At 55.1% G+C, this 50,554-nt stretch carries 41 protein-coding genes and 19 pseudogenes; 24 read left to right on the top strand and 36 right to left on the bottom strand.

The window, feature by feature from the left end; all coding sequences use genetic code 11:
- Positions 1-104: 104 nt before the first annotated feature.
- Positions 105-437 carry a hypothetical protein gene (locus ACTBDU_RS05775; RefSeq protein ID WP_438805834.1) on the bottom strand — a complete coding sequence of 111 codons (333 nt, stop codon included), beginning with the start codon at positions 435-437 and terminating at the stop codon, positions 105-107.
- A gap of 372 nt (positions 438-809) precedes the next feature.
- Here ACTBDU_RS05775 and cysG point away from each other — a divergent pair.
- The 14 genes and pseudogenes from cysG (at position 810) to rpoS (ending at position 12,181) form a co-directional block, all read left to right on the top strand.
- Positions 810-2,212 (top strand): annotated as a pseudogene (gene cysG / locus ACTBDU_RS05770) (siroheme synthase CysG).
- Between the two features lie 11 nt (positions 2,213-2,223).
- Positions 2,224-3,136 (top strand): annotated as a pseudogene (cysD, locus tag ACTBDU_RS05765) (sulfate adenylyltransferase subunit CysD).
- A gap of 12 nt (positions 3,137-3,148) precedes the next feature.
- Positions 3,149-4,593: pseudogene (cysN, locus tag ACTBDU_RS05760) on the top strand (sulfate adenylyltransferase subunit CysN).
- Positions 4,593-5,216 (top strand): annotated as a pseudogene (gene cysC, locus ACTBDU_RS05755) (adenylyl-sulfate kinase). Before cysN ends, cysC begins: the two co-directional pseudogenes overlap by 1 nt.
- 59 nt (positions 5,217-5,275) lie before the next feature.
- A pseudogene (locus ACTBDU_RS05750) lies at positions 5,276-5,624 on the top strand (DUF3561 family protein).
- Positions 5,625-5,782: 158 nt separating this feature from the next.
- A complete protein-coding gene (ftsB, locus tag ACTBDU_RS05745) occupies positions 5,783-6,100 on the top strand; it encodes a cell division protein FtsB (RefSeq protein ID WP_438805833.1) in 318 nt (105 codons plus the stop codon).
- On the top strand, positions 6,100-6,819 hold the full coding sequence (gene ispD / locus ACTBDU_RS05740; protein WP_438805832.1) for a 2-C-methyl-D-erythritol 4-phosphate cytidylyltransferase: 720 nt from the start codon (positions 6,100-6,102) through the stop codon (positions 6,817-6,819). The genes ftsB and ispD overlap by 1 nt, the downstream gene beginning before the upstream one ends.
- Complete coding sequence (ispF, locus tag ACTBDU_RS05735; RefSeq protein WP_438805831.1) at positions 6,820-7,296, top strand: 2-C-methyl-D-erythritol 2,4-cyclodiphosphate synthase; 477 nt, start codon at positions 6,820-6,822, stop codon at positions 7,294-7,296.
- Positions 7,293-8,227, top strand: a pseudogene (gene truD / locus ACTBDU_RS05730) (tRNA pseudouridine(13) synthase TruD). The gene ispF and the pseudogene truD overlap by 4 nt, the downstream one beginning before the upstream one ends.
- A 36-nt stretch (positions 8,228-8,263) precedes the next feature.
- The gene (locus ACTBDU_RS05725; protein ID WP_438805830.1) at positions 8,264-8,509 is read left to right on the top strand and encodes a hypothetical protein; all 246 of its coding nucleotides are present in this window, start codon (positions 8,264-8,266) and stop codon (positions 8,507-8,509) included.
- Positions 8,484-9,257: a 5'/3'-nucleotidase SurE gene (surE, locus tag ACTBDU_RS05720; RefSeq protein ID WP_438805829.1), complete on the top strand. Its 774-nt coding sequence runs from the start codon at positions 8,484-8,486 to the stop codon at positions 9,255-9,257. The genes ACTBDU_RS05725 and surE overlap by 26 nt, the downstream gene beginning before the upstream one ends.
- Positions 9,251-9,877 carry a protein-L-isoaspartate(D-aspartate) O-methyltransferase gene (locus ACTBDU_RS05715; RefSeq protein ID WP_438805828.1) on the top strand — a complete coding sequence of 209 codons (627 nt, stop codon included), beginning with the start codon at positions 9,251-9,253 and terminating at the stop codon, positions 9,875-9,877. Before surE ends, ACTBDU_RS05715 begins: the two co-directional genes overlap by 7 nt.
- Positions 9,878-10,084: 207 nt before the next feature.
- Complete coding sequence (gene nlpD, locus ACTBDU_RS05710) at positions 10,085-11,167, top strand: murein hydrolase activator NlpD (RefSeq protein WP_438805827.1); 1,083 nt, start codon at positions 10,085-10,087, stop codon at positions 11,165-11,167.
- A gap of 51 nt (positions 11,168-11,218) precedes the next feature.
- Positions 11,219-12,181 (top strand): annotated as a pseudogene (rpoS, locus tag ACTBDU_RS05705) (RNA polymerase sigma factor RpoS).
- Positions 12,182-12,226: 45 nt separating this feature from the next.
- Here rpoS and mutS read toward each other — a convergent pair.
- From mutS to ACTBDU_RS05675, 6 genes and pseudogenes are all read right to left on the bottom strand, one after another.
- Positions 12,227-14,791: a DNA mismatch repair protein MutS gene (mutS, locus tag ACTBDU_RS05700; protein WP_438805837.1), complete on the bottom strand. Its 2,565-nt coding sequence runs from the start codon at positions 14,789-14,791 to the stop codon at positions 12,227-12,229.
- A gap of 453 nt (positions 14,792-15,244) precedes the next feature.
- On the bottom strand, positions 15,245-15,763 hold the full coding sequence (locus tag ACTBDU_RS05695) for a hypothetical protein (RefSeq protein ID WP_438805826.1): 519 nt from the start codon (positions 15,761-15,763) through the stop codon (positions 15,245-15,247).
- A gap of 683 nt (positions 15,764-16,446) precedes the next feature.
- Positions 16,447-16,933, bottom strand: a pseudogene (locus ACTBDU_RS05690) (TlpA family protein disulfide reductase).
- Entirely contained in the window at positions 16,920-17,141 is a 222-nt protein-coding gene (locus ACTBDU_RS05685) for a hypothetical protein (RefSeq protein WP_438805825.1), read from the bottom strand. The pseudogene ACTBDU_RS05690 and the gene ACTBDU_RS05685 overlap by 14 nt, the downstream one beginning before the upstream one ends.
- Positions 17,110-17,583 (bottom strand): ATP-binding cassette domain-containing protein, encoded by a 474-nt coding sequence (locus ACTBDU_RS05680; protein ID WP_438805824.1) that lies wholly within the window; start codon positions 17,581-17,583, stop codon positions 17,110-17,112. The genes ACTBDU_RS05685 and ACTBDU_RS05680 overlap by 32 nt, the downstream gene beginning before the upstream one ends.
- Before the next feature lie 76 nt (positions 17,584-17,659).
- Positions 17,660-18,541 (bottom strand): annotated as a pseudogene (locus ACTBDU_RS05675) (PhnD/SsuA/transferrin family substrate-binding protein).
- Between the two features lie 136 nt (positions 18,542-18,677).
- On the opposite strand from ACTBDU_RS05675, the gene ACTBDU_RS05670 reads away from it, so the two are divergent.
- Entirely contained in the window at positions 18,678-18,992 is a 315-nt protein-coding gene (locus ACTBDU_RS05670) for a GntR family transcriptional regulator (RefSeq protein WP_438805823.1), read from the top strand.
- A 529-nt stretch (positions 18,993-19,521) separates the two neighbouring features.
- Here the strand turns inward: ACTBDU_RS05670 and ACTBDU_RS05665 are convergent.
- The 22 genes and pseudogenes from ACTBDU_RS05665 to rpmH all read right to left on the bottom strand — a co-directional run bounded on the left by ACTBDU_RS05665 (position 19,522) and on the right by rpmH (position 33,768).
- Positions 19,522-19,845: a hypothetical protein gene (locus ACTBDU_RS05665; RefSeq protein ID WP_438805822.1), complete on the bottom strand. Its 324-nt coding sequence runs from the start codon at positions 19,843-19,845 to the stop codon at positions 19,522-19,524.
- 6 nt (positions 19,846-19,851) lie between these two features.
- Positions 19,852-20,085, bottom strand: a complete 234-nt coding sequence (locus tag ACTBDU_RS05660) for a hypothetical protein (RefSeq protein WP_438805821.1) — start codon at positions 20,083-20,085, stop codon at positions 19,852-19,854.
- Positions 20,078-20,707, bottom strand: a pseudogene (gene hxlA / locus ACTBDU_RS05655) (3-hexulose-6-phosphate synthase). The gene ACTBDU_RS05660 and the pseudogene hxlA overlap by 8 nt, the downstream one beginning before the upstream one ends.
- A gap of 30 nt (positions 20,708-20,737) precedes the next feature.
- Positions 20,738-21,668: pseudogene (locus tag ACTBDU_RS05650) on the bottom strand (dihydroxyacetone kinase subunit DhaK).
- Positions 21,669-21,690: 22 nt separating this feature from the next.
- Positions 21,691-22,130 (bottom strand): annotated as a pseudogene (locus ACTBDU_RS05645) (dihydroxyacetone kinase subunit L).
- Positions 22,063-22,350, bottom strand: coding sequence for a hypothetical protein (locus ACTBDU_RS05640; protein WP_438805820.1), 288 nt, complete (start codon positions 22,348-22,350; stop codon positions 22,063-22,065). Before ACTBDU_RS05640 ends, ACTBDU_RS05645 begins: the two are co-directional and overlap by 68 nt.
- Positions 22,351-22,374: 24 nt before the next feature.
- Positions 22,375-23,514: pseudogene (locus ACTBDU_RS05635) on the bottom strand (hypothetical protein).
- Positions 23,515-23,525: 11 nt separating this feature from the next.
- The gene (locus tag ACTBDU_RS05630) at positions 23,526-24,341 is read right to left on the bottom strand and encodes a PTS system mannose/fructose/sorbose family transporter subunit IID (RefSeq protein WP_438805819.1); all 816 of its coding nucleotides are present in this window, start codon (positions 24,339-24,341) and stop codon (positions 23,526-23,528) included.
- Between the two features lie 11 nt (positions 24,342-24,352).
- Positions 24,353-25,090, bottom strand: a complete 738-nt coding sequence (locus tag ACTBDU_RS05625) for a PTS mannose/fructose/sorbose/N-acetylgalactosamine transporter subunit IIC (RefSeq protein ID WP_438805818.1) — start codon at positions 25,088-25,090, stop codon at positions 24,353-24,355.
- A 2-nt stretch (positions 25,091-25,092) separates the two neighbouring features.
- Complete coding sequence (locus ACTBDU_RS05620; protein WP_438805836.1) at positions 25,093-25,572, bottom strand: PTS sugar transporter subunit IIB; 480 nt, start codon at positions 25,570-25,572, stop codon at positions 25,093-25,095.
- A gap of 10 nt (positions 25,573-25,582) precedes the next feature.
- On the bottom strand, positions 25,583-25,846 hold the full coding sequence (locus tag ACTBDU_RS05615; protein ID WP_438805817.1) for a PTS sugar transporter subunit IIA: 264 nt from the start codon (positions 25,844-25,846) through the stop codon (positions 25,583-25,585).
- A gap of 185 nt (positions 25,847-26,031) precedes the next feature.
- Positions 26,032-26,841: a sorbitol-6-phosphate dehydrogenase subunit gene (locus ACTBDU_RS05610; protein WP_438805816.1), complete on the bottom strand. Its 810-nt coding sequence runs from the start codon at positions 26,839-26,841 to the stop codon at positions 26,032-26,034.
- A 103-nt stretch (positions 26,842-26,944) separates the two neighbouring features.
- Entirely contained in the window at positions 26,945-27,397 is a 453-nt protein-coding gene (locus tag ACTBDU_RS05605) for a PRD domain-containing protein (RefSeq protein WP_438805815.1), read from the bottom strand.
- Between the two features lie 87 nt (positions 27,398-27,484).
- The gene (locus ACTBDU_RS05600; RefSeq protein WP_438805814.1) at positions 27,485-27,748 is read right to left on the bottom strand and encodes a hypothetical protein; all 264 of its coding nucleotides are present in this window, start codon (positions 27,746-27,748) and stop codon (positions 27,485-27,487) included.
- Positions 27,749-27,760: 12 nt separating this feature from the next.
- Positions 27,761-28,300 carry a hypothetical protein gene (locus ACTBDU_RS05595; RefSeq protein ID WP_438805813.1) on the bottom strand — a complete coding sequence of 180 codons (540 nt, stop codon included), beginning with the start codon at positions 28,298-28,300 and terminating at the stop codon, positions 27,761-27,763.
- Positions 28,301-28,321: 21 nt separating this feature from the next.
- Complete coding sequence (locus tag ACTBDU_RS05590; RefSeq protein ID WP_438805812.1) at positions 28,322-28,708, bottom strand: hypothetical protein; 387 nt, start codon at positions 28,706-28,708, stop codon at positions 28,322-28,324.
- Between the two features lie 14 nt (positions 28,709-28,722).
- Positions 28,723-29,580: a sigma 54-interacting transcriptional regulator gene (locus ACTBDU_RS05585; RefSeq protein ID WP_438805811.1), complete on the bottom strand. Its 858-nt coding sequence runs from the start codon at positions 29,578-29,580 to the stop codon at positions 28,723-28,725.
- A gap of 330 nt (positions 29,581-29,910) precedes the next feature.
- Positions 29,911-31,278 (bottom strand): tRNA uridine-5-carboxymethylaminomethyl(34) synthesis GTPase MnmE, encoded by a 1,368-nt coding sequence (gene mnmE, locus ACTBDU_RS05580; protein WP_438805810.1) that lies wholly within the window; start codon positions 31,276-31,278, stop codon positions 29,911-29,913.
- A gap of 102 nt (positions 31,279-31,380) precedes the next feature.
- The gene (gene yidC / locus ACTBDU_RS05575; RefSeq protein ID WP_438805809.1) at positions 31,381-33,024 is read right to left on the bottom strand and encodes a membrane protein insertase YidC; all 1,644 of its coding nucleotides are present in this window, start codon (positions 33,022-33,024) and stop codon (positions 31,381-31,383) included.
- A gap of 2 nt (positions 33,025-33,026) precedes the next feature.
- On the bottom strand, positions 33,027-33,284 hold the full coding sequence (gene yidD / locus ACTBDU_RS05570) for a membrane protein insertion efficiency factor YidD (protein WP_438805808.1): 258 nt from the start codon (positions 33,282-33,284) through the stop codon (positions 33,027-33,029).
- Positions 33,248-33,607: a ribonuclease P protein component gene (gene rnpA / locus ACTBDU_RS05565; protein WP_438805807.1), complete on the bottom strand. Its 360-nt coding sequence runs from the start codon at positions 33,605-33,607 to the stop codon at positions 33,248-33,250. The genes yidD and rnpA overlap by 37 nt, the downstream gene beginning before the upstream one ends.
- Positions 33,608-33,624: 17 nt before the next feature.
- A complete protein-coding gene (gene rpmH / locus ACTBDU_RS05560; protein ID WP_438805806.1) occupies positions 33,625-33,768 on the bottom strand; it encodes a 50S ribosomal protein L34 in 144 nt (47 codons plus the stop codon).
- Positions 33,769-34,416: 648 nt separating this feature from the next.
- Between rpmH and dnaA the strand changes: the two genes are divergently transcribed.
- From dnaA to yidA, 5 genes and pseudogenes are all read left to right on the top strand, one after another.
- Positions 34,417-35,811: a chromosomal replication initiator protein DnaA gene (gene dnaA / locus ACTBDU_RS05555; RefSeq protein WP_438805805.1), complete on the top strand. Its 1,395-nt coding sequence runs from the start codon at positions 34,417-34,419 to the stop codon at positions 35,809-35,811.
- 2 nt (positions 35,812-35,813) lie between these two features.
- Positions 35,814-36,914 carry a DNA polymerase III subunit beta gene (gene dnaN, locus ACTBDU_RS05550; RefSeq protein WP_438805804.1) on the top strand — a complete coding sequence of 367 codons (1,101 nt, stop codon included), beginning with the start codon at positions 35,814-35,816 and terminating at the stop codon, positions 36,912-36,914.
- 26 nt (positions 36,915-36,940) lie between these two features.
- A pseudogene (recF, locus tag ACTBDU_RS05545) lies at positions 36,941-38,041 on the top strand (DNA replication/repair protein RecF).
- An 18-nt stretch (positions 38,042-38,059) separates the two neighbouring features.
- The gene (gene gyrB / locus ACTBDU_RS05540; RefSeq protein WP_438805803.1) at positions 38,060-40,474 is read left to right on the top strand and encodes a DNA topoisomerase (ATP-hydrolyzing) subunit B; all 2,415 of its coding nucleotides are present in this window, start codon (positions 38,060-38,062) and stop codon (positions 40,472-40,474) included.
- Between the two features lie 333 nt (positions 40,475-40,807).
- Positions 40,808-41,652 (top strand): annotated as a pseudogene (gene yidA / locus ACTBDU_RS05535) (sugar-phosphatase).
- A gap of 55 nt (positions 41,653-41,707) precedes the next feature.
- On the opposite strand, the gene ACTBDU_RS05530 reads toward yidA, so the two are convergent.
- Positions 41,708-41,986 (bottom strand): hypothetical protein, encoded by a 279-nt coding sequence (locus tag ACTBDU_RS05530; protein WP_438805802.1) that lies wholly within the window; start codon positions 41,984-41,986, stop codon positions 41,708-41,710.
- Positions 41,987-42,866: 880 nt separating this feature from the next.
- Between ACTBDU_RS05530 and dgoD the strand changes: the two are divergent.
- Positions 42,867-44,025: pseudogene (dgoD, locus tag ACTBDU_RS05525) on the top strand (galactonate dehydratase).
- A 121-nt stretch (positions 44,026-44,146) separates the two neighbouring features.
- Positions 44,147-45,454, top strand: a pseudogene (locus ACTBDU_RS05520) (MFS transporter).
- Here ACTBDU_RS05520 and ACTBDU_RS05515 read toward each other — a convergent pair.
- The 4 genes and pseudogenes from ACTBDU_RS05515 to ACTBDU_RS05500 form a co-directional block, all read right to left on the bottom strand.
- On the bottom strand, positions 45,451-45,963 hold the full coding sequence (locus tag ACTBDU_RS05515) for an ankyrin repeat domain-containing protein (protein ID WP_438805835.1): 513 nt from the start codon (positions 45,961-45,963) through the stop codon (positions 45,451-45,453). The pseudogene ACTBDU_RS05520 and the gene ACTBDU_RS05515 sit on opposite strands and share 4 nt — an antisense overlap.
- A 191-nt stretch (positions 45,964-46,154) precedes the next feature.
- Positions 46,155-46,718: pseudogene (locus ACTBDU_RS05510) on the bottom strand (ankyrin repeat domain-containing protein); the annotation flags it as partial.
- A 25-nt stretch (positions 46,719-46,743) separates the two neighbouring features.
- Positions 46,744-47,070 (bottom strand): ankyrin repeat domain-containing protein, encoded by a 327-nt coding sequence (locus ACTBDU_RS05505; protein ID WP_438805801.1) that lies wholly within the window; start codon positions 47,068-47,070, stop codon positions 46,744-46,746.
- A gap of 489 nt (positions 47,071-47,559) precedes the next feature.
- Positions 47,560-47,880, bottom strand: a complete 321-nt coding sequence (locus tag ACTBDU_RS05500; RefSeq protein ID WP_438805800.1) for a YceK/YidQ family lipoprotein — start codon at positions 47,878-47,880, stop codon at positions 47,560-47,562.
- Between the two features lie 308 nt (positions 47,881-48,188).
- Here ACTBDU_RS05500 and ibpA point away from each other — a divergent pair, with 308 nt between their 5' ends.
- Together ibpA and ibpB are read left to right on the top strand one after the other, a co-directional pair.
- Positions 48,189-48,602 (top strand): small heat shock chaperone IbpA, encoded by a 414-nt coding sequence (gene ibpA / locus ACTBDU_RS05495; protein ID WP_438805799.1) that lies wholly within the window; start codon positions 48,189-48,191, stop codon positions 48,600-48,602.
- 105 nt (positions 48,603-48,707) lie between these two features.
- A complete protein-coding gene (gene ibpB / locus ACTBDU_RS05490) occupies positions 48,708-49,163 on the top strand; it encodes a small heat shock chaperone IbpB (RefSeq protein WP_438805798.1) in 456 nt (151 codons plus the stop codon).
- A gap of 189 nt (positions 49,164-49,352) precedes the next feature.
- Here the strand turns inward: ibpB and avtA are convergent.
- Positions 49,353-49,700, bottom strand: a pseudogene (gene avtA, locus ACTBDU_RS05485) (valine--pyruvate transaminase); the annotation flags it as partial.
- A 7-nt stretch (positions 49,701-49,707) separates the two neighbouring features.
- A partial coding sequence (locus ACTBDU_RS05480) for an IS3 family transposase (RefSeq protein WP_438805797.1) occupies positions 49,708-50,554 on the bottom strand: 847 nt, incomplete at its 5' end.

Below are 50,554 nucleotides of genomic sequence, written 5' to 3'. Positions count from 1 at the left end.
TTAAATTTGCTCAAACCACAGTCATTCGAGTCCAGAATTTGTAAAATCTCTGTAAGCCGCGCCATTAAAGGGCTTCCGGCTAACCCATCGTTTAACTTAAGAGTCTAGAAATGATTGCCACCCCACATACCGAGACCGGCGGCATTGTCGTCCACCCCCTGCAGCGTCAACCCCCCGAGGTTGTGGTTCAGATCGCGATCGTCGCGCGGCAGGTAGATGTCGAGGTGGGCGATTACTAAAATCTCCCCTTGCCCGGCCAGGCCGGCTTTGGCGGCGATAGTAGAACTGGCGGTAATGCGCCGCCAGTCCACTCGTTCGCCCGGCGCGCCATAGCGATAGCGGGTATTGAAAGCGTGCAGATCGCTCTGATAGCCCAGCGCGCGAAATTGTTGCTGCAGGTGCTCGGCGGCCTGCAGCTCCGTAGGACTGCCCGCCATGCGCCCGGGAAAATAGGTGGCGATAGCGCGGGTTTGCTCTTGGGCAAAGAGTTCGGGAGATGAGAGGAGAGGCGGCCTGAGCGGCCGGCGTCAGGCCAACGCTGACGAACAGCCATAACGCAATACGCAGGCAAGCGGGGTAACGCATAACGGAAAGTCCTTGTTTACCGGAACGGCCTTAATATTCGGCCGCGCAACTGTCGGCTACTATAGTATGGGGCAGCGACGGCGGCAAAACAATCCCGCTTCGCTGGAAAGTCAATAATATCGTTATTCTATAAAGGTAAATCAAATTCCAATTAAGAATTTCATATACCAGAAATGGTCGACGTATAGTCAATTATATTGCTGAACACGAACAGAAAGGTTGCTGTGGAATATTTACCGCTATTTGCCGATCTCAGGCGTCGTCCAGTACTGGTGGTTGGCGGTGGCGAGGTGGCCGCGCGCAAAATTCAGCTGTTAATGCGCGCCGGCGCGCAAATCAGAGTGGCGGCGCGGGGCGTTATGCCCGGCGCTTGAGGAAATCCGCCAGGCCGACGGTCTGTCCTGGCTAGGCGAATCGTTTGAACCGGCCATGCTGGACGACGTTTTCCTGGTGATCGCCGCCACCGATAATGCGGCGCTGAATGCCCGGGTCTCCCAGTGCGCCGAACAGCGGCATCTGCTGGCCAATGTGGTGGACGACCAGCCGTACTGCTCATTTATCTTTCCTTCGATTATCGATCGCGCGCCCATCATGGTAGCCATTTTTTCCGGCGGTACGGCGCCGGTGCTGGCGCGTATTCTGCGCGAGAAACTGGAATCGATGCTGCCACCTTTCTCGGTCCCATGGCGGCCCTGGCGGGCGCCTGGCGTGGCCGGGTAAAGCAGCAGATCCGCAGCATGGCCGCCCCTCGCCGGTTTTGGGAAAAACCCCTCAATGGGCGCTTCGCCAGTCTGGTGGCGCAGGGGCGGCTGGAGCAGGCAGGCCCTGAACGCCGGCCCAGAACACGGGGGCGAGGTAACGCTGGTCAACGCCGGCCTCGGCGACAGCGGGCTATTGACGCTGCGCGGGCTGCAGCTTATGCAGCAGGCGGATGTGGTGCTGTATGACTATCTGGCAAGCCAGGAAATCCTGGAACTGCTCCGTCGCGATGCCGACGGAGTCTGCGTGGGCAAGCGCGCCGGCGAACAATCGATGCCGCAGCCGGAGAACAAGCGCCTGCTGGTAATGCTGGCGCAGCAAAGCAAAAAGATGGTGCGGCTTAAAGGCGGCGATCCCTTTATTTTCGGCCGCGGCGGCGAAGAACTGCAAACCGTAGCGGCGGCGGGCATCCCGTTTCAGGTGGTGCCCGGTATTACCGCCGCCGGGGGCACCACCTATGCCGGCATTCCGCTGACCCACCGCGAACATGCGCAGAGCATTACCTTTATCACCGGGCATCTGCGTGACGGCGCCGATGCTCTGGATTGGCAGGCGCTGGCGCGCGGGCGTCAGACGCTGGCTATCTACATGGGGGGCGTCAAGGCGGCGGAAATCGGAAATCAGCAGCCAGCTGATTCGCCATGGCCGGGCGGCGCAAACGCCGGTGACGGTGATAAGCCGCGGTATTCGCAGCGACCAGAGCGTTCAGGCGGGGAACCTAGCGGCGCTGGATCAACTGGCGCAGGGGCCGCCGACCCCCGCATTATTGGTAATAGGCGAAGTGGTCGCCCTTCATCATGAAATCAATTGGTTTGGTCAGCAAAACCTGGCGGCGCAAAAGCGCGCGTCGGTGGTCAATCTAGCGTAAGGATGTCATTTATGGATCAACAACGTTTTACCCATCTACGGCAGCTGGAGGCTGAGAGTATCCATATCATCCGTGAGGTGACTGCCGAATTCAGCAATCCGGTGATGATGTACTCCATCGGCAAAGATTCATCCGTGATGCTGCATCTGGCGCGCAAGGCCTTTCATCCCGGCAAACTGCCGTTTCCGCTGCTGCATGTGGATACCGGCTGGAAATTCAGCGAAATGTATGCGTTCCGCGATCACACCGCCAAGGCCTACGGTTTCGAGCTGCTGGTGCATAAAAACCCGGAAGGGGTGGCGATGGGCATCAATCCCTTTGTCCACGGCAGCGCCAAGCACACCGATATCATGAAGACCGAGGGCCTGAAACAGGCGCTGAATCAATACGGCTTTGATGCCTCCTTTGGTCGGCGCCCCCGACGCGATGAGGAGAAATTCCGCGCCAAGGAGCGGATTTACTCTTTTCGCGACCGCTTTCACCGCTGGGATCCGAAAAACCAGCGCCCGGAGCTGTGGCACAACTACAACGGTCAGATCAACAAAAAGGAAAGCATTCGCGTTTTCCCGCTCTCCAACTGGACCGAGCTCGATGTCTGGCAATATATTTTTTTGGAAAACATACGAAATCGTACCGCTGTATCTGGCCAAGAAGCGCCCCGTGCTGGAACGCGATGGGATGCTGATGATGGTGGACGACGACCGTATCGACCTGCAGGCGGGTGAAGTTATCGAACAACATATGGTGCGCTTTCGCACGCTCGGTTGTTGGCTGCTGACCGGCGCGGTGGCCTCCGACGCGCAGACCTTGCCCGAGATCATCGAGGAGATGCTGGTATCCACCACCAACGAGTGTCAGGGCCGTGTTATCGATCGCGATCAGTCCGGGTCGATGGAAATAAAAAAGCGTCAGGGTTATTTTTAAGGAGCCATCGACATGAACAATGCCATAGCCCAACAGATCGCCGAGCAGGGGGGGGGTAGAAGCGTACCTGCACGCCCAGCAGCATAAAAGCCTGCTGCGTTTTTTGACCTGCGGCAGCGTCGATGACGGCAAAAGCACGCTGATTGGCCGCCTGCTGCACGACACCCGGCAAATCTACGAGGATCAACTGTCGCCGCTGCATACCGATAGCAAGCGCCTGGGTACTCAGGGCGACAAACTCGATTTGGCGCTGCTTGGTGGATGGCTTGCAGGCCGAGCGCGAGCAGGGCATCACGATTGATGTCACCTATCGCTATTTCTCCACCAAAAAGCGTAAATTTATTATTGCCGATACGCCGGGGCATGAACAGTACACCCGCAATATGGCGACCAGTGCCTCGACCTGCGATGTGGCCATACTGCTTATCGACGCGCGCAAAGACGTGCTGGATCAGACCCGGCGCCACAGCTTTATCAATACGCTGTTGGGCATCCGTCATCTGGTGGTGGCGGTGAACAAAATGGATCTGGTGGCGTTTGACGAGCAAGTCTTTCAGGGCATTCGCCAGAATTATCTGCGTTTCGCCGAGCAATTGCCGGTTAATCTGGACATTACCTTCGTCCCGCTGTCGGCGCTGGAGGGCGATAATGTGGCCGCGTCGGGGAGGGCCATGCCCTGGTATAACGGCCCGCCGCTGCTGGACGTATTGGAGTCGGTAGAGGTTATCAATCTTAACGAGCAGCAGCCGACGCGCTTTCCGGTGCAATACGTTAACCGCCCCAATCTGGATTTTCGCGCTTACGCCGGCACCGTGGCTGCGGGCGTACTGCGCGTCGGTCAGGCGGTGAAAGTGCTGCCGTCGGGCGTCACTTCCACCCTCAGCCGCATCGTGACTTTTGATGGCGATTTGACAGGGTCCTGGACCGGCGAAGCGGTGACCCTAATTTTAGTGGATGAGGTGGACATCAGCCGCGGCGATTTGCTGCTGGACGCCGGCGAGACGTTGACGGCGGTGCAAAATGCCCAGGTCGATGTGGTGTGGATGACCGAACAACCGCTGGTGGCGGGCCAGAGTTTTGATATCAAGATCGCCAGCAAGAAAACCCGCGCGTGGGTGGATAACATTCAGTATCAGGCAGTATCAGGTTGATATCAACACCCTGACTCAGCGTGTGGCCGACAGTCTGCCGCTTAACGGTATCGGTCTGGTAGAGCTGGCGTTCGACGAGCCGATGATTCTGGATAAGTATGCCGATAATCCGACCACCGGCGGCATGATTTTCATCGACAGGTTGAGTAATGTCACCGTCGGCGCCGGCATGGTGCGCCAGCCGCTACAGAACGTTTATCGCGAGCCGGGTGCCTACGGCGAATTTGAGCTGGCGCTCAACGCGCTGGTGCGCCGTCATTTTCCGCACTGGGGCGGGGCGCACGCGACCTGCTGGGAGGCAAATAATGACCGCCGACGCAGGGCGTCCTGTTGACGACAATGTGGTTTGGCATACGCATACGGTGACCCGTCGGGATCGCGAGGGGCTGCATAAGCACCAGGGGGCGGTATTGTGGTTTACCGGCCTGTCCGGCTCGGGCAAATCGACCCTCGCCGGCGCGCTGGAGCAGGCGCTGCATCAGCGGGGCGCGTCAGCACCTATTTACTGGACGGCGACAATGTCCGCCACGGTTTGTGCCGCGATCTGGGCTCTAGCGATGAGGATCGGCACGAGAATATTCGCCGCGTAGGCGAGGTGGCGCAGCTGATGGTTGACGCCGGTCTCGTCGTGTTAACCGCCTTCATTTCGCCCCACCGCGCCGAGCGGCAGCTGGTGCGCGATATGCTGCCCGCCGGCCGCTTTTATCGAAGTGTTTGTCGATACGCCGCTGGCCGTCTGTGAGGCGCGAGATCCCAAAGGGCTCTATCAAAAAGCCCCCGCCGGCGAGCTGCGTAATTTTACCGGTATTGACGCGGTTTACGAGGCGCCACAGCGGCCGGATCTGCATCTGGATGGCGAACAATTGGTAACAAATTTGACCGGTCGTTTATTAGATCTGCTGGATGAGCGCGTTATTATCAACTCCTGAATGCGCTGCCGGCGAGCGACTGAACGTCGCCGGCGATTACCAGCCGGAGACAGGGCTTAATGCCGAACGTTACCAAGATAAAACGCGCTATTCCTTTCAAATTCAGCCTCGCCCCTGACCGTACGCTTTGGCGGGATGGGCCGCGTTATGCCCTGTGGGGCGGTATCGCCGGGTTTGTCTTTTACTGGCTGGCTTTCGCCGTGCCGATTCTGCAATTGGGCACCAACGCCCTGTTTTTCCTGCTCTACACCTTGGCCGTTCTTTCTGGCGTTGTTGCCGGTGTGCGTGCTGATGGGCGTCATCTACAGCGTGCTGCTTGGCGGCAGAGTTTGCCTGTCGCTGCTGGCCACCGGCCTGTCGCTCTTCAGCCTGTTCTGGCTGGTGTTCATTTTTCTCTCTGGCTGGTAACGCCCAGTTCGCCTCCTCATGCGGTAACAAAGCGTAAAAAATTGGTAAAAAAGCCCTTGAGCCGCCGACTTTTTGGCGCAAACGCCGCGGTATTTGCCGGCTGGTGTAGAGTCTGCCCGCAAGTTATGCGATGATTATGCCGTCATTCAGGGGGCGGTATGGGAAAACTGACGCTGCTGTTATTAGTATTGCTTGGCTGGTTACAATATTCGCTATGGCTGGGTAAAAACGGTGTGCATGATTTGGTGCGCGTCGAGGGCGACGTTGCGGCGCAACAAAGCAACAATGCGCAGCTCAAAGCGCGCAACGATCAGCTGTTTGCGGAAATAGATGATTTGAACGGCGGCCAGGAAGCCATCAAGGAACGCTCACGCAACGAGCTTGGCATGATAAAGCCGGGCGAGACCTTCTATCGTCTGGTGCCGGAGCAGGCAAAACAGCAGCCGGCAGCGCCCGCGACACAAGACAATCCATAATGATCGCATTAGCAGGGCAGCCCCCTGACGTTATCGCCGTACTACCGGCGGCCGGTACCGGCAGTCGCATGCAGACCGCCCTGCCTAAACAATATCTCACCATCGGCAACAAAACGTTGCTCGAACACGGTATTGACGCGCTGCTGCGTCATCCTGGCGTCCGCGAGGCTGTGGTGGCGACAAGCGCGGAAGACCTCTGGTTCCACCAGTTGCCGGTCGCGGACGACCCACGGGTGCGTGTTGTCACCGGCGGGGCGGTGCGCGCCGACTCGGTTATGGCCGCCCTGCGCCGCACCCGCGCGGCATCCTGGGTGCTGGTGCACGATGCCGCGCGCCCTTGCCTGCATCAAGACGATCTTCGCCGCCTGCTGGAGATAACCGCGCATACCGAGGTGGGCGGGCTCCTGGCGACGCCGGTGCGCGACACCATGAAACGCGCCCACACTGGCTCGGACATTATTGCTGCCACCGTCGAGCGCGAGAATTTATGGCATGCATTGACGCCGCAGCTGTTTGCGCGCGATCTACTGATAACCTGCCTTGAGAGGGCGCTGGTGGAAGGTGCGACCGTCACCGATGAGGCCTCGGCTTTGGAGTATTGCGGTTATGCGCCGCTGTTGGTACTGGGGCGCGCGGACAACATCAAAGTGACCCGCCCGGAAGATTTGGCGCTGGCCCGCTTCTTTTTTTCTCAATTGGCTACTACGGAAAGCGTGTAAATGCGTATCGGACACGGTTTCGACGTGCACAAGTTTAGCGGTGAAGGCCCGCTTATCATTGGCGGCGTGCGTATCCCTTACCCGCAGGGCCTGCTGGCGCATTCCGATGGCGACGTTGCGCTGCACGCCGCCACCGACGCCCTGCTGGGCGCCGCCGCGCTGGGCGATATCGGCAAATTGTTTCCGGATACCGATCCGGCCTTCAAAGGGGCCAACAGCCGCGCGTTATTGCGCGAAGCCTGGCGACGGATTACGTCTAAAGGCTACCGTCTGGGCAATTTGGATATTACCCTTATTGCCCAGGCACCGAAGATGGCGCCGCATATTCCGCGGATGCGCGTGAATATCGCGGAAGATCTCGGCTGCCACATGGATGATGTCAACGTCAAGGCGACCACCACCGAACAGTTAGGCTTTACCGGTCGCGGCGAGGGCATTGCCTGCGAGGCGTTAGCGTTGCTGGTCAGGACCTCATGACCGACGACCTGGATTATCATCAGCTGCACTGGTTGCAGGGCAAACCAACCGCGACCGGTTTGATGAAAGCCGAGGCGGCAGATTTTCAAGTGCGTGAAGCGCTCGGGTTCGAGCCGGACGGCGAAGGTAAACATGTGCTGGTAAGGCTGCGTAAAACCGGCTGCGATACGCCCTATGTTGCCGAGGCGCTGGCGGCCTTCGCCGGTATTTCCGCCCGCTCGGTGAGCTACGCCGGGCTGAAAGATTGCCACGCCGTTACCGAACAGTGGTTTTGCCTGCGCCTGCACGGTAAAAGCGATCCCAACTTCGCGGCATTCCAGCTTGCAGGCTGTGAGACTCTCGCCACCGCCCGGCATCGGCGCAAACTGCGCATTGGTACCCTTAAGGGCAACGCCTTCACCCTGACGCTGCGTGAGATAAGCGTCTAGGCGGAGGTCGACGCGCGGTTGAACCGCCTTGCCCGGGAAGGCGTACCTAATTATTTCGGTCATCAGCGATTTGGTCATCAGGGTAATAATCTGACGCAGGCGCAGCGCGGGGCCGAGGATAATCGGCGCATTAAAGATTGCAGCAAGCGCAGCTTTCCGCCGCCCGCAGCGCTTTGTTTAATAGCGTGGTCAGCCAGCGCCTGGCGCAATTTGGGCCAACGCGCATGCTGAAGGCGACGCCCTGCAATTAACCGGCCGTGGCAGCTAGTTTGTCGCCACGACGGCGGTGCTGACCGACCGGCTGGCGGCGGGGGAGCTTTCTCTAACGGCGCCATTGCCAGGGGAGGGGGCGTTGGGTTCCCTTGCTGCTGCGGCCGGAGGCGTTAAGCTGGCATTGGCAAGACCACGCGACGCTGACGCTTTCCTTCAGCCTGCCTGTAGGCAGTTATGCTACGGCGGTAGTGCGTGAATTGCTGAATGCCCCCGCCGATATCGACCACTGACCCGCCAGCGTCCACACGAAACCTTTCAGCTGCGGCGTGACTGCCGCGGTCAGCCCGCCGCCGCTCGACGGCGAAAATTGCCTCATCCGCTCAATTGCCGGCTTCACGACGGTAACGTTTCATGCCATTATTGCTTTATATTTCCGCCCTGATCGCGCGCCGGTTTGCCTGACCGGCGGCGGGGCGGACTGGTTTTTTGCCTTTCACCGCAGGGCGGTGTGGTGCGGGAGAATCTCTAATAAACCCAAAAAAGACTATGCGCATACTTTTAAGCAACGATGATGGCATTCATGCGCCCGGCATTCAGCAGCTGGCGGAAGCGTTACGCACGCGTGCTTCCGTACAGATCGTGGCGCCAGTCCGCGACCGCAGCGGCGCGTCCAATTCGCTGACACTGGACGCGCCGCTGCGCACGCAAACCCAGCCCAACGGTGATATTGCCATCCTCTCCGGTACCCCCACCGACTGCGTCTATCTCGGCGTCAATGCCCTGATGCGCCCCGGACCGGATATTATGGTATCCGGCATCAACGCCGGTCCGAATTTGGGCGACGACGGTATCTACTCCGGCACCGTCGCCGCCGCGATGGAAAAACGCCATCTGGGCTATCCGGCGCTGGCGGTGTCGCTGAACGGCACCCACCATTTCGCCACCGCCACCGCCACCGCCACCGCCACCGCCACCGCCACCGCCACCGCCGTCACTTGCGGCCTGTTGCGCACGGGCAAAATCCTTAACGTTAATGTCCCCGACCTGCCGCTGTCCCCCCTCAAGGGGTACAAAGTCACCCGCTGCGGCAGCCGGCACCCCGCCAGCGAGGTTATCCGGCAAACCGATCCGCGCGGCCGGGAAATGCTGTGGATCGGGCCGCCGGCCGGCTCCTTCGATGAGGGACCTGACACCGATTTTGACGCCGTCAACCGCGGTTATGTCTCCCTGACGCCGCTGCAGGTGGATCTGACCGCCAGCGCCGCACTGCCCGTACTGAGCGACTGGCTCGGTAATACGGAGGGGCTTGGCCCATGGTAGACGGACGCACGCAGACGTTGCTGGCACGGCTGCGCCAGCAGGGCATCCGCGATGAACGCCTGCTGCAGGCAATAAAGGCGGTGCCGCGCGAACAATTTATCGACGAGGCTTTCGAGCACAAGGCCTATGATAATACCGCGTTGCCCATCGGACTCGGGCAGACCATTTCCCAACCGTACATCGTGGCGCGAATGACCGAACTGCTGGCATTGCGGCCGGAATCGCGGGTGTTGGAGATCGGCACCGGCTCCGGCTATCAGACCGCCATTCTGGCGCATCTGGTGAAGCACGTCTGCTCGGTAGAGCGGATCAAAAAGCTGCAATGGCAGGCCAAGCGCCGGCTAAAACTTCTCGATCTGCATAATATTTCCACCCGCCACGGCGACGGTTGGCAGGGCTGGCCGTCCCGCGGGCCGTTTGACGCCATTATCGTCACGGCGGCGCCGCCGGAAATCCCCCAGGCGTTGATGGCGCAGCTTGATAAGGGCGGCGTGATGGTGTTGCCAGTCGGTGAGGAACAGCAGCATTTGACGCGGGTACGGCGTAAGGGCGGCGAGTTTGTCGTCGATACCGTTGAAGCGGTCCGATTCGTTCCGCTGGTAAAAGGCGAACTGGCCTAATCTCCCGGCGCTTAAATTTCTATACAAGTGTTTAATGGCGCAGGCGACCGGTTGTTGCTAGCATTAACGGCAGTATAATTATTAACTCAGAAATAGCTGAAAATGCTCCTGTTAGTGGGACAATAAGCCAAAAAAGGATGTATAACACATAATGTCTGGCCTATTTGGAATGATGACTGGCGTTGCTGCCATAAGGGAGAATTGAGCATGGGAAGCCCGAAGAGCGCGTGGCGCCGCGTTGCGGTTTGTGCCATGGCCAGTATCTGGCTGGCGGGGTGCGCCAACAATGAATCCAGCGCACCGATAAGCAGCGTGGGCGGCGGCAATGCCACCACCGTTGAGCACGCCCCCCAGCCCGGTCAGCCGCGCGCTGTGGTGAGCGGTGGCGAGCAGGGCCAGCTGAATGTCTCTCCGCAAGGAAATATTGTTTACAACAGGAGTTATGACAATATTCAAAAAGGTTCCTATTCCGGCGCGACATATCAGGTGAAACGCGGCGATACGCTATTCTATATCGCCTGGATTACGGGAAATGACTACCGGGGTCTGGCGCAAAAAAACAACATTTCGGAACCTTACAGCCTGAACGTAGGTCAGACTTTGCAGGTAGGTAGCAGAACGGTACCTATTACCGGCAATGCGCCAGCGGGAACCGTTCTGGCGTCCAACGCCAACCAGAGCAATACCGGCGTTGTGGTCACCCCGGTTCCTACCTCGAATACACAATTGACAGAATCAGGAGTTGTTTCTAATAAAAACAATGGTTATCCTGAAAGTTCAAGTAAACAGAGTGTAGGGAGAATGTTGCCGTCGTCGAATGACAAAATGTTACCTGCCACCGGCACCGTTGTTACTACAACTGCGCCGGTCGCAGCACCCAGCACGGCACCAGCCGCCACGGCGTCTGGCAGCACGGCAGTCACCGGTTGGCGTTGGCCGACGGATGGGAAGATTATTGACAACTTTTCCGCCGCGGAAGGCGGTAACAAAGGGGTTGATATCTCCGGTTCCCGAGGACAGCCAATTTTGGCGACCGCCAGCGGCAGAGTGGTTTATGCCGGGAATGCCTTGCGGGGTTACGGTAATCTTATCATCATCAAACACAATGATGATTACTTGAGCGCCTACGCCCACAACGATACGATGCTGGTTCGAGAACAACAAGAAGTCAGGGCGGGGCAGAAAATCGCTACCATGGGTAGCACCGGAACCAGCACAACCAGATTGCATTTTGAAATTCGTTATAAGGGGAAATCCGTAAACCCGCTGCGTTATCTTCCGCAGCGATAAATTGGCGGAATGTCTCGACGTTCTGTCCTGGAATTACGGGTAGGAGGCACTATGAGCCAAAATACGCTGAAAGTTAACGAATTACACGAAGAGGCCGAATTCGACGAAAATGGGGCTGAAATATTTGACGAGAAGGCGCTAGTCGATGAGCCTGCTGATAATGATTTAGCTGAAGAAGAGGTCTACTTTGCACGGCGCGCTCTTCGGGGTGACATTGCCTCACGACGCCGGATGATTGAGAGCAACTTGCGGCTGGTGGTGGAAATTGCCCGCCGTTACAGTAACCGTGGACTCGCGTTACTGGATTTAATCGAGGAAGGTAACCTCGGTCTAATTCGCGCGGTAGAAAAATTTGACCCGGAAAGAGGGTTCCGTTTCTCTACTTATGCCACCTGGTGGATTCGCCAGACGATTGAACGGGCCATCATGAACCAAACCCGTACTATTCGCCTGCCGATCCATGTCGTTAAAGAACTGAACGTCTATCTTCCTTCGCACCGCGCGTGAACTGTCGCATAAACTGGACCATGAGCCGAGTGTGGAAGAAATCGCCGAGCAGCTGGACAAGCCCGCAGAAGACGTCAGCCGTATGCTGCGCTTGAACGAGCGTATCACGTCGGTGGATACGCCGCTGGGCGGTGATTCCGAGAAGGCATTCTGTCCGGTGAAAAAGGCAGCGGTCCGGAAGACACCACCCAGGACGATGGCATGAAGCAGAGCATCGTCAAATGGCTGTTCGAGCTGAACGCCAAACAGCGTGAAGCGCTGGCCAGACGTTTCGGGTTGCTGGCTTATGAAGCAGCGACGTTTGAAGATGTGGGCCGTGAAATCGGCCTGACCCGCGAACGCGGGGGTCAGATTCAGGTGGAAGGTTTGCGTCGTCTGCGGGAGATCCTGCAGGGCCTGAGCATTGAGGCGCTGTTCCGTGAATCACCTTACTCTTGGCGCCGGTCAAGAGTCATGTCAGGCCCGTCGGCGTTAATCGCGCCGGCGACGCCACCCAAAACGCGGTGAGGGCAACCTCACCGTTTTTTTTTGTGCCTGCCGCTTTACCGGGACTTATAGCATTTTCTTCAGCCGGTACAGCCACTCCAGCGCCTGGCGCGGCGACAGGCTGTCAGGATCCAGGTTTCCCAGCGCCTCGACCGCCGGCACCACGGGCTGCTCCTCCGGTTGTAGCAGCGACAGCTGGGAGCCGTCCACGCTGCCTGCCGCCGCGCTGGTAGACAGCGTTTCCATCTCTCTGAGCTTCTGGCGCGCGCGTTTAATAACCTCACGCGGCACCCCTGCCAGCGCCGCCACCGACAGGCCGTAACTCTTGCTGGCGGCGCCCTCCTGTATGCTGTGCATAAAAGCGATGGTGTCGCCGTGCTCCACCGTGTCCAGGTGCACGTTAACCACGCCCTCCATTTTTTCCGGCAGGGTAGTCAGCTCAAAGTAATGCGTAGCGAACAAGGTCATGGCCTTGATGTGGCCTGCCAGGCTCTCCGCGCATGCCCAGGCCAGCGATAGCCCATCATAGGTCGACGTGCCGCGGCCGATTTCATCCATTAGCACCAGGCTCTGGCGCGTGGCATTGTGCAAGATATTGGCGGTTTCGGTCATCTCCACCATGAACGTGGAGCGGCCGGAGGCCAGATCATCGGCGGCGCCGACGCGGGTAAAAATGCGATCTATCGGACCGATAGTGGCTTCATCAGCCGGTACGAAACTGCCGATATACGCCAGCAGCACAATTAAGGCGGTTTGGCGCATATAAGTGCTTTTACCGCCCATGTTTGGACCGGTGATGATTAACATGCGCCGCGCGACGGACAATGTTAGCGGATTGGCGATAAAAGGTTCGCTTAACACGTGTTCTACGATGGGATGGCGGCCGCCGCTAATGTGGATCCCCGGACGGGCGTCGATCGTCGGGCACACATAGCGCAGCGCTTCCGCGCGCTCGGCCAGATTGCTTAATACATCCAGCTCCGCCAGCGCGGCGGCGCTCTGCTGTAGCGCCGCCAAATGGGGCAATAGCAGGTCGAAAAGCTCATCGTACAGCGCTTTTTCCAGCGCCAGCGCCTTGCTTTTCGAGGTCAGCACTTTATCTTCGTATTCTTTCAGTTCGGGAATAATGTAGCGTTCAGCGTTTTTCAGCGTTTGACGCCGCACATAGTGGATTGGCGCCAGATGGCTTTGGCCGCGGCTAAGCTGAATAAAATAGCCGTGTACGGCGTTAAACCCCACTTTGAGCGTCTCCAGCCCGGTTTTCTCCCGTTCGCGCCGTTCCAGACGATCGAGATAATCGGTCGCCCCCGCCGCCAGATCGCGCCACTCATCCAGCTCGGCATGGTAACCTGGGGCGATGACGCCGCCGTCGCGCACCAGCACCGGCGGCGCCTCGATAATGGCCCGCGCTAGCAAATCGCGCAGCGTCTCGAATTCTCCGACCCTATCCAGCAACTGCGGCAAATACGGCTCCGATTGGCGGCAGAGCAGCGCCTGAATGGCCGGCAACTGCGTAAAGGCATGACGCATGCGCGCCAGATCGCGCGGGCGCGCTGAACGCAGCGCCAGCCGCGCCAGCACCCGCTCCAAGTCGCCTACTTGACGTAGCAGCGGTTGCAATTCCGCCACGTGGTCCTGTAGCGCTCGGATACTCTGCTGACGGTGGGTGAGGGTGGTGATGTCCCGGGTGGGCATGTGCAGCCAACGTTTCAGCATGCGGCTGCCCATGGGCGTCACCGTGCGATCTAAAACGCCCGCCAGCGTATTTTCGCCGCAGCCGCTGAGATTTTGCGTCAACTCCAGATTCCGCCGCGTCGCGGCATCCATCACGATACTGTCTTGTTGCTGCTCCAGCGTGACGGCGCGAATGTGCGGCAGCGATGTGCGCTGAGTGTCTTTGGCGTATTGCAGCAGACAGCCGGCAGCGCGCAGGGCCAGCTGCGCCCGCGCAATGCCAAAACCGGTTAAATCGCGGGTGCCGAATTGCAAGGTGAGCTGCTGACGGGCGGTGTCGAGCTCGAACTCCCACAGCGGCCGGCGCCGCAGGCCGCGACGGTGCTCGATAAGCGTCATATCCTGCAGCGTTTCCGGGTAAAGCAGCTCGGCCGGATTAGTACGCTGTAATTCTGCGGCCATCGCTTCGCGGTCTGCGGGCTCGGAAACCAGGAAGCGCCCTGAAGTGATATCCAGCGTGGCGTAACCAAAACCCTGCGGCGACTGCCAGAGGGCGGCCAACAGGTTATCCTGGCGTTCATTGAGTAACGTTTCATCGCTTAGAGTGCCCGGGGTAACGATGCGGACCACGCGGCGCTCCACCGGCCCTTTCGTCGTGGCGGGATCGCCAATCTGTTCACAGATGGCGACCGACTTCCCCAGCGCCACCAGCTTGGCCAGATAATTCTCCACCGCGTGATAGGGCACCCCGGCCATGGGGATCGGCTCGCCGGCGGAAGCGCCCCGTTTGGTGAGGGAGATGTCCATCAGCTGCGACGCACGTTTGGCGTCATCGTAGAAAAGCTCGTAAAAATCTCCCATCCGGTAGAACAACAGGATATCCGGATGCTGCGCCTTCAGCTTCAGGTACTGCTGCATCATGGGGGTGTGTGAATCCAGATTTTTGGTGTCAATCATCGACATGTTTAAAATAATCCATTGAATTTTAAATTTAATGTGATTTTGTTGTTGTCATTGAGTATCACGATGTCTGTTAACACAGCCCTGCTCCCTTCTGCTCGACGCCTTCACGTAGGGTGGGGGAGGACCGTCCCTTTTGCTACCGCTATACTAGCCCAGCGACTGTTCCGCTGTCACAGGGTAAAATGCGCGCCTTCAGGCAAATTTCGTACGTTGGCTGAGAGGTAAGGGCAGCAGTGAGGGCAAAATAATCAGGAAGCGCGGCCGCCAAGGGAAGGTGAGGAAAACAAAGCCCCCTGAACACCGCAGGCGGGGAACGGAGAGTAAAACGCCCCGATACAGACGTGCTTTTTCCGGCCAGAAGAGAAGTCCCGGACGCGGTCTTGTGCAGGGGAACGCCGGCGGGCTGATGATGGCGCAACGCATGCATTCGCCCGACAGGCGGAGCGCTTAAGGGCGCATCAGCGGTTCAATACCGACCCATTTTTTTGTCAGTTGATAGCAAAGCTTAAGGGGCGGTAGGGCGATTTTCTGCCCCGCTACCGCCAATTCTCCTAAGTAAATCGTCCATTTTTCATTTGCACCTTTATTCCATGTTTTGAATACCACATAGACCGAACAATAATCGTCATTGTTGGAAATTTGCGGAACCAGGCGGTGCACTTCATCGCTGTTAATATCATAGGGTGAGGGTCGCGCATACTTCATCGTGTTACCGGGGAAGTCATAGGGGAATGCGTCCGTGCCGAGGAAGATTTCAGGTCTGGCATACTGACGCGAACCGTCGCCCATGTCGATATAGGTCTGACGGCTATCATAGAGAATGGGAACAGCAGGCTCACCCTTTTGTCGGGCACGAGAAGGGCGCAGGCGACCTTTATTATAGGCAATCACTTGCACGTAAAACTCAGGACGTACTTCCGGACCCTGTACTTTTGGCAGGGTAAAGCTCCCCCGCTTCTCGGTCATGACTAAGCCCGGAATACTATAATCATAAAGATAGGTTTCAAGAATGAGCGTTTTTTTTCGTTGGGCGTCGTTACGTCAAATTGATATTCGCTTTGGCACAGATCATTATTGCCGGGGCGCTCATGCGGCCAAGGCGCGCAGCCGCTTAACATTACCATCATGAGCGTAGCGATCTTTCTCCATTTACTGTATTGCGAAAACCACATAGAAGACTTCCTGGTTCGTTTTTTTCCCTGTGATTTAAGTGTAATAATTCGAAATCATGTTTTTAAGTCAAGGGGCTATTCGACGTTATTGTTTCTATCGGGATGCGTCATCACGCATCGGGTAAAGTACGCTTTTATGCGGGCAAATGCGCGCATGCGCAAAAAAAATTCTGCGAAGTGATAGGAAATAAGTATGGCAAATCAAGGTAACATAATGCCTAAAAGGCGCTGCAAATGAAAACGGTGAGGGGCTGCCGGGCGCGCGGGTGCATCATGGGAAATCGTGCAGGATCGTTGCGTGGGGACAGGTAAAATCACCCTGGAGGACTGCCTGGCATGAACTGCTGGCGTTAGCGGTAGGGTGATGGAGTAAGCCTATCCCTTGCGGCATAAGCAGGGCGCCGCTGCGGCGTGCTCCAGCCCGTTCCACGCCGCTACAGAGTGGCGTTACGTTGCTCGCGAGAAAACCGTCGTGGTTTACTGGCGGCCCAGGCGTGTAAAGGTTTGCTGTAACTTTGGCAGCTTGTGCGCCCCTTGATGCATGTCGAGCACGCAACCCTGGCTGTCTATTAGCACTGAGGTGGGCGTGCCGATCACCTGATAGCGCTCTTGGGTAATATTGAGGCTATCGCGCAGCACCCGGTAGGTGATGGCGTGTTTGGCCAGAAGCTCCTCAAGCGGCAACGACTCGGGATCGGTATTCACCGCCACCACCGTCACTTTATCGCCTCATTGTTTGCTCAGGGCTTCCAGCGTGTCCATCTCGGCAAGGCAGCCCGCCACAGCCGGCCGACCAAAAGTTGAGATAGACGCCTTTGCCCCGCCAGCGTTCGAGGCTGGCCTCTTTACCCTGCAAATCAAACACCGCCTGCGCCGGCACGATTTTACCTTGCACCAGTTTTTCCTTTTTGCAGCCGCCAAGCAGCACCAACACCAGCACCACCATTACATTACGCCATTGCATGTTGGTTTTTCTCCTCGCCGAGATATTTTCCGTATTGCAACCGTAGGATGCGGTCGGCAACGTGCCCCAACGCCGGGTTATGCGTGACGAGTACGATGCTCTGCCCTTGCCGGTGCAGGTCTTGCAGCACATCCAGCACGCGCTGCACGTTTTCTTCATCCAGGTTGCCGGTCGGCTCATCGGCGAAAATTATCCGCGGCTTTTGCATCAGCGCGGGCAATGGCGACGCGTTGGGATTGGCCGCCGGACAGTTCGTTCACGCGGTGTCCACTAAGCGGTGCGAGCTTCACCTGCTCCAGGCAGTGCATGGCATAATCCCGATGTTCGCGGGTGGCGATACTGTGGAACCACATGCGCGGCGTGCGCGACCAGGTCATTCCGCCGTGCAGTACATTGGTCAGTACCGACGAGCGATTGACCAGATTGTGTTTTTGAAACATAAACCCCACCCGCGCCCGTGCTCTGGCCAGGTCGCGATAGGCCAGACCGATAATGTTTTTACCGGCCAAATGCACGTCGCCGGTGTCGGGCTCTATCAGGCGCACACAGTAGCGCAATAGTGTGTTTTTCCCGGCACCGTTGCCGTCAATAATGGCAACGCGTTGTCCATAAGGGATGTCAAAAAAGACGTCCGACCAAACGGGGGGCATTCCCGTTCCGAATCTTTTACTCAGTCCCTGCACGCGCAATGCCACGGGACTTACTGACCGATCGACGGCTGACATGTCATTCACTTATAAAATCGACATATTCGGGGTAACCCGCGGTGCGATGCATGGCTTGCACGACGTTGTAATCTTTATCCGCCATCGCCGTCAGGAAACGCATGTCCTGATAACGCTTGACGTGCTTAGCCCCCCGACCAATGCTGGCGATAAGCGACGCCGAATTGTCGATGATTGCCTGACGCAGTGTGAGGATAGTCTCCGGCGGTACATGGGGACCTGCCATCAGCAGATCGTTAGGGAGATCGCCGCTGCGGGCGAGAACGCGGTAGGCGTTCTGCTGTCCCTTCGGCGCTTGACTCAGGAAATTTTCCAAATCGGAACGCCCCATGCCGACGGCGTCCGGCGTGTTATTGTTCAGCGCCTCTTAGGCCAACCGCAGGTTAGTATTGGTGATGGCGGTATCTTTAAGCGGGTCCAGACCGGCATCGGCCAGTAATTGCAGTGGTCCTAGATGGCGCGATGTGGAACCCACCGATCCCATAGCGATTCGCTTACCTTTGAGATCCTGCGCGGTGAAATACGGGCTATCGGCCTTGACTACAATGAGCGAATAGTAATCAGGGCGGTAAAAACCCACCACCACGCTGTCGTTGGCGCGTTTTTGCGTCACCACATATTCGGCGGGCCCCGCCAGAACGAAGTCCACTTTCTGAAACCGTAGCGCTTCCAGCGCCGCCGTGCGGTTGGTGACCGGTAGAAACTGGATATCCAGACCGCTGGTACGTTCAAGCTCCTGTTTAAAAGGCCCAAATTCCCCCTGCAGCTCCTCCAAACTGACCAGATCCGTCACCGCCAATCTGACGGTCTGTGCGTGAGCGCCCAGCGCCGTCCCGACCAGGGTCAGCGTCAACAGGGTGTAAGCCAAACATTTGCGTAGCATGGTTCATCTCCAGTAACAGCATTAAGGTGTCGTGGGACATGCTAAGAAAGGATTATTGCATATTATTGACAATTTACAATTAAGCGCTACTGTTCTACTATTTGCCTACGCTGTTTCAATGTGATGTGAGAGTGCTATGAACACGCCTGATACGATTACCCTGTTGCGCACCCAATCGCTGAGCAATCTGGTACAGGTTGAGCTGGAGCGACGTATTGTCGCGGGAGAATTATCGCCCTGTTCGCCCCTGCGTGAGGCGACGATTACGGCCGAAATGGGCATTTCCCGTGGCCCGGTCAGGGAGGCATTTCGCATGCTGGAAGAGCGTGGTCTGGTGTTATTCGAGAAAAACTGTGGCGTGCGGATACGGCGGCTAGATATGGCACAGGCGCTGCAAATTTATCAGGTGCGCATTCCGCTGGAAGAATTGGCCGGCTCTCTGGTGGCATAACATGTGACGCCGGCGGGGCCAAAGCATCTGCGCGAGGTGTTGCGGCAGATGGCCGGTTGCCTTGAACGGTAGGATATTGCCGTGTACACGCCGCTCAACTTCTAGTTTCACGACCTGCTGGCTAAACATACCGGTAACCCGGCGTTGTATGACGCTTACCGCAGGCTGGTGGTGCAGCTGGAGTTATTCCGCCGCTATAGCTTTCGCCACGATCCGCAAACGATTAACCTTTCCTTTTAGGAGCATAGCGCCATTTTTGACGCGGTACTGGCGCCGGATGCCGCGCTGGCCCCGGGAGGCTGTTGCGCCAGCATGCGCAGGACAGCCAGCGGCGCCTTGAGCAGGCCGCTTCGTCGTCTTAATCTTATTGCCGGTCTACGCTTATCAACGAACCGTGGGCGCATTGCTCACACTGGGAGCATGCAGTGTTGGTGCTCAGGGAGGCATCGTGAATCCTTTATGCGGTGGCCCGGAACCCCCTCCGCTCGGGCGGAGAGGGGTGTCTGGCGTCACGGCTGCGCGTTGGCCGCTATTCCAGATTGGCGTGACGGCTGAATATTTGCGCGTCGCTCTGTCCTGTCAATTGCTTAAGGCGAATCACGACGCTGTCATAAATCAACCAGCTCAGCTGTTCAAACGACGACCCCGTCGGCTGCACCGTCGCCGCTTTAGGGGAAACATCTTCACTTTTGGCGGTGATACCGGGAATGGGGATTGTCACCGCGGCGAGTTGCCCGATGCTGTGCTGTGGATAAATGGTCAGCGTGGCGAGTGTCGCCCCTTGTTTATGCGCCTTTTGCGCCATGGTCACTAAACTGCCCGTTTCGCCCGAACCGGAACCGATAATCAGCAAATCACCCTACTGAATGGAGGGTGTCGTGGGCTCGCCGACAAACCATACTTGGAAACCCAGGTGCATAAGGTGATTAGAAAATGCTCTGGCCGCAAACCCCGAGCGGCCAACGCCGGCGACAAACACGTGTTTGGCGGCCAGGATCGCATCGCCCAGCGCCTGTACGCTGTCGTTATCGATCTGCTGCGCGTCTTCCGTTAATTCTGCCAGGATCTCCAATAGGTTATCGCATTTATTCATGAGCGCCTCCTAGCATTGCCGTTTTAATCGGACGCGCTTCCAGCACCGGATCGTCTGCTTTGGTAATAGCCGAACCCACGATAATCACATCCGGCTGCTGATCGACATACTGCTGGATGGTCCGGCTATTGATCCTCCTTGCCACGGAAATGGCGGAGTGGCGTGCGTGCTGTTTCATCACTTTAAGATCTTCGATAGGCTGACGCCCGGCTGCTTACTGATCGGCTCCGGTATGCACCGCCAGATTTTTGACCCCGGCGGCCTCCAGCTCGGCGATGCGCTCCGGCAAATCCTCCACGCAGATCATATCAATCACCAATGCCTTGCCGCTGTCATGCGCCGCACGCAGGCAGGCTTTAACCGTTAAAATGTCGGTGGCGCCCAAAGCCGTAACATAATCCGCACCCGCGTCGAAGGCGAGCTGGCTTTCAAAATAGCCTCCGTCCATGATCTTTTCATCGGACAGAATTTTCTTTCTCGGGAAGCGCTCACGGAAACGGCGTACGGTCTCCATGCCGCGGGCAATCACGAACGGGGTGCCTATCTCAATAATATCAACGTACTCGCGTATGTTTTCCGCCAGGGCAAGCGCGTCATCCAGCGGTAATTCGTCTAATGCCAATTGGAGTTTGATCTTTCATTCCTTATGTCGTTACAATGAAGCCAGCCCCAGCGGCGCGACCGGCAAAGTCAGGAAACGTCGCAGTTCATCGTCGAGCAGCAATGGCGTCAGGCAGAAACCGTTCATATCCAGCGATGTTACGTAATCGCCGACGTAACGCCGCCAAACCTGCCCGCCGTGACCGGTTAATTCATCAACGATATGTCCTGCCATTAGGTACTGCTCCATCAGCGGCGTGGCGCCGAGACCGGAAACCATCATGGTGAAAGCGCCGTTTTCCGCTTGCGGGCCAAAGTCTTCCCGCAGCGCGTCGACCATTTGCCGCGCGATATTTTGCGTATTCCACGCGCTGGCCGGCTTCGCCGTGATGACCGATGCCAAACTCATAAGTCCTCGGCGCAATGGTAAAATTCAGTTTACCCACGGCTGGGATCATGCATGGCGACAGCCCGATGCAGATGCTGCGGGTGCGTTGCGCGGTTTTGTCGGCGAGCTGTATCAGCTGCTTCAGCGCCCCGGCGGTCTTCCACATGAAAATGCCGCACGCGATACCGTGACGTTTTTCGGCGTCCTGGCGCGGCGCCAAAGCGATATCATCCCGGGCTTTTACTATCCTGATTTGCCTGTGCTCATCCTCCGCTATGGTGATCGCCATCTGGACGTTCATGCTGTCTCCGGCGTAATTACCGAACAAGCAGGCCACGCCTTCGCCCTGGTCGGCAGCGCGGATCGCCGTGAGAAACACGTTGGCGGTAGGGGACGAAAACACTTCGCCTACGGCGACCGCGTCGAGCATGCCCTCGCCGAGATAGCCGAGAAAAGCGGGTTCATGCCCGCTGCTGCCGCCGGTGACAAGCCCCACTTTGCCGGGGCGCTGCGCTACGCGCGTACAGGCAATAACGCGCGGGTTTTCATCGGCGCGCTGTGCGTTTTCGGCATGGACGCGTAAGCCGTCGAGCATGTCATCCACCACACAGTCGGGATCATTCAGGAGTCGTTGCATGCGCTTTCCCTTGTTCGATGAGTAAGATTGCCGTGTCCACGAAGGCGGACAGCAGCAGCAAACATGAGCCCGCGCCCGCGCCTGCGTCTGGATGACCAATGCTGCGTTTACCCAGGCGGCTGGCCCGGCCGATCCGCGCCTGCAGGCGCGTGTGGCGTCAAAGCCGTCCTGCGCCGCGCTTTTCAATGCGCTTAATGCTGCTTCCTCGCCAGCCCCTGTCGCGATTGCCGCGTTAAGTGCCTCAAGCGCCGGGACAAGCACATCCAGCAGCGTTTTGTCGCCGTGCTGCGCCGGGGTTAATGCATGCAGGTCGCTCAACTCTTTGTCGAACATTGTTTGCAGCGCGGCGGCGTCAATAACCGAACGGTCGCCGCTGGCGCGGCTTAAACCGCGGAACCAGCAGCCATAAAGCAGCCCCATTGAGCCGCCAATTTCGCCCATTAATAAGGAGAAAGGCTTCGCTTATGGTCATTGCGGGGGTGAATTTCTCGGCCGCCAGCGTGAAGCCTTTGTTCATATTGATGCCGTGGTCGCCATCCCCCGCCGCGCCGTCTATTTCGCTTAGCCAGGCTTTATTTTTCTGAATAATGGCGACCATATTTTTGGCAATAAGCAGCCCGTCTTTGTTTGCAAAAGACATAATGACTCCTAAATAAGTCGTGCGTTAAAAATCTAATTCGGCATAACTTCTCATAATTTTGTCATGCAGGGCGCTACTTTCCTGTATACCGGTAAAATGGCTAATGGCCCGGCTAATATTATGATCCGCAATAAAACGATGCAGTATAACGCTTTGCTCATCGTCAGGATCGTTATAGCGGAGTGCGGCGGCAATGCCTTTGATCAATAAGTTATTGGGCAGCCCTTTTTCTTTGCATTGTAAACAAGGGCTGGTCAGGCGATCGCCAGGGGATAATTTACGAATTGCCGAGCGGCAGACACGCTGTACCGTATTCACCACGCCGGGCGTGCGAAATCAATTGATAACAAATCGAATATAATCATCCAGATCTGCGACGCTAAAACCATAAATGACGCTTAGCAATCGCGCGGTTTCCCTCATCGACTGGCGAATAGAGCTAACCAGCGCGTCGTCGGCGAATATTTGCTGCATGGTGACATATCCCTGCAAATGTCTCATATAACCCGCCCACGCATGACCGTCGTTAATAATATAAAGTTTGCGGTCCATGTATTGCTGTAAATTATCGGTATATACCGCGCCGGGAAGGGGTTGCGCCTCCGGTGCAAGCAGCTTGGTTTTATCAATGACCAGTTCGTATTCCACGCCGGCATCGATACTTTGCTGCTGATTGCGCGTGGCGGTCAGCACCATCTGGTCGACGGCGGTGCTGGGAAAAGCGGCCAGGGCATCGACGTCGGGCTCTCCCAGCGCTGCGATTTCTTTTTTCAGCAGTTCGCCGTTAAAACGCGCATTTTCACAGACGATGATATTGATGTGGCTTTTTCCCGCGGCCCGCCGCGCCTGTAGTCCCTCTAGGAGGAGCGGCGCAATATGGCGCAGATTATCCGCTCATACCGCCGTCGTAATGAGATCCGCATCCGTTATTTTCTGCACAACCCGCGCTCGATCCTTCACCGGTGACAGCGCGTTAGCGACCGGGATGAACTTGCGCTGATACCCTTTTTCGATAAGCCAGATGTCGTAGCCTTTCTGCTGTCTGATTTGTGCATTCAGGGCGTCATTATTCTCCACGAACGTAATGTCATAACCCCCGTCGTGGAGTAAATCTCCAATGAATCCATGGCCGATACTGCCTGCGCCAAAGTGGACGGCCTGCATAGCGCCTCCTGTTAAAATATTCTTAGTAATGCTACGATAATAAAAATGGCCACAATCAATAGCATAATGATAGTGAAATTCTGGTTGCGGTTTACCAACCACCAGTAGATGCCAAATACCGCCAGTAGCGGCAAGATACCAAGGACGATATGGTCGATGACCTGCTGCAAGACGAAAGGTTTATTCTGTTCGCCGAAACTGAACTGTAACGGTGTACTGAGCTTCACATAAATTGATGACAGAGCGCCCATCATAAAAAGCCCGAGAGTACTGGCGCCCGTAATAAGCATGCGGATATGGCTAGATTGTAAAATTTCCCGAATGGACGCCTGGCCGGCGCGATAAGCATAGGCCGCCAGTTTTCGGCCAACCACGATCTGGATAATCGGCAACAGCAGCAGGAAGAAGGCGCCGAGGATGCTTCCGTTAGTTGAAAGCGTCACCGCAAGGCCAAAGATAATCGGCTTCAGCGTCGCCCAGTCAATGGAGTCGCCAATACCCGCCGTTGGTCCCATCGGACCGGTTTTGATACCGGTGATGGTGTCGTCATCGATATCCGCCCCTTTGGCTTTTTGCTCTTCCATGGCGATAACGATACCGTTAATCGGCGCACCGAAGACGGCCTCAATATTGTAAAACACTGAATGGCGCTTAATGGCGAGTTTCAAATCTTCCGGATCAGGATACAGCTTTTGCAAAATAGGCAGAATGCCGGTGGTAAAGCCCAACGCCTGTAACCGCCTGTAGGAAATCTCCATTTCTGCAACGATGTAATAATAAAGCCAGCTATTTTTTACATCCTTTTCTATTATCTCTTTAGGGTACACAGGTAAGATCCTCACGCTTCTTTTTTATTTTGATAATAAGAAATGAGCAATACTGCACTGAGGCCGAAAATTGCCGCGCCGAAAACGGGAATATCGCTGAATTGCACCAGGAAATAGCAGATGAAAAACCAGGGTAGCAACGCCTTTTTACCAATAACAAAAATGGTCAAGGCAAAACCGAGCGCAGGGAGCAGGCCGCCCGCGACGCTGAAACCATGGATCAGCCATTCCGGTACGCTGTTCAGAAATGCATTAATACTGTCTTTCCCGTAAAGATTGGCCAAGAAAGGCACCGGGAAACGGATGAAAAAGCCAAGCAGGGTCGGCCAGACGATGGCGCACAACTTGATCTGGCGTACATTGCCTTCTTCGGCGTATTTATCCGTCATATGCACGAAGACGGCGTTGACGGTTTTCCTGAATTGGTCAAGAAAGACGCCCATTACACCGACCGGCACCGCGATAGCGATAGCCAGCGTCGGCGAAAGACCGGTATTCAACGCGAGCGGTATGGCGATAAGGCCGGCCAGGCAGTTATCGGCCGGCAGGTTGGAGCTTGCCGCTACCAGACCGATGTACAAAATCTGAATCGCCGCACCGATAATGACCGCCTGCGTGACGTCACCCATTATCAAGCCAATCAGCACCGACGCAAATAATGGCTGGCGGATGGCGTGGGTAATGGCATAACCGACATCGGTTTTACATATCCAATACCAAAGCCCTGTAAAAATCACGACTTCCCACATAGTCAACCCTCCAGACGCGTAATGGCCTTATCCAACGTTAATTTGACTTCCTCCGGGGTGACATGGAAGTAAGCGGCGGTTCTCTGCGACTGGATAAGTTTGAGATCCTGTAAATCCTGATCATCAATAGATATGCCGTTCACTACGCTGCGCCGGTTTACACCACCACTCAGTTCCCCAACCTGAACTTCTTTAAATACGATATTCTTTGCCATCAGATGCCTGACGTTACCGATGGATTTGAATAAAACCAGTACGTTGCTTTTATTCGTATCGAAGTACCCATCCTGAGAGGCTTTAATAAAATCCTCTTCAGCCATGACATAGACATCGACGCCTGGTGGCGACGCCATCACATAAATGTCGGCCAAAAAAGAGTCTTTGAATAATTTGTCATCCACAATAACGATTTTGGTTGCGGAAATAATATTTCGCCATTTTGTAATGACTTGCCCATGAATGAGGCAAAAATCAACCCGTATCGGTTTTATATTATTTATAGGTATTCCTGTTAGCTATTAATGTCACGTTTTTGATACTTTCACCGCCCGCTTCAATAATTCTATTTACCAGTTCCTCAATACTTAACTTATTACGGCGCATCTCGGCTTCAATCAGCATGGGTAGATTCATGCCGCAAATCACCGGAAACCCTTTGCCTTTGGCGAATACCGTTGCCACGTTTGATGGCGTGCCGGCATAGATATCGGTAAAGATAATGCTATGGGTGGGTGCCCGTTTTAACACTTCGCCCATTTTTTTATTAATTGCTTAGGCGCCATGCCCGGCATTAATGAAAAACAATAAATATTCTCAATTTTACCCAAGATCATTTCGCAACTATTAACCAATTCGTTGCTAAAGCGACCATGTGAAATGACGAATAACCAGGGAACCACGTATGATTTATCCATAAAATTTCCTGCCAGAAATGAAAAGGATTAGCCGCGAGATTTGCCCCCCCCCGTGATGTTTATGGTGGTGCCTGTGATATAGCTGGACTTATTGAACAGCAGCCAGGTAACCAGATTGGTAATTTCATCCAGTTTTCCCTGACGGCCAAGAGGTATTTTTTGGCTGTAATCTTCATCAATGTTCGTCGCTTTCATACCGCGCGTGTAGGCCAGCGCTTCACGGTGCTTGGCATCCCACATCGGCGTCGGCTCATTGATGCCGGGTGCTACACCAACCACCCGAATACCAAACGCACCTAGCTCCTTCGCCCAGGATAGGGTGAAACTATGCACGGCGGCTTTGGTCGCAGAATAACAGCTTCGTCTTTTTGAGCCTTCGATGCCGGCCTCGGAAAAGATATTCACTACCGCGCCTTGTTTTTGGCGGATCATAACGCGGGCGACTTCCTGCGTAAAAATAAAAGGCCTTTTTTGGTTAACTCGCATTATAAAGTCAAAATCATCGTCGCTTAATTGATACTGAGGCGTTTCGCTATAATAGTCGACCAACGAGCGGGCGCGGTTGACCCTTGCATTGTTGACCAAACCATTAATACGCTGATGCTGACGATAAATGTCGTCGACAAACTTCTTAAATGATGTGCGATCAATGATATTGCATAAGCGGTAATCTACGCCGGTCGCGTGGCTGGCCGCGTCCGGTAATTGGATATCCGCGACAATGACCTGGGCATTATTTTCCAGCAGGTCGCTGACAATATGCGCACCAATCCCAGAGCTTCCACCGGTAACGATAACGACCCGCTGATTCAGATTTATCCACTTATTCAACGCCATTGCATTCTCTCCAGATGAAGTTAAAGCCAGGTAGTGCTAGAAATAACACAAAAGGCGTGCCAGCCTTTATTTTACTTTAATTTCATTAGGTTAAAGTTAGTGTTTAGACCTCTCTGGAGGCCTGCACACTATTTTTGTCGGCTTTCAACACTAGCAGCGACTGGTCAACAGTGATCCATGCCTCTATCAGCTCATAAATTATCAGGCATTCCGTGGTGGTCATGGCAAAACGGTACTTGGTAATGAGCGGTCGGAAGGCTTCCGGCGTAAGGACGATAAAATTGCGCTGCTGCTCGGTCAGCTCGCTATCTTCGCGATGATTTAAGCCATCATGGGTCATTAGTCGTTCGATCATCACCACCAGATGCATAAACAAATTAATACGCAAATAGTTTTTAAAGTGAATGCTGTAGGTCATCTCAAAGAATTTTACCACATTCTCCACTTCTTCAATGATAACGTTGTGGTTAAGAAATGAGAGGTGCCTGGCTACGCCCTCAATGGTGAAAAAAATGACGATTTCATCGACCATTTTTTTCAGTTGATCCGCGGACATGATCGTCGAGAAATAATTTTTCCACAGTAGATCAGGTTTATCGCCGATGGGCTTTCTGACGTTGATAATAGGAATATAGTTGGCGTTTTACTCGGTGGTAGTAATAATCAACCTCGTGCCGTACAGGGCGCTATCTGCTTTTGCCAGCTTCCACTTCAAATCGTCATATTTCATTGTCACGACATCCAGCCTTTCATCATCCACGTAACGGCGGGCTATCTCCTGCAACTGTTTTGACACCCCTTCGCCGGAAATACAGGGAATGATCATTTTATTATCCTGGACAATACCGGAGTAATAGCGCGCCTCTACCTCCCAGGCGCCCTTGATGCTGTCGACAATTTCTTTCATCGACAGCCGTTGCTAAATTTTTTCTGCGATATCGAGGGCCATCGCGGTGCTGACATTATTCATCACCAGCAAATCGCCCTGGATATGGAGTTTGATTTTGGCGTAAATACCCTCAAGCGAGCCCATGTCCACCAAAATCACCATGCCGGCTTGCTCTTTCAACCCGTCAATCCAGGCGCTAAGATGGCTGATAATCCCCCGGGTATCGACGGACAGGGGCATATCGAAGGCCTTAAGATAATATCCCCCCAACAAATTATTCGCCGTTCCCGCGATGCTAAAGGCGGTCGTTAGCCCATGAACCACAATGATGCCCTGGATAAGCGGCTCCTGTTCGACCTGATGACAAAATACGGCGCTCAGTAAAGGGTGTAACATGGGCGCCGGCGTTTCTGGCAAGCGCTGTTGTAGTAGCGCAATGGTTTCACTGGCCAGCAAACAAACGCGCTGGGGAATATGCTCTGTTACCGCGTTAAGATGGTCGATAGCCGGCGGAGAGACAGTGTCGTGCATGCACCATTGCAGACAATGAAACACGGCCTTTTCTACCATCTCACCCAAACGTAACCCACTTTACTCTGTAAAATCGCGCAGGGTATCAACCGTCGTTTTCCACAGCACCCCCTGATAGAGCCGCCCGGTGGACGCGTTGCCCAGCATCGCGTGGTAATGTTCTTCCAGCTTGCGTACAAACAGCAAGACATTGGCAGAACGGCAAAAGTTTTCCAGCAATGTCTCTGCCGCTAGTGATCTTGCCGGCGTCAACGGTATCGTCGGAAAGGCTTTTTCTTGCCAGTGAAAATTTACGCTTTCGCCATCTTCATGCGGTGGCAGATTGCCAACAAAGCGAATGCCATTTTTCTCGCCCTGGGTAAAAGCGGAAGCGCACAATACGTTAATGCGGTTTTTAAGCTCACCGATATTTCCCCGGCCGGGTGAGGCGATCAAATGGCGGATCATTTCCGTAGATACGGTTATATCCTGTTTGAAACGCTGTGCTTCAGTTTGGAAAAAGGGGGATCCCCGCGCGAGCTTTTACTAAATGGACGGGATTCGGACGAAAGCAATTTAACCATAACGGGAATACGACGCCGGAAAGTTGTTAACAGTACATTTTCACTATTTTCGGTGGTGACGAAAAGAAAGTGAACGCGGGCGTGACAGGGCTGACAATTATCGCCCAAGCGGTAAAAATAGCCTTTATCCATAAACAGGAATAATTTTTCCTGATTTTCGGCGGAGAGGCGGTGAACCTCATCGAGGAAGAAAAAGCCGCCGTCCGCCTCATCCAGCAAACCGGTTTTCTCTTTGTCCGCGCCGGTAAAGGCCCCCTTCACATAACCGAATAGCGTACTGGACAATAATTCCGGGTTATTGGCGTAATCGGCGCAATTGAGCTCAACCAGCCGCGCGCCGCGCCGTATCACGCCGGTTTTGCCTGCATAGCGCTGCAACAAGGCGGCAAGGTAGCTTTTTCCCGCGCCGCTGGCGCCTGTGACCAGGATTGGCAAGCCGCCATCGGGGTAATTGACCGCCGCAAGACATAATTCCACCGCGTTTTTCAAGCTGCCCGTAGCCCCGATCAATGCCTGAAAAACCTCTTCCGCAGGCTGCTGCGGGGCCATTGCCTGCGTATGATCGCTTAGCCAAAAACGTACCGGGCGGGTATTTTCTTTGCGCAGAAAGGCGTCGTCGCACAGCTGATTAAGATAGAGGCTGATTGCGCTGCGGCTGGCGGAGGTAAAACGTTCGCAGTCCAGCGTCGTGAAACCTTCGCTGTTGTGGTGATAGAACGCGCTTAATTGTCGGTAAAGATCGTCTTTCGCGGACATGGGTTACCTTTTCACATAGAACCGATTAAAGGTTACCTTGTTGCTTTCACGCGGGTTTCGCAAGCGCCGGAGCGGGCGGAAGCCAACCACCTCACAGATTTGGCGCTGGCAGATCCCCACGTCCCGCATTGTCGCCGGGTAGCGTTAGCTATTCCCCGGTTTTCGCGTGCCGTCGGCGACAGAAAGCGTTTTTATGTTTTAGCGGATTTACCCGTAATCGCCTGCCGCAGACCATCATGCGGTCACCCGCAGAATGGATTCAATCAGCGAAGGAGGGAATTGGCCCGCTGGGGATAAAGCGGAATAGGGAGGATGTCGATAGACCCGGACTCACTTGCCGATACAAAAACTGGAAAAAATCCTGCCGAGCAAATTATCTGAGCTGAATTTGCCGGTGATCTCACTCAGAGACTGCTGCGCCAGACGCAGCTCCTCCGCCAACAGCTCGCCAGCGTAAGCGCCCACTAACTGGTCTTTTCCTTGTTGTAAATGGGTCGCGGCAGTCTCCAGCGCGTCGAGATGACGCCGGCGGGCCAAAAAGCCCCCCTCGGTGCCGCCGGTAAAGCCCATGCTCTGCTTCAGATGGTCGCGCAGCAGGTCCACGCCTGCGCCGGACTGCGCCGACAGGGTAATCAGTGAGTAACCACCCACTTCCCCACAATCAACGCTTTCGCCGGTCAGATCAGCTTTATTGCGTACCACGGTAACCGGCATTGCGGGCGGCAAACGGCTAATAAACGCCGGCCACAGCATATCAGGGTCGTTAAGGGGGGTGGTGGCGGTGCCGTCCACCATGAGCAGTACATGGTCGGCCTGTTCGATTTCACGCCAGGCGCGCTCAATGCCGATACGTTCCACTTCGTCGCCGGCGTCGCGCAGGCCGGCGGTGTCGATAATATGCAGCGGCATACCGTCGAGGTGGATATGTTCACGTAGTACGTCGCGCGTCGTGCCCGCAATGGCGGTGACGATAGCCGCCTCGCGCCCTGCCAGCGCATTAAGTAGGCTGGATTTACCGGCGTTCGGCTTACCGGTAATCACCACTTTTATCCCTTCGCGCAGAAGGCTGCCCTGACGCGCTTCGGTGCGTACCCGTTCCAGGCTGGCGATAACGTCGTTCAGGCTGGCTTCAATTTTCCCGTCGGAGAGGAAATCAATCTCTTCATCGGGAAAGTCGATGGCCGCTTCGACATAGATACGTAGGTTAGTAAGCGCTTCCAATAATTCATGAATACGGCCGGAAAACGCGCCCTGTAGCGAATTGACCGCCGAGCGAGCGGCCTGAGCCGAGCTGACGTCAATGAGATCGGCGATAGCCTCTGCCTGGGCCAAATCCAGTTTGTCGTTAAGAAAGGCGCGTTCCGAAAACTCGCCGGGGCGCGCAATGCGCACGCCGGGCATCGCGACGATACGCTGTAGCAACACATCTAAAATGACCGGGCCGCCATGGCCCTGCAATTCCAGGACATCTTCGCCTGTAAAGGAGTGGGGGCCGGGAAAAAACAGCGCGATGCCCTGATCAAGCGTCGCGCCGTCGTCGTCGCGAAAGGGCAGATATTCAGCCTGACGCGGTCGCGGCAGCTTGCCCAGCAGCGCGCGGGCCACCGGGGCGGCTAAGGAACCGGAGACGCGTAATATGCCGACGCCGCCGCGTCCGGGCGGAGTAGCAAGGGCAGTAATGGTATCCGTCTGGCTCATAGAAACGCTCGCTTTGCCCCACAGGGCGCGGTTGTAAAAAAATAAAGGCGGTCATATTGATGACCGCCTTATCAGAGTGGCTATCTGGGCGGGCGCGCGCTGTTACTTGGCTTTTTTATCCCTGCTATGCAGGCCGCGCTTTTCCAGGCCGCGATAAATAAGCTGCTGCTGGATGATGGTCACCAGGTTGTTGACGATATAGTACAACACCAGACCCGACGGAAACCACAGGAAGAACACGGTGAAAATCACCGGCATGAAGGTCATGATCTTCTGCTGCATCGGATTAGTGACGGTAGTGGGCGACATCTTCTGGATGAAGAACATGGTGATGCCCATCAAGACCGGGAGGATATAGTACGGGTCTTGTGCCGACAGGTCATGGATCCACAGCGCGAACGGCGCATGTCGCAATTCAATGGAGCCTGACAGCATGTAATATAGCGCCAAGAAGATGGGCATCTGGATCACCAGCGGCAGACAGCCGCCCAGCGGATTGACCTTTTCCGCCTTGTACAACGCCATCATTTCCTGGCTTTGCCGTTGCTTATCGTCACCCAGACGCTCGCGCATCGCCGCCAGTTTCGGTTGCAGCATCCGCATCTTGGCCATTGAGGTGTACTGCGCTTTGGTCAGCGGGTACATGATACCGCGCACGATGAAGGTGATGATAATGATGGAGAAGCCCCAGTTGCCGATATAGCTGTGGATGAATTTCAGCAGCTTAAACAGCGGTTGGGAAATAAACCATAGCCAGCCGTAATCGACCGCCAGATCAAGATGCGGGGCGATGGCCGCCATCTTGTCCTGAATCTCAGGACCGAGCCACAATGTGGCTTTCAACTCACTTTGGCCGCCGGCCGCGACGGTGACGGGGGCGGATTTGAAGCCGACCGCCGCCAGACCGTTGCCTAAGTCCGTGGTGTAGAAGGTGTTTTTACCCGGCGTGAAAGGCACCCAAACCGTGGCGAAATACTGCTGGAGCATGGCGACCCAGCCGCCTTCGGTGCTGACGCTCAGATTCTCGCCTTTGATATCCTTGAAGCTGTACTTCTGATATTTGTCGTCGCTGGTGGAATAGGCCGCGCCACGGTAGGTGTGCAGCGCGAAGTTGCTGCTGCCGGTATCGCGCGCCTTGGGCAAATTAATGGATTGCTTCAACTGACCGAACAATGTCAACTTGAGCGGCTGCGCGCTGGCGTTATTAATATCGTAATTGACATTTAACGCGAAATCGCCGCGTTTCAAGATAAAGGTCTTGGTGTACACCACGCCGTCAGGGGCGGTGTAGGTCAACGGCACGCGCAATTCGCGCTGGTTATCCGCCAGGACATAGGTGTCCTGGTTCGTGGTAAACAGCGGGCGCTCACCGTTGGCGGGATTGTCCGGGCCGTTTTTGCCGGTCAGGCCGCTTTGCGCCTGATAGACAAATTTCGGCGACGTTTCCAGCAAATGAAAAGGCTGCGGTGAACCCAGTTTATCGGGATAGGACAGCAGGAAAGCCTGTTCGATGTCACCGCCGCGAGTGTTGATTTTCAGCGACAGCACGTCGGTTTTAACCGTAATGAGCTGGCCTTGTCCGCTGGCGGGCACACCCTGGCTGTCCGGGTCTGCCGCAGTGGTGTTCGCGGTCTGTTGCGTGGTCTGGGCGGTAGGCGTAGGAGCATGGTCCGTCTGCCAGGCCTGCCAGATCATGAACGACACGAACAGCAGAGCGATGACAAGAAGGTTGCGTTGAGAATCCATTGTTAGTGTTCTCTGTTGTCAAAGTTTTTTAACGGCACGGGATCTTCGCCACCTGGGTTCAAAGGGTGGCATTTTAATACGCGTTTTAATGTCAACCAACTGCCTTTTAACATACCAAACCTGCGTATTGCCTCAATTCCATACTGCGAACAAGTGGGCCGGAACCGGCAATGAGGCCCCAGCAACGGGCTGATGACGAATTGATAACCGCGTATCAACCCGATCAGTAGCTTTGAGACTGGCGACAATGGCGGCGCCATAATTTTTCTAACGCTTTCGTCAGGGCATGGTTATCCAGATCGGCCACGCCTTTTTTGGCGATGACCACAAAATCCATGGCGGGCAGGGCGTGCTGATGCAGGCGGAAACTTTCGCGCGTCAAGCGCTTGATCCGGTTACGTTCATGGGCCCGTTTTACATGTTTTTTGGCGACCGTGAGACCGACGCGGGGATGCCCCAGCGTGTTCAGGCGGCCGAGGATGGTAACATGCGGCGTTCCGGCCCGTTGAGGCTGCTGGAAGACGAAAGTAAAATGATTAGGAGTTAACAACCGTAACTCCCGGGAAAATGCGAGCTTAACCACCCGGTGGGCAAGCTTTCTTACTTGGAAGATACGGTCAGGCGTGTACGGCCTTTTGCACGACGACGTGCCAAAACCTGACGACCGTTCTTCGTTGCCATACGAGCACGGAAACCGTGGGAACGGTTGCGTTTCAATACGGACGGTTGGAAAGTGCGTTTCATAGCGATTTTTACCTAAACTTTGATAATTAGTGATTCACTAAACGCGTTTGGCCGCCCGGCGTGAAAACGACCGACGCCTCAATCGCATAGTGGGCGTAACGATAAAGAGGCGGGATTGTAATAATTGTACAGTCCCGAGTCAATTCACCTCGCGCTTGCCTGCCTGAATACCCGTGTTCATACCAGAATCTCTGTCCGGCAAGTCGGGCAGCACAACAGTCGTTACGCGTAGGGCGGGGGATTATACGGGGTTCCCGCCAAAACGCAAGGATCCTGCGGGATCTAGTTTATTCCTGTCAGGATCGCATGTCCGCGATCCCGGCCGAAAAATTCAGACTATGCTTAATTTCGTCGATCATAAGGCTTACTTTTTATCCAGCGGGGAGATTATCAGGTACGCTCCTAAGCGCCCGGTTACCCTGTGGATAAAAAGGATGAAAACTGTGTAGAAGAGGAGGATCTGCGGCGCGGTTTGCGTTATGATCCGCACTCCCTGGCGGGGGGGAATCCCCGCTGAGATCCGTCGCGGGAAAAACCGTTTAAGGCGGTTCGCAGGTTCCATCATAATAATCTGTGTCAAAAAGATGATCCTGGATCATACAGTTTTATTTCTTTTCTTTTGTTGATCTTGTTCGATTGGAGTCCGCCGTGTCACTTTCGCTTTGGCAGCAATGTCTTGCCCGGTTACAGGATGAGTTACCTGCCACAGAATTTAGTATGTGGATACGCCCCCTACAGGCGGAACTAAGTGACAACACTTTGGCGCTTTATGCCCCTAACCGGTTCGTGCTGGATTGGGTGCGGGATAAGTATTTGAACAACATCAACGGTCTGCTAAATGATTTCTGTGGCACCGATGCGCCGCTGCTGCGCTTTGAAGTAGGCAGCAAGCCGCCGCAGATGGCGGTGCTGCAGCCCGCGAGCCAGCACGCCAGCGAAGCGCCTTCCCAGGCGGCGGTTGCCCGTCCGCGGCCAAGCCGTCCCAGCTGGGATAACGCCCCGGTTCAGCCGGAGCTCTCTTATCGCTCCAATGTAAATCCCAAACATAACTTTGACAATTTCGTTGAAGGTAAGTCCAACCAGCTGGCGCGCGCGGCGGCGCGGCAGGTCGCCGACAATCCAAACGGCGCTTATAACCCGCTATTTCTTTATGGCGGCACCGGGCTGGGCAAGACCCATTTGCTGCATGCGGTGGGCAACGGCATCATGGCGCGCAAGGCCAATGCCAAAGTGGTGTACATGCATTCCGAGCGTTTTGTCCAGGACATGGTTAAGGCTTTGCAGAACAACGCCATAGAGGAATTTAAACGTTACTACCGTTCGGTCGACGCGTTGCTTATCGATGACATTCAGTTTTTTGCTAATAAGGAACGCTCGCAGGAGGAGTTTTTCCATACCTTTAATGCGTTGCTGGAAGGTAATCAGCAGATTATCCTGACCTCTGACCGCTATCCGAAGGAGATAAACGGGGTGGAGGACCGGCTGAAGTCGCGCTTCGGCTGGGGGCTGACGGTGGCGATTGAACCGCCGGAGCTTGAGACGCGTGTGGCGATATTGATGAAGAAAGCCGACGAGAACGCGATCCGCCTGCCGGGGGAAGTAGCGTTTTTCATCGCCAAGCGTTTGCGTTCCAACGTGCGCGAGCTGGAAGGCGCGTTAAATCGCGTCATCGCTAACGCCAACTTTACCGGCCGGGCAATTACCATTGATTTTGTGCGCGAAGCGCTGCGGGATTTGCTGGCGCTACAGGAAAAGCTGGTCACTATCGATAATATCCAAAAAACCGTGGCGGAATACTATAAAATCAAGGTGGCCGATTTACTCTCCAAGCGGCGTTCACGCTCGGTCGCCCGCCCCCGACAAATGGCGATGGCGTTATCGAAGGAATTAACCAATCATAGTCTGCCCGAAATTGGCGATGCTTTCGGCGGGCGAGATCATACGACGGTGCTGCACGCCTGCCGGAAAATCGAGCAGTTGCGTGAAGAGAGCCACGATATTAAAGAAGATTTCTCCAACTTAATCAGAACATTATCTTCCTAACTATGAAATTTATCGTTGAACGTGAGCAGCTGCTTAAGCCTCTGCAACAGGTCAGTAGCCCGTTGGGGGGCCGCCCAACCTTACCGATTTTGGGTAACCTGCTATTGCAGGTGTCCGAAGACCGCTTGCTGCTGACCGGTACAAATTTGAAAATGGAAATGGTCGCGCAGGTCGCGCTGGGCGCTGCCCATGAGCCGGGCGCGACCACGGTGCCGGCGCGCAAGTTTTTTGATGTTTGCCGTGGCTTGCCGGAAGGGGCGGAGATCGCCGTGACCCTGGAAGGGGAACGGATGCTGATTCGCTCGGGGCGCAGCCGCTATTCGCTTTCCACGCTGCCCGCCTCCGACTTTCCCAATTTGGACGATTGGCAAAGCGAGGTGGAGTTCACCCTGTCGCAGTCTATCCTGAAGCGATTGATTGAATCGACCCAGTTTTCCATGGCCCATCAGGATGTGCGTTACTACCTCAACGGTATGCTGTTTGAAACCGAAGGCGAGGAGCTGCGTACCGTGGCCACCGACGGGCATCGTCTGGCGGTCTGCGCCATGTCTGTCGGCGAGGCGCTGCCGTCCCATTCCGTCATTGTGCCGCGCAAAGGCGTGATGGAGCTGGTGCGGATGCTGGACGGCGGCGAAAACCCGGTGAAGCTGCAAATCGGCAACAATAACATTCGCGTTAGCGTCGGTGATTACATTTTCACTTCCAAACTGATTGAAGGCCGTTTCCCCGATTGTCGCCGCGTATTGCCGAAGAATCCCGATAAAACGCTCGAAGCGGGCTGCGATGTGCTTAAACAGGCCTTCGCCCGGGCCGCGATCCTTTCCAATGAAAAGTTTCGCGGCGTGCGGCTGTATCTTAGCGCTAACCAGCTAAAAATTACCGCCAACAATCCGGAGCAGGAAGAGGCGGAAGAGATTCTGGATGTCACCTATCAGGGCAGTGAGATGGAAATCGGTTTCAATGTCAGCTACATGCTTGACGTGCTAAATGCTTTAAAATGCGAGGAAGTGCGGCTGCTGCTGACTGATGGGGTGTCCAGCGTGCAGATTGAAGATAGCGCCAGCCAGGCGGCCGCCTATGTCGTTATGCCGATGCGTCTGTAACCAATGTGGTAAGGTAGTGTGAGTGAGTGGCTCTGTCGCGTCTGCTAATTCGTGATTTTCGTAATATCGCTGCCGCCGATTTGTCTTTGGCCGCTAATTTTAACTTTCTGGTTGGGCGCCAACGGCAGCGGTAAAACCAGCGTTCTGGAAGCCATTTATACGCTTGGCCACGGCCGCGCGTTTCGCAGTTTGCAATCCGGGCGGGTTATCCGCCATGAGTAGCCGGAATTCAATTCGTGCTGCATGGGCGTATCGAGGCAGGCAATGTCGATGCGCGCGCGACCTCTGTGGGACTTTCGCGCAATCGCCTGGGCGACAGCACGGTACGTATCGACGGCAGCGATGGCCATAAGGTGGCGGAACTAGCCCAGCTGTTGCCGATGCAGCTGATTACGCCGGAAGGGTTTACGCTGCTTAATGGCGGGCCCAAGTACCGGCGCGCCTTTATGGACTGGGGCTGTTTTCATAACGAGCCGGTTTTTTTACCGCCTGGAGCAATCTGCGTCGATTGCTGAAACAGCGCAATGCCGCCCTGCGTCAGGTCAGTCGTTATCAACAGCTGCACGCCTGGGATCAAGAGCTGATTCCGTTGGCGAACCGAATTAGTGAATGGCGTGCAGACTAAAGTGCGGCTATTGCGGTGGACATTACCGCCACGTGCGCGCAATTTTTGCCGGAGTTTCGCCTCGATTTCAGTTTTCAGCGCAGCTGGGACTAAAGAAAGCGATTTTGGCAAGCTGCTGGAACGCCAGTTCGGGCGCGATCGCGCGCTAACCTACACCGCGTCGGGCCCCCATAAAGCGGATTTCCGAATCCGTGCCGAAGGCGTACCGCTGGAGGACATTCTCTCGCGCGGTCAGCTCAAATTATTAATGTGTGCCCTGCGTTTGGCGCAGGGTGAATTCCTTACCCACCGGAACGGCCGGCGATGTCTTAATCTGATTAATGACTTCGCATCCGAACTGGATACCGGACGCCGTCGCCTGTTGGCGGAGCGTCTGAAAGCCACCCATGCCCAGGTTTTCGTCAGCGCAGTCAGCGCGGATCAAATCCGTGATATTACCGATGAAAAGGGCAAGATGTTTAAGGTGGAACAGGGTAAAATAAGCCTCCAATCCAAAGTTTAAAATGAGCGGGAAACGTTGATGTCGAATTCTTATGACTCCTCAAGTATCAAAGTACTCAAGGGACTGGACGCGGTGCGTAAGCGCCCGGGTATGTATATCGGCGATACCGATGATGGTACCGGTCTGCATCATATGGTATTCGAGGTTGTGGACAACGCTATCGACGAAGCCCTTGCCGGTCACTGTAAAGAAATCGTGGTCAAGATCCACGAAGACAATTCGGTTTCCGTCCAGGATGATGGTCGCGGCATTCCGATCGGCATCCACGAAGAAGAGGGCGTCTCCGCCGCCGAAGTCATCATGACCGTACTGCACGCGGGCGGGAAGTTTGACGACAACTCCTATAAAGTGTCGGGCGGCCTGCACGGCGTCGGCGTGTCGGTGGTGAACGCCCTGTCGGAAAAACTTGAGCTGATGATAAAGCGCGAAGGTAAAGTGCATCAGCAAACCTACCATGTCGGCGTGCCCCAATCGCCGCTGGAAGTGGTGGGCGAAACCGATCAGACCGGCACCACCGTGCGGTTCTGGCCGAGCTTTGCCACCTTCACCAATAACACTGAATTTCAATATGAAATCCTGGCTAAGCGGCTGCGGGAACTCTCCTTTCTGAACTCCGGCGTGTCTATCCGTCTGCGCGATAAGCGCAACGATAAGGAAGATTATTTTCATTATGAAGGCAGCATTAAGGCCTTCGTAGAATATTTGAATAAAAACAAAACGCCTATCCACCCGAATATGTTCTATTTTTCTACCGAAAAAGACGGTATCGGTGTGGAAATCGCGTTGCAATGGAACGACGGTTTCCAGGAAAATATTTACTGTTTCACCAATAATATTCCCCAGCGCGACGGTGGTACCCATCTGGCCGGCTTCCGCGCCGCGATGACCCGCACGCTGAATTCCTATATGGATAAAGAAGGCTACAGCAAGAAAGCCCAGGTCAGCGCGACCGGCGATGACGCCCGCGAAGGGCTTATCGCCGTGGTTTCTGTCAAGGTGCCGGATCCGAAGTTCTCATCCCAAACCAAGGACAAACTGGTTTCGTCCGAGGTGAAATCGGCGGTGGAATTGCTAATGAACGAGCGGCTGGTGGAATACCTGCTGGAGAACCCTAACGACGCCAAAATCGTGGTGGGCAAAATCATCGACGCCGCCCGCGCCCGTGAAGCCGCCCGTAAGGCGCGCGAGATGACCCGCCGTAAGGGGGCGTTAGATCTGGCCGGCCTGCCGGGCAAGCTGGCGGATTGTCAGGAGCGCGATCCGGCGCTGTCGGAACTCTACCTGGTGGAGGGTGACTCCGCCGGCGGTTCGGCCAAGCAGGGCCGTAACCGTAAAAATCAGGCGATATTGCCCTTGAAAGGGAAAATCCTCAACGTCGAAAAAGCCCGTTTCGATAAAATGCTCTCTTCGCAGGAAGTCGCTACGCTTATCACCGCCCTTGGTTGCGGCATCGGCCGCGACGAATACAACCCGGACAAGCTGCGCTATCACAATATCATTATCATGACCGATGCTGATGTCGATGGTTCGCATATTCGCACCCTGCTGTTGACCTTTTTTTATCGTCAAATGCCGGAAATTATCGAGCGCGGCCATGTATTTATCGCCCAGCCGCCGCTTTATAAAGTCAAAAATGGCAAGCAGGAGCAATATATCAAAGACGATGAGGCTATGGATCAGTATCAGATAGCGCTGGCGATGGATGGCGCCACGCTGCACGCCAACGCGCATGCCCCGGCGCTGGCCGGCGCGCCGCTGGAAAATCTGGTGGCCGAACATTACGCTGTGCAGAAGATGATAGGCCGCATGGAGCGGCGCTTCCCGCGTGCGCTGCTTAACCACTTGATTTATCAGCCGGCCCTAACTGAAGCGCAGCTGAGCCAGCAGGATCAGATCACAAGCTGGATCGCCGCACTGGTGCAGGCGCTGAACGATAATGAGAAGCACGGCAGCAGCTACAGTTACAAAGTGCAGGAAAATCGCGAACGCCAGCTGTTTGAGCCGCTGCTGCGGGTACGCACGCATGGTGTCGATACGGATTACCTGCTGGATTACGATTTTATTCACGGCGATGAATATCGCAAACTGGCGACGCTTGGCGAAACGCTGGGCGATCTTATCGAAGCGGATGCCTATATCGAGCGTGGAGAACGCCGGCAGCCGGTCACCAGCTTTGAGCAGGCACTGGAGTGGCTGGTGAAAGAGTCGCGCCGTGGCCTGGCGGTGCAGCGCTATAAAGGTCTGGGCGAGATGAACCCTGAACAGCTCTGGGAAACGACCATGGACCCGGACAGCCGCCGTATGTTGCGCGTCACGGTAAAGGACGCCATCGCGGCCGATCAGCTGTTTACCACGCTGATGGGGGATGCGGTAGAGCCGCGGCGTGCGTTTATCGAAGAAAATGCGTTGAAAGCCGCCAATATTGATATTTGACGGCAAACGCCGACCTTAAACATCCGGGATTAACCTCCCGGATTTTTTTTGCCCCGCTTCCACCGATCAATGCGCGGCAACAGTCGGCGGCAGCACTGTATATTCCGCCGGACACATCCGCACGACGCTTAATAGAAATCTCACCCAGTTGTCATTATCCGGCATTATCTCCGGCGCAGGCTCAGATAGTGGGCTGGTCGCCGAAAACAGCGTCGCGACAACGGTTGACAGCGTTGTCGGGTGATATAGGCTAAAGTGACCACTGCCCTGAAGCAGTTATAAACAAGCGGCAGGCATCAGATTTATGCTTGTGGCGCAATCCAAGAGGATGCGATGGTGATAAAATTGATTGCAATTGATATAGACGGGATGCTGTTAAATCATAAATACGAAATTACTCCCGCGGTGAAAGACGCTATCGGCGCGGCGCGCGGCAAAGGGGTGTACGTCGCGTTGGCGACCGGCAGGCCCAATATTGGTATCAAACGGTATTTGATGGAGCTGGATTTACAGCTGGAAGGGAATTTCTATATTACCAATAACGGCGCGCTGGTGCAGCGGACGGTGGATGGTTCCTGTATTTCTCAGACGGTACTGGACATCAACGATTACCGCTACCTTGAAGCTTTGTCCCGCCAGCTGGAGGTACATTTCCATGCGCTGGACTTTAATACGCTTTATACCGCGAATCGTGATATCAGTCGCTATACCGTCTATGAGGCCTCGTTAACCGGCATGCCTTTCAAGTTTCGCACCGTTGCCGAGATGGACGCTTCTCTGCGCTTCCCGAAAGTCATGATAATAGACGACCCCGCTATTCTGGATGCGGTTATCAAACGTATTCCGCAGGAAGCATTCGACAGTTATACCATCATGGAAAGCGCGCCGTATTATCTGGAATTATTAAGTAAACAGGCCAATAAAAGCACGGCGGTAAAAGCGCTGGCGGAGCATTTGGGATTGCACCGCGATGAGGTCATGACGCTTGGCGATCAAACCAACGACCTGGCGATGATTGAGTATGCAGGCACCGGCGTGGAGATGGGTAACGTCATCAATGAAATCAAGGCCGCCAGTCAGTTCGTCACCCAGACCAATCTGGAGGATGGGGTCGCGCTGGGGCTATCCATAAGTTCGTGCTCGACGCGCCGTCAGATAGGGCGGCAATGCCTGCCTGAACCGTGGTGCGCCTGTGATGGCCAACGTAGTAAAGTGTAATAAATAATAATGGTACTACAATTTGGGTTCGATTTTGCCGACACCACCCGTTCTTGTGCTACTATAGAGTAATTCGATCTTTTTAAGGATATCTTGAACGCGCGAACCGAGTTCCCCAGCTATCAGCTGCTTGCAGGTATTTATTCCCGCTTTCAATCGATACAGGTCACCCTGGTTACCTGATAATTGACCGAGTTGATCAATGAGATCGAGACAATTATCATTAACATTCTCTTGAAATAGCTCTTTTTTTACCGCCTCGCTTTGCAGGCAGTCGGCATGGGAAAAGGTCATGTGTATAATATGGGAGTGTGTCCTGCAAATTGTATCTACCATGGTTTTTCCTGGGGCAACAACGGTTTTCCCGGTTGCCAAAAATTCATGTTAAGAATTATCTTCTTTTTTCGCGATGGAAAATATAAAAAACATTCTTTTTTTAAGAAAAAAACTAAGAAATTTTCTTTATAACTTTATGTTTTTATTTATTTTTTTATATGGATTTACCAATCACTTGTTCACAACAAGTTACTGACTGTTGATGAGAAATTTTGGACGCCCTTATTCTTCCACTCCGGGTCGGAAAAAGCCTCTATAATTAATTTAAGCCGTGCGATGTCACCAACATAATCACCTTCAGCGACATTTCTTAACTCTAAAACATAGAAGGCGTGCTTTTAATGTCACGGTGTCGGTTCCCGTTCACATCAAAACTACGCCGCCAAGCGCAAAGTAATTTTTTTAGCAAAGCCGGGATGTTATTAGAACGAAGCCGCCCGGTGGATGAATGACGAAAAGCGTCATTAGGCTGCATCGCCACGCTTTAAAAATTAGCATTGAGGTGAGCGCCGTTTTCTCCGTCGCAAGAATGCCGTCTAACGGACAGGGGCGCTTTTAGACACTAAAAACGGTCTTTAAGCAAAATGCCCTGTTAATGGCGCATGGCTTAAGCGTTCATGGCCGTGCAAACGCGCTCCGGTCACCGGCAAAAAGGGAAAGCCGCCAGGTGGGTGTTGTCTGAAGTGTAATCTATATTGTAGTACAATAATAATTGATAGTGCTACAATCTGGCGCGTACAGAGGGGTTTACCCCGCGCGTTTTGCCGGGATGACATGAGTCGCCCCCGCCAGCAGCAGCGGCAACCGATTGTTTTACCTTAATAAGAAAGCACATACCATGAAAGTAACCAAACTGACTACCTGCCGGTTATCACCGCGCTGGATGTTTCTGAAAATAGAAACGGACGAGGGGGTTGTCGGCTGAAGCGGGCCTGTTATTGAAGGCCGCACGAAGAGCGTCGAAGCCGTGGTACACGAGCTGGGCAAATATGTTATCGGCAAGGATCCTGCTCGCATTAACGATATTTGGCAGGCCCTTATACCAAGTACCAAGCGGGTTTTTACCGCGGTGGCCCTATTTTGATGAGCGCCATCGCCGGCATTGATCAGGCGATGTGGGATATCAAGGGCAAAGCATTGGGTGTGCCGGTTTATCAGCTGTTAGGTAAACTGGTGCACGATCGTATTAAAGCCTACAGCTAGGTCGGCAGCGATCGTCCGTCGGATGTTATCGCAGGTATGAAGAAATTGGCCGAAATTGGCTTTGATACTTTCAAGCTGAACGGCTGCGAGGAAATGGGGCTACTGGATAATTCACGTAAAGTGGATGCAGCGGTTGCGGTAGGCGCTCAGGTACGCGAGGCCCTCGGCAATTATATTGAATTCGGCCTCGATTTCCACGGCCGGGTAAATGCGCCGATGGGCAAAGTGCTGATAAAAAAGTTGAAACCTTATCGGCCGCTATTTATCGAGGAGCCGGTGCTGGCAGAGCAAGAGAAATATTATCCCCTGCTGGCGGCGCAAACATCCATACCTATCGCCGCCGGCGAACGGATGTTTTCGCGTTTTGAGTTTAAGCGGGTGTTGGCCAATGACGGTCTGGCGATCTCACAGCCCGATCTGTTCCATGCCAGCGGGATTAGCGAGTGTATGAAAATTGCCTCCATGGCGGAGGCCTATGATGTGACCCTGGCGCCACATTGTCCGCTGGGGCCTATTGCCCTCGCCTCTTGCCTACATGTTGACTTTGCATTCCTACAATGCGGTTCTGCAGGAGCAGAGTATAAAAATTCATTATAATCAGGGGGCCGAATTATTGGACTATATTGTCAATATGGGGAGACTTTGCCATAAATGGCAATTATTTCTACCCGTTAAATAAATCCCGACTCGGCGTGGAAATAAATAAGGAATTGATCATTGAGCGCAGTAAAAATACACGAGACTGGCATAACCCGGTCTGGCGCTATCCCGACGGGTCGGTGGCGGAATGGTAATTAGCCTTCATTGAGTCATTAGCCCGCCGTTAACAATATAACGGCGGGGATCCCGATTAATATTTTTTATCCTGACCGGTGTTTCTCCGTACCCTGTGGTAATTTAATCGGAATAAATAATATGGACACTGTCATCACCGCGCGCCCCACCCGGGGGCGCTATCTTACGCTATTAATGATTTTTATTACCGTAATTATTTGTTATGTCGACCGCGCTAATTTAGCGGTTGCCTCGGCGCATATTCAACAAGAATTCAGTATCGACAAAGCGCAAATGGGGTATATCTTTTTCGCATTTGCCTGGACCTATACCCTTTGCCAAATTCCCGGCGGCTGGTTCCTTGATCGGGTAGGTTTAAAGTTAACCTATTTTATTGCCATCTTCGGTTGGTCGGTTGCGACCCTCGCGCAGGGTTTCGCCTCCGGGCTAGGCAGTTTACTTGGCCTGCGTGGGGCTGCGTGCGCTCACCGGCCTGATTGAAGCGCCGGCGTTCCCGACTAACAACCGGATGGTGACAAGCTGGTTCCCCGAACGGGAGCGCGCCTCGGCGGTAGGTCTGTTCACTTCCGGTCAGTTTCTCGGTCTGGCGTTCCTGACGCCGCTTCTGATCTGGATACAGGAAGTATTGAGCTAACACTGGGTCTTTATCCTGACCGGCGGTATCGGCATTATTGGGGCGCTGATCTGGTTCGTGGTTTATCAATTGCCGCGCAAAAGCCGGGGTATCAATGCTGCCGAGCTGGAATATATCAAGGCCGGCGGCGGTCTGGTGGATGGTGAGATGCACCGGTAGAGAAAAAGAATCGTGTGCGGATGAGAGGCAGCGATTGGAAGCTGGTGTTCAACCGCAAACTGGTGGGTGTGTATTTAGGCCAGTTTGCCGTGACTTCAACCTTGTGGTTTTTTCTCATCTGGTTCCCTAACTATCTGACGCAGGAAAAGCATATCGTCGCCCTGACGACAGGGTTCATGACCACAGTGCCGTTCCTGGCCGCCTTTTTTGGCGTGATTTTATCCGGCTACTTTGCCGATCGCATGGTACGCACCGGCAAATCGCTTGGCTTTGCCCGCAAAACGCCGATCATCTGCGGACTACTGCTTTCCACCTGCATCATGGGGGCGAACTACACCAACGATTCCATCTGGATTATGGTACTCATGGCGCTGGCGTTCTTTGGCAATGGCTTTGCGTCGATCACCTGGTTGTTGGTTTCGTCTCTGGCGCCGTTACGTTTGATTGGCCTGACCGGTGGCGTATTCAATTTCGTTGGCGGTCTGGGCGGCATCACCGTACCGTTGGTGGTGGGGTATCTGGCGCAGGATTATGGCTTTGCGCCGGCGTTGATTTACATCGCCGTGGTGGCGTTTTTGGGCGCGCTTTCCTATCTGCGGCTGGTCGGAGAAGTGAAACGCGTAGGGGAAGCCTAAGCAAAAGAGGCGCGCGGGCGATTTGCCTTCGGCGGTGAGTCTTGGGGTCTATAGCTGATGGCCCAGAGCTGTGCGACACCGCCCAGCCCGCCGCGTTGGCGTATCAGGCCGGCGATGGTGTAATGACCGCTGCGCACGGCATAATCGATTGCGCCCAAGCCCGCCCAATCGATCAGGTCGGAGGCGGTTTCCCGGCGGAGCAATAACTGTCGGACAATAGCGCGATGGCCGTCCACCGCCACCGCCATCAGCGGGGTTCTGCCCCGGCAATCGGCGGCGTTAATGTCCAGCCCTGGGTGGTCTAGCAGTAGGGGCACCATTTTGCGCTGCCCCTGTTCGCAGGCGGTCAGCAACGGGGTGGTGCACCACAAGCTGGCCGCGTTGGGCAAGATGTCAGGATGCGCCAATAGCAGCCGCACCAGCGCTGTACAGCCGCTGCGCGCGGCCCAAAGCAATGCGCTGGCGCCATGGCTATCGCGGGCGTTGACGGGGGTAGCTGAATGCGCCAGCAGCAGGCGGCCACATCGGCATGGCCCGCGCCACGGCTGGCAGCCAGTATCAAGGCGGTGGAGCCAAAGATATCCGCGGCGGTGACATCGACGCCCGCAACGGTTAGCAGCTGGCCTAAGGTTTGCTGGGCGACGCCCGCCGCCGCCAGCAGCAGCGCAGTTCTTCCCAAATTATCCCGGGCGTTGAGCGCGGTCTGCGGGCAAGGCAAAAGCGCAGTCAGCGTGCCGCAGTGATTTCCTGCCGCCGCCAGGGCCAGCGCTGTCCGGCCGTGGCTATCCCGGCTGCTCCTATCCAGCCGAGTGCGCGTCAGCAGTATCTTGATGATCTCAGCATGGTCATGCATTGCCGCCAAATGCAGCAGCGTCCCACCCCTGACGTCCCGCTGCGCCACCGGCATGCGGGGATGCGCGAGCAGTACATGCACCATCCAGTATTGGCCATTAATGACCGCCTGCTGTAACAGGGTATACCCGCGCATGTTCGGCACCGCAATGATGATAGCGGGATGCTGTAGCAGTACCTCAACCGTAAGGTCATGATTGGCCGCCAGCGCCAGCCAGAGCGCGGACAGGCCTTGCCGGTTAACCTGATTGACACACTGGCGGTCGTCTTGCACCAGGGTTATGACCACGCTGACGTGACCCTGCGCCGCCGCCATAAGCGCATTGTTGCCCTGGCGGCACGCGGCGTTTATCGCGCAATCGGAACGGCAAAGAAGCGCGGTGACCCATGCACTGTCCCCTTTTGATGCCATCTGTATCAGCAGCGTACGGCCTTCGTTATCCGTGGCGTCCGCCAGCCTGCTCCAGCTGCCGCGCCAGCAGCGCCTGCACCAGCGGCAAATGACCGTGCCGGATCACTTTCATCAGTGGTGTTTCATTGTTGCGATCGAGGGTATTTACTTCCAAATGCGGATGGGTCAATAGCGCAAGGACGCTGTTGCTAAGCGACGGCAGACAGTTTAGAAGTTCCAGCAGCAACCCATCGCCGGTCATCCCGGGTAAGCGTGCGCAGATGTCGGCGCCCGGCATCCTCAAGAGCGTGGCTAGCAGGTCATCCTCACCGTTATACATCAGCACGGTGACCAGAACGCCTGATGCCGGCATCAGGCGCCGCGCCCGGGTTGATATTCAGCCCCCTGCGCTGACAAAAACGCAGCAGCGGCAGACCATGACTGTAGGTAAGCGTGTCGAGGAGGTCAGGCAAGCGCGGCGGGCAGGCTCCTGCAGGCGGGGATGCGCCTGGGACACCGCATGCAGACTGCCTAGATCAAGTTTGGCAAACGTGAGACTGAGCAGCTCGGGCGGCAATGCCATCAACGGGAAGGATGATGCAGGACTATTGGCGCAGCCCCGCAGCTCGGCCGCGGCGTCAAACTTTGCGCTCCCCCCTGCGCCAAACCCGTCCGCTGACAACTTAAGCCGTGTCCATAACCTATCCCGGCGCCGCGGGCGTGCAGGATGTCGGTCAGCCGGCGGGACCACCGCTATTCCCGTACGGGCTGCTGCCGCGCCAAACGAAATATTAAAGGAAGATAAAATGATATTAGCAGACAAATAAAAGAAATGGCGGCGCAATGCCCGTTCTAAGCCGGCTTAGTCGCGCGCCGGTGCGGACGTGTGATCGTGGCTGTGCAGCATACGCGACCGGGGAGATTCCTCATCGGTATTGCTATCGCGGCGAAAATAGTCATAAGGTAATAGCACCGTGTCCATGACCGTGGAGAAGGGTAAGTCTATGGCCGCAAGAGGACGGATGCACCAGTTACTGTCTTTGTCGCGTAAAACCCGCATACTGGCGCGGGTGCCGGGATAGTAGCCCTGATAGGGGCCTGTATGCGTCATGACGCTGGAGCAGCCGGTGGTGCCTAGCACGGTGCATCCTGTTGTTACGACAAACAAGACCTTTCTTAACATAACCTGTTCCGCATCCGGTGGGTTTAACTTCTTGCGCAGCAACGCCTGCTCTTAGGACCAATTGAAATCGTGCTTGAAGCATCTGGCTGACGCAAGCTGTAATAGTTAGTGTAATAGAGATTGAATGAACCCCAGCTAAATTTTACCGCTATCCCGATATTTTTTTCTTATCGCCTCTTGAAAAATCCGACGGCGGTACCATTTTAATTACGTGACCAGAAATAGATACGCCGTAAGGGTATTCCGGTCACTGACCTGTCCAACGGGAAGGTTATTGCACCCTCGCTAAATTTTGGAGGCTTTAAGCTATGCGTAATTTCGATTTCTCACCGCTGTACCGTTCCGCTATCGGTTTCGATCGTCTGGTTAATCTGTTGGAATCAGGGCAGAGCCAGGGCAATGGCGGTTATCCCCCCTACAACGTTGAATTGGTAAACGAAAATCAGTACCGCATCGCCATTGCGGTTGCCGGCTTTGCCGAAAGCGAGCTGGAAATCACCGCCCATGACAACCTTTTGACGGTAAAAGGGGCCCACGCCAGCGATCAAAGCGAACGTAACTATTTATACCAGGGTATTGCCGAGCGTAATTTCGAGCGTAAATTTCAGTTAGCTGAACATATAGAAATAAAAGGCGCCCAATTGGCCAACGGTTTGCTGTTTATTGATTTGGAACGCGTGGTACCGGAAACGCTAAAACCGCGCCGCATTGAAATAAAATAACGTTTTACAGCCAGTATCTCAATACGCCCGCCCGTGTAGGGGGCCTGTTTCAGCCCGATTGGCGGGTTGAGCAAATTATCTCGCTTCACAGAAGGAGTTAATAACATGCGTAATTATGATCTCTCTCCCTTATTTAGGCAGTGGATCGGTTTTGATAAATTAGCCAGCAATATTCAAGACGATCATCAGGGGATGAATTATCCCCCCTACAATATTGAGAAAAGCGATGATAACCATTATCGCATTACCCTGGCGCTGGCCGGTTTTACCCAGCAAGAACTGTCGATTGAGTTGGAAGGCCCGCGCCTGACCATCAAGGGTAAACCCGCGCTGGTAGAAAAGGAGGGGCACTATCTGCACCAGGGGTTGGTCTGCAAAGAATTCACCCTCAGCTTTACCTTGGCGGAACATATGACGGTGGAACAGGCTGATTTTACCCACGGCCTGCTGAACATCGACCTGGAACGACACATTTTTGAATCGCTGCAGCCGCGGCATATTGCTATTGGCACCACGGCCCAGCGTCCGGCGCTCCAGGATCGTACCCTGGATGCCGAGTAAACCTGTTCGGGGGGCGCCATGCAGCCCCGGCGCCCTGCTTGTGCCACCGTCGCGCAATAATCCGCGGCCTGTTCCAGCGGCGAACGGCGTTCTGCCGGCTCCCGCGCCGGCCTCGTAACGACGAGGCCGTCAGAAAACTGACGGGCTTTTTTGTGGCCGCTTGCCAGCAGGCCGGCGTCCCGCTTGCCGTCAGACCACCGTTTCGCAGTGGGCGCGCGCCACTTCTTCCGCCAGAATGGCAATGCCGCGCTCGATTTTTTCAGCCTTCGGCACATAATTCATGCGCAGGCATTGACGACTGTGATGCCACTTTTGCTCCAGCCCGGGGGAAAAGTAGTGGCCGGGGACCATCAGTACGCCGCGCAGCTTTAGGCGCTGATAGAGGGCGTCGGTCGAGATAGGCAAATCGGGAAACTACAGCCAGAGAAAAATCGCGCCTTCCGGCTTATGGATCAGGCAGCGCTCCGGCGGCAGCCAACAGCGTATACAGGCGATGGCTTCATCGAAGCGGCGACGATAAAACGGGCGGATAACTTTGTAGTGGTCAACTAAAACTGGCCACCGCGTTAGCGTTTTTCCAGTATCTATTTTCTGATTCGTTTGGTGGCAACCCACCGTTATATTTATGCGGCCTGAGTGCGCTGTAATATCCCACGATATAGTCGGTAATTTCATGAGCTGTTTCGCTGAAACTTATGTAGCCCGTTACCGGTATCCACTCGTTTTTCAGACTTCTGAAGAAGCGCTCCATCGGACTGTTATCCCAACAGTTACCCCGGCGACTCATGCTTTGTTTGATCCGGTAACGCCACAGCAACTGTCGGAACTGCCTGCTCGTATAGTGGCTACCCTGATCGCTGTGGAACATCACTCCGGCTAGTTTACCACGCGTTTCCCATGCCATTTCCAGTGCTTTGATGGTCAGTCTGCTGTCCGGGGAGAACGACATAGCCCAGCCCAGCGGTTTCCTCGCGAACAGATCAAGAACAACCGCAAGGTATGCCCAGCGTTTCCTGGTCCAGATATACGTCACATCGCCGCACCATACCTGGTTTGGCGCCGTTACAGCGAACTGGCGCCCAAGATAATTCGGGATCGCAACATGCTCCTGACCGCCACGCTTATACCTGTGCGTCGGCTGCTGACAACTGACCAGCCCCAGCTCTTTCATGAGCCTGCCTGCGAGCCAGCGCCCCATTTGGAAGCCTCTCTGGGTTGCCATGGTGGCGATACTTCTCGCGCCAGCTGCACTATGGCTGATACTGTGCAGTTCATAAACCTGACTGCGCAATACTGTTCGCCTGCCGTCTGGCCTGTCAGGACGACTTTTCCAGTATTTGTAACTGCTGCGATGAACCCTGAACACGTGGCAGAGTGTGGCCACAGGATAA

This window comes from Sodalis sp. (in: enterobacteria) (assembly GCF_051710625.1).
Classification (GTDB): domain Bacteria; phylum Pseudomonadota; class Gammaproteobacteria; order Enterobacterales; family Enterobacteriaceae; genus JBPESN01.
This window is presented reverse-complemented; position numbering and strand designations above follow the sequence as displayed.

Coding starts and splice junctions, on each gene's coding strand:
- ACTBDU_RS05775 (WP_438805834.1), bottom strand. CDS start 437: ATGGCGGGCAGTCCTACGGAGCTGCAGGCCGCCGAGCACCTGCAGCAA.
- ftsB (WP_438805833.1), top strand. CDS start 5,783: ATGGGAAAACTGACGCTGCTGTTATTAGTATTGCTTGGCTGGTTACAA.
- ispD (WP_438805832.1), top strand. CDS start 6,100: ATGATCGCATTAGCAGGGCAGCCCCCTGACGTTATCGCCGTACTACCG.
- ispF (WP_438805831.1), top strand. CDS start 6,820: ATGCGTATCGGACACGGTTTCGACGTGCACAAGTTTAGCGGTGAAGGC.
- surE (WP_438805829.1), top strand. CDS start 8,484: ATGCGCATACTTTTAAGCAACGATGATGGCATTCATGCGCCCGGCATT.
- ACTBDU_RS05715 (WP_438805828.1), top strand. CDS start 9,251: ATGGTAGACGGACGCACGCAGACGTTGCTGGCACGGCTGCGCCAGCAG.
- nlpD (WP_438805827.1), top strand. CDS start 10,085: ATGGGAAGCCCGAAGAGCGCGTGGCGCCGCGTTGCGGTTTGTGCCATG.
- mutS (WP_438805837.1), bottom strand. CDS start 14,791: ATGATTGACACCAAAAATCTGGATTCACACACCCCCATGATGCAGCAG.
- ACTBDU_RS05695 (WP_438805826.1), bottom strand. CDS start 15,763: ATGACCGAGAAGCGGGGGAGCTTTACCCTGCCAAAAGTACAGGGTCCG.
- ACTBDU_RS05685 (WP_438805825.1), bottom strand. CDS start 17,141: ATGCAAAAGCCGCGGATAATTTTCGCCGATGAGCCGACCGGCAACCTG.
- ACTBDU_RS05680 (WP_438805824.1), bottom strand. CDS start 17,583: ATGCCCCCCGTTTGGTCGGACGTCTTTTTTGACATCCCTTATGGACAA.
- ACTBDU_RS05670 (WP_438805823.1), top strand. CDS start 18,678: ATGAACACGCCTGATACGATTACCCTGTTGCGCACCCAATCGCTGAGC.
- ACTBDU_RS05660 (WP_438805821.1), bottom strand. CDS start 20,085: ATGAATAAATGCGATAACCTATTGGAGATCCTGGCAGAATTAACGGAA.
- ACTBDU_RS05640 (WP_438805820.1), bottom strand. CDS start 22,350: ATGTCTTTTGCAAACAAAGACGGGCTGCTTATTGCCAAAAATATGGTC.
- ACTBDU_RS05625 (WP_438805818.1), bottom strand. CDS start 25,090: ATGTGGGAAGTCGTGATTTTTACAGGGCTTTGGTATTGGATATGTAAA.
- ACTBDU_RS05615 (WP_438805817.1), bottom strand. CDS start 25,846: ATGGGCGAAGTGTTAAAACGGGCACCCACCCATAGCATTATCTTTACC.
- ACTBDU_RS05610 (WP_438805816.1), bottom strand. CDS start 26,841: ATGGCGTTGAATAAGTGGATAAATCTGAATCAGCGGGTCGTTATCGTT.
- ACTBDU_RS05605 (WP_438805815.1), bottom strand. CDS start 27,397: ATGTCCGCGGATCAACTGAAAAAAATGGTCGATGAAATCGTCATTTTT.
- ACTBDU_RS05600 (WP_438805814.1), bottom strand. CDS start 27,748: ATGAAAGAAATTGTCGACAGCATCAAGGGCGCCTGGGAGGTAGAGGCG.
- ACTBDU_RS05595 (WP_438805813.1), bottom strand. CDS start 28,300: ATGGTAGAAAAGGCCGTGTTTCATTGTCTGCAATGGTGCATGCACGAC.
- ACTBDU_RS05590 (WP_438805812.1), bottom strand. CDS start 28,708: ATGATCCGCCATTTGATCGCCTCACCCGGCCGGGGAAATATCGGTGAG.
- ACTBDU_RS05585 (WP_438805811.1), bottom strand. CDS start 29,580: ATGTCCGCGAAAGACGATCTTTACCGACAATTAAGCGCGTTCTATCAC.
- mnmE (WP_438805810.1), bottom strand. CDS start 31,278: ATGAGCCAGACGGATACCATTACTGCCCTTGCTACTCCGCCCGGACGC.
- yidC (WP_438805809.1), bottom strand. CDS start 33,024: ATGGATTCTCAACGCAACCTTCTTGTCATCGCTCTGCTGTTCGTGTCG.
- yidD (WP_438805808.1), bottom strand. CDS start 33,284: ATGGCGCCGCCATTGTCGCCAGTCTCAAAGCTACTGATCGGGTTGATA.
- rpmH (WP_438805806.1), bottom strand. CDS start 33,768: ATGAAACGCACTTTCCAACCGTCCGTATTGAAACGCAACCGTTCCCAC.
- dnaN (WP_438805804.1), top strand. CDS start 35,814: ATGAAATTTATCGTTGAACGTGAGCAGCTGCTTAAGCCTCTGCAACAG.
- gyrB (WP_438805803.1), top strand. CDS start 38,060: ATGTCGAATTCTTATGACTCCTCAAGTATCAAAGTACTCAAGGGACTG.
- ACTBDU_RS05530 (WP_438805802.1), bottom strand. CDS start 41,986: ATGACCTTTTCCCATGCCGACTGCCTGCAAAGCGAGGCGGTAAAAAAA.
- ACTBDU_RS05505 (WP_438805801.1), bottom strand. CDS start 47,070: ATGCCGGCATCAGGCGTTCTGGTCACCGTGCTGATGTATAACGGTGAG.
- ACTBDU_RS05500 (WP_438805800.1), bottom strand. CDS start 47,880: ATGTTAAGAAAGGTCTTGTTTGTCGTAACAACAGGATGCACCGTGCTA.
- ibpA (WP_438805799.1), top strand. CDS start 48,189: ATGCGTAATTTCGATTTCTCACCGCTGTACCGTTCCGCTATCGGTTTC.
- ibpB (WP_438805798.1), top strand. CDS start 48,708: ATGCGTAATTATGATCTCTCTCCCTTATTTAGGCAGTGGATCGGTTTT.